The organism is Pseudomonas sp. 9Ag (assembly GCF_902506445.1).
Lineage (GTDB): Bacteria > Pseudomonadota > Gammaproteobacteria > Pseudomonadales > Pseudomonadaceae > Stutzerimonas > Stutzerimonas stutzeri_AB.
Genome location: NZ_LR733836.1, coordinates 3,852,750 through 3,910,235 on the forward strand (window position 1 = coordinate 3,852,750; position 57,486 = coordinate 3,910,235).

Annotated in this window: 52 protein-coding genes (2 of these 52 running past the window's edge); 29 read left to right on the forward strand and 23 right to left on the reverse strand. The window is 60.6% G+C overall.

The features are described 5' to 3' along the window. The 22 genes from ALTERO38_RS17555 to ALTERO38_RS17660 form a co-directional block, all read left to right on the forward strand. Positions 1-769, forward strand: the 3' portion of a protein-coding gene (locus tag ALTERO38_RS17555) for a bifunctional O-acetylhomoserine aminocarboxypropyltransferase/cysteine synthase (protein WP_159969154.1). Its footprint begins 509 nt before the window's first position; the window shows 769 of its 1,278 coding nt (coding positions 510-1,278); its start codon lies beyond the left edge, outside the window; the stop codon is at positions 767-769. A gap of 86 nt (positions 770-855) precedes the next feature. Further along, the gene (gene trxC / locus ALTERO38_RS17560) at positions 856-1,290 is read left to right on the forward strand and encodes a thioredoxin TrxC (RefSeq protein ID WP_159969155.1); all 435 of its coding nucleotides are present in this window, start codon (positions 856-858) and stop codon (positions 1,288-1,290) included. A 323-nt stretch (positions 1,291-1,613) separates the two neighbouring features. Beyond that, positions 1,614-2,333 (forward strand): beta-ketoacyl synthase chain length factor, encoded by a 720-nt coding sequence (locus tag ALTERO38_RS17565; protein WP_159969156.1) that lies wholly within the window; start codon positions 1,614-1,616, stop codon positions 2,331-2,333. Further along, the gene (locus tag ALTERO38_RS17570; protein ID WP_102837341.1) at positions 2,309-3,118 is read left to right on the forward strand and encodes a 1-acyl-sn-glycerol-3-phosphate acyltransferase; all 810 of its coding nucleotides are present in this window, start codon (positions 2,309-2,311) and stop codon (positions 3,116-3,118) included. The genes ALTERO38_RS17565 and ALTERO38_RS17570 overlap by 25 nt, the downstream gene beginning before the upstream one ends. Then, the gene (locus ALTERO38_RS17575; protein WP_148923840.1) at positions 3,099-3,371 is read left to right on the forward strand and encodes a phosphopantetheine-binding protein; all 273 of its coding nucleotides are present in this window, start codon (positions 3,099-3,101) and stop codon (positions 3,369-3,371) included. Before ALTERO38_RS17570 ends, ALTERO38_RS17575 begins: the two co-directional genes overlap by 20 nt. A 1-nt stretch (position 3,372) precedes the next feature. Continuing rightward, positions 3,373-3,630 (forward strand): acyl carrier protein, encoded by a 258-nt coding sequence (locus tag ALTERO38_RS17580; protein WP_045430740.1) that lies wholly within the window; start codon positions 3,373-3,375, stop codon positions 3,628-3,630. Between the two features lie 83 nt (positions 3,631-3,713). Continuing rightward, positions 3,714-4,292: a hypothetical protein gene (locus ALTERO38_RS17585; protein WP_159969157.1), complete on the forward strand. Its 579-nt coding sequence runs from the start codon at positions 3,714-3,716 to the stop codon at positions 4,290-4,292. Further along, entirely contained in the window at positions 4,289-5,968 is a 1,680-nt protein-coding gene (locus ALTERO38_RS17590; RefSeq protein ID WP_159969158.1) for an acyl-CoA synthetase family protein, read from the forward strand. The genes ALTERO38_RS17585 and ALTERO38_RS17590 overlap by 4 nt, the downstream gene beginning before the upstream one ends. A 56-nt stretch (positions 5,969-6,024) precedes the next feature. Next, entirely contained in the window at positions 6,025-6,789 is a 765-nt protein-coding gene (locus tag ALTERO38_RS17595) for a glycosyltransferase family 2 protein (protein WP_372239427.1), read from the forward strand. Beyond that, on the forward strand, positions 6,786-7,727 hold the full coding sequence (locus tag ALTERO38_RS17600) for a glycosyl transferase (RefSeq protein ID WP_159969159.1): 942 nt from the start codon (positions 6,786-6,788) through the stop codon (positions 7,725-7,727). The genes ALTERO38_RS17595 and ALTERO38_RS17600 overlap by 4 nt, the downstream gene beginning before the upstream one ends. Further along, the gene (gene hutH / locus ALTERO38_RS17605; RefSeq protein ID WP_159969160.1) at positions 7,714-9,252 is read left to right on the forward strand and encodes a histidine ammonia-lyase; all 1,539 of its coding nucleotides are present in this window, start codon (positions 7,714-7,716) and stop codon (positions 9,250-9,252) included. Before ALTERO38_RS17600 ends, hutH begins: the two co-directional genes overlap by 14 nt. Continuing rightward, positions 9,245-9,670: a thioesterase family protein gene (locus ALTERO38_RS17610; RefSeq protein WP_148923844.1), complete on the forward strand. Its 426-nt coding sequence runs from the start codon at positions 9,245-9,247 to the stop codon at positions 9,668-9,670. The genes hutH and ALTERO38_RS17610 overlap by 8 nt, the downstream gene beginning before the upstream one ends. Continuing rightward, on the forward strand, positions 9,670-10,287 hold the full coding sequence (locus ALTERO38_RS17615; RefSeq protein WP_159969161.1) for an outer membrane lipoprotein carrier protein LolA: 618 nt from the start codon (positions 9,670-9,672) through the stop codon (positions 10,285-10,287). The genes ALTERO38_RS17610 and ALTERO38_RS17615 overlap by 1 nt, the downstream gene beginning before the upstream one ends. Then, positions 10,271-12,610 (forward strand): MMPL family transporter, encoded by a 2,340-nt coding sequence (locus tag ALTERO38_RS17620; protein ID WP_159969162.1) that lies wholly within the window; start codon positions 10,271-10,273, stop codon positions 12,608-12,610. Before ALTERO38_RS17615 ends, ALTERO38_RS17620 begins: the two co-directional genes overlap by 17 nt. A 148-nt stretch (positions 12,611-12,758) precedes the next feature. Next, on the forward strand, positions 12,759-14,012 hold the full coding sequence (locus tag ALTERO38_RS17625; protein ID WP_159969163.1) for an NAD(P)/FAD-dependent oxidoreductase: 1,254 nt from the start codon (positions 12,759-12,761) through the stop codon (positions 14,010-14,012). Next, the gene (locus tag ALTERO38_RS17630; RefSeq protein ID WP_159969164.1) at positions 14,009-14,536 is read left to right on the forward strand and encodes a DUF3261 domain-containing protein; all 528 of its coding nucleotides are present in this window, start codon (positions 14,009-14,011) and stop codon (positions 14,534-14,536) included. The genes ALTERO38_RS17625 and ALTERO38_RS17630 overlap by 4 nt, the downstream gene beginning before the upstream one ends. Then, positions 14,533-15,720, forward strand: a complete 1,188-nt coding sequence (locus ALTERO38_RS17635; RefSeq protein ID WP_159969165.1) for a beta-ketoacyl-[acyl-carrier-protein] synthase family protein — start codon at positions 14,533-14,535, stop codon at positions 15,718-15,720. Before ALTERO38_RS17630 ends, ALTERO38_RS17635 begins: the two co-directional genes overlap by 4 nt. Then, positions 15,717-16,169 carry a hotdog family protein gene (locus tag ALTERO38_RS17640; protein ID WP_159969166.1) on the forward strand — a complete coding sequence of 151 codons (453 nt, stop codon included), beginning with the start codon at positions 15,717-15,719 and terminating at the stop codon, positions 16,167-16,169. Before ALTERO38_RS17635 ends, ALTERO38_RS17640 begins: the two co-directional genes overlap by 4 nt. Next, the gene (gene fabG, locus ALTERO38_RS17645; RefSeq protein ID WP_159969167.1) at positions 16,166-16,894 is read left to right on the forward strand and encodes a 3-oxoacyl-ACP reductase FabG; all 729 of its coding nucleotides are present in this window, start codon (positions 16,166-16,168) and stop codon (positions 16,892-16,894) included. The genes ALTERO38_RS17640 and fabG overlap by 4 nt, the downstream gene beginning before the upstream one ends. Beyond that, positions 16,894-18,120 (forward strand): beta-ketoacyl-ACP synthase, encoded by a 1,227-nt coding sequence (locus ALTERO38_RS17650; RefSeq protein WP_159969168.1) that lies wholly within the window; start codon positions 16,894-16,896, stop codon positions 18,118-18,120. Before fabG ends, ALTERO38_RS17650 begins: the two co-directional genes overlap by 1 nt. 34 nt (positions 18,121-18,154) lie before the next feature. After that, positions 18,155-18,595 carry an excinuclease gene (locus ALTERO38_RS17655; protein ID WP_159969169.1) on the forward strand — a complete coding sequence of 147 codons (441 nt, stop codon included), beginning with the start codon at positions 18,155-18,157 and terminating at the stop codon, positions 18,593-18,595. Between the two features lie 137 nt (positions 18,596-18,732). Further along, positions 18,733-19,026 (forward strand): hypothetical protein, encoded by a 294-nt coding sequence (locus ALTERO38_RS17660; protein WP_159969170.1) that lies wholly within the window; start codon positions 18,733-18,735, stop codon positions 19,024-19,026. A gap of 45 nt (positions 19,027-19,071) precedes the next feature. Here the strand turns inward: ALTERO38_RS17660 and hemE are convergent, their stop codons facing one another. The 11 genes from hemE to ALTERO38_RS17715 form a co-directional block, all read right to left on the reverse strand. Next, a complete protein-coding gene (gene hemE, locus ALTERO38_RS17665) occupies positions 19,072-20,136 on the reverse strand; it encodes a uroporphyrinogen decarboxylase (RefSeq protein ID WP_159969171.1) in 1,065 nt (354 codons plus the stop codon). A 204-nt stretch (positions 20,137-20,340) separates the two neighbouring features. Beyond that, positions 20,341-21,759: an FAD-dependent oxidoreductase gene (locus ALTERO38_RS17670; RefSeq protein ID WP_102837323.1), complete on the reverse strand. Its 1,419-nt coding sequence runs from the start codon at positions 21,757-21,759 to the stop codon at positions 20,341-20,343. Positions 21,760-21,870: 111 nt separating this feature from the next. Further along, positions 21,871-26,319: a glutamate synthase large subunit gene (gltB, locus tag ALTERO38_RS17675; RefSeq protein ID WP_159969172.1), complete on the reverse strand. Its 4,449-nt coding sequence runs from the start codon at positions 26,317-26,319 to the stop codon at positions 21,871-21,873. 171 nt (positions 26,320-26,490) lie between these two features. After that, positions 26,491-27,972 (reverse strand): SPOR domain-containing protein, encoded by a 1,482-nt coding sequence (locus ALTERO38_RS17680; RefSeq protein WP_159969173.1) that lies wholly within the window; start codon positions 27,970-27,972, stop codon positions 26,491-26,493. A 20-nt stretch (positions 27,973-27,992) separates the two neighbouring features. Next, a complete protein-coding gene (aroB, locus tag ALTERO38_RS17685; protein WP_159969174.1) occupies positions 27,993-29,084 on the reverse strand; it encodes a 3-dehydroquinate synthase in 1,092 nt (363 codons plus the stop codon). Positions 29,085-29,107: 23 nt separating this feature from the next. Further along, the gene (aroK, locus tag ALTERO38_RS17690) at positions 29,108-29,653 is read right to left on the reverse strand and encodes a shikimate kinase AroK (RefSeq protein ID WP_159969175.1); all 546 of its coding nucleotides are present in this window, start codon (positions 29,651-29,653) and stop codon (positions 29,108-29,110) included. 5 nt (positions 29,654-29,658) lie between these two features. Further along, positions 29,659-31,770, reverse strand: a complete 2,112-nt coding sequence (gene pilQ, locus ALTERO38_RS17695) for a type IV pilus secretin PilQ (protein WP_159969176.1) — start codon at positions 31,768-31,770, stop codon at positions 29,659-29,661. 51 nt (positions 31,771-31,821) lie between these two features. Further along, positions 31,822-32,349: a type 4a pilus biogenesis lipoprotein PilP gene (gene pilP / locus ALTERO38_RS17700; RefSeq protein ID WP_159969177.1), complete on the reverse strand. Its 528-nt coding sequence runs from the start codon at positions 32,347-32,349 to the stop codon at positions 31,822-31,824. Next, on the reverse strand, positions 32,346-32,969 hold the full coding sequence (pilO, locus tag ALTERO38_RS17705; protein WP_102837316.1) for a type 4a pilus biogenesis protein PilO: 624 nt from the start codon (positions 32,967-32,969) through the stop codon (positions 32,346-32,348). Before pilO ends, pilP begins: the two co-directional genes overlap by 4 nt. Beyond that, positions 32,966-33,538 carry a type 4a pilus biogenesis protein PilN gene (gene pilN / locus ALTERO38_RS17710; RefSeq protein WP_102837315.1) on the reverse strand — a complete coding sequence of 191 codons (573 nt, stop codon included), beginning with the start codon at positions 33,536-33,538 and terminating at the stop codon, positions 32,966-32,968. Before pilN ends, pilO begins: the two co-directional genes overlap by 4 nt. Next, entirely contained in the window at positions 33,538-34,602 is a 1,065-nt protein-coding gene (locus tag ALTERO38_RS17715; protein WP_159969178.1) for a pilus assembly protein PilM, read from the reverse strand. The genes pilN and ALTERO38_RS17715 overlap by 1 nt, the downstream gene beginning before the upstream one ends. A gap of 184 nt (positions 34,603-34,786) precedes the next feature. Here ALTERO38_RS17715 and ALTERO38_RS17720 point away from each other — a divergent pair, with 184 nt between their 5' ends. Then, positions 34,787-37,240 (forward strand): penicillin-binding protein 1A, encoded by a 2,454-nt coding sequence (locus ALTERO38_RS17720; protein WP_159969179.1) that lies wholly within the window; start codon positions 34,787-34,789, stop codon positions 37,238-37,240. 124 nt (positions 37,241-37,364) lie between these two features. Here the strand turns inward: ALTERO38_RS17720 and ALTERO38_RS17725 are convergent, their stop codons facing one another. The 3 genes from ALTERO38_RS17725 to rpmE form a co-directional block, all read right to left on the reverse strand. Next, positions 37,365-38,633, reverse strand: a complete 1,269-nt coding sequence (locus tag ALTERO38_RS17725; protein WP_148923864.1) for a malic enzyme-like NAD(P)-binding protein — start codon at positions 38,631-38,633, stop codon at positions 37,365-37,367. A gap of 126 nt (positions 38,634-38,759) precedes the next feature. Next, positions 38,760-39,551, reverse strand: coding sequence for a thermonuclease family protein (locus tag ALTERO38_RS17730; RefSeq protein ID WP_159969180.1), 792 nt, complete (start codon positions 39,549-39,551; stop codon positions 38,760-38,762). 26 nt (positions 39,552-39,577) lie between these two features. Beyond that, positions 39,578-39,790 carry a 50S ribosomal protein L31 gene (rpmE, locus tag ALTERO38_RS17735; RefSeq protein WP_102837310.1) on the reverse strand — a complete coding sequence of 71 codons (213 nt, stop codon included), beginning with the start codon at positions 39,788-39,790 and terminating at the stop codon, positions 39,578-39,580. Between the two features lie 215 nt (positions 39,791-40,005). On the opposite strand from rpmE, the gene ALTERO38_RS17740 reads away from it, so the two are divergent. The 3 genes from ALTERO38_RS17740 to ALTERO38_RS17750 all read left to right on the forward strand — a co-directional run bounded on the left by ALTERO38_RS17740 (position 40,006) and on the right by ALTERO38_RS17750 (position 44,748). Further along, positions 40,006-42,228 carry a primosomal protein N' gene (locus tag ALTERO38_RS17740; RefSeq protein WP_159969181.1) on the forward strand — a complete coding sequence of 741 codons (2,223 nt, stop codon included), beginning with the start codon at positions 40,006-40,008 and terminating at the stop codon, positions 42,226-42,228. Between the two features lie 117 nt (positions 42,229-42,345). Next, positions 42,346-44,088 carry an arginine--tRNA ligase gene (gene argS, locus ALTERO38_RS17745; RefSeq protein WP_159969182.1) on the forward strand — a complete coding sequence of 581 codons (1,743 nt, stop codon included), beginning with the start codon at positions 42,346-42,348 and terminating at the stop codon, positions 44,086-44,088. Then, positions 44,089-44,748, forward strand: a complete 660-nt coding sequence (locus tag ALTERO38_RS17750; protein WP_159969183.1) for an SPOR domain-containing protein — start codon at positions 44,089-44,091, stop codon at positions 44,746-44,748. Between the two features lie 70 nt (positions 44,749-44,818). Here the strand turns inward: ALTERO38_RS17750 and ALTERO38_RS17755 are convergent, their stop codons facing one another. The 4 genes from ALTERO38_RS17755 to trxA form a co-directional block, all read right to left on the reverse strand. Next, on the reverse strand, positions 44,819-45,796 hold the full coding sequence (locus ALTERO38_RS17755) for a CDP-6-deoxy-delta-3,4-glucoseen reductase (protein ID WP_159969184.1): 978 nt from the start codon (positions 45,794-45,796) through the stop codon (positions 44,819-44,821). 34 nt (positions 45,797-45,830) lie between these two features. Then, the gene (gene ubiD / locus ALTERO38_RS17760) at positions 45,831-47,297 is read right to left on the reverse strand and encodes a 4-hydroxy-3-polyprenylbenzoate decarboxylase (RefSeq protein WP_159969185.1); all 1,467 of its coding nucleotides are present in this window, start codon (positions 47,295-47,297) and stop codon (positions 45,831-45,833) included. 116 nt (positions 47,298-47,413) lie between these two features. Beyond that, complete coding sequence (gene rho / locus ALTERO38_RS17765; RefSeq protein WP_019341285.1) at positions 47,414-48,673, reverse strand: transcription termination factor Rho; 1,260 nt, start codon at positions 48,671-48,673, stop codon at positions 47,414-47,416. A 230-nt stretch (positions 48,674-48,903) separates the two neighbouring features. Beyond that, positions 48,904-49,230 carry a thioredoxin TrxA gene (trxA, locus tag ALTERO38_RS17770; RefSeq protein ID WP_019341284.1) on the reverse strand — a complete coding sequence of 109 codons (327 nt, stop codon included), beginning with the start codon at positions 49,228-49,230 and terminating at the stop codon, positions 48,904-48,906. A gap of 201 nt (positions 49,231-49,431) precedes the next feature. On the opposite strand from trxA, the gene ppx reads away from it, so the two are divergent. Continuing rightward, positions 49,432-50,934: an exopolyphosphatase gene (ppx, locus tag ALTERO38_RS17775; RefSeq protein WP_159969186.1), complete on the forward strand. Its 1,503-nt coding sequence runs from the start codon at positions 49,432-49,434 to the stop codon at positions 50,932-50,934. 53 nt (positions 50,935-50,987) lie between these two features. On the opposite strand, the gene ppk1 is transcribed toward ppx, so the two are convergent. Both ppk1 and hemB read right to left on the reverse strand, forming a co-directional pair. Further along, on the reverse strand, positions 50,988-53,192 hold the full coding sequence (ppk1, locus tag ALTERO38_RS17780) for a polyphosphate kinase 1 (RefSeq protein WP_159969187.1): 2,205 nt from the start codon (positions 53,190-53,192) through the stop codon (positions 50,988-50,990). Positions 53,193-53,211: 19 nt separating this feature from the next. Next, complete coding sequence (gene hemB, locus ALTERO38_RS17785; RefSeq protein WP_148923873.1) at positions 53,212-54,225, reverse strand: porphobilinogen synthase; 1,014 nt, start codon at positions 54,223-54,225, stop codon at positions 53,212-53,214. A gap of 317 nt (positions 54,226-54,542) precedes the next feature. On the opposite strand from hemB, the gene elbB reads away from it, so the two are divergent. Together elbB and ALTERO38_RS17795 are read left to right on the forward strand one after the other, a co-directional pair. Further along, entirely contained in the window at positions 54,543-55,205 is a 663-nt protein-coding gene (elbB, locus tag ALTERO38_RS17790; protein ID WP_102837301.1) for an isoprenoid biosynthesis glyoxalase ElbB, read from the forward strand. A 157-nt stretch (positions 55,206-55,362) separates the two neighbouring features. Then, positions 55,363-55,830 carry a thioesterase family protein gene (locus ALTERO38_RS17795; RefSeq protein ID WP_148923875.1) on the forward strand — a complete coding sequence of 156 codons (468 nt, stop codon included), beginning with the start codon at positions 55,363-55,365 and terminating at the stop codon, positions 55,828-55,830. Positions 55,831-55,877: 47 nt separating this feature from the next. On the opposite strand, the gene ALTERO38_RS17800 is transcribed toward ALTERO38_RS17795, so the two are convergent. The 3 genes in view from ALTERO38_RS17800 to ALTERO38_RS17810 are tightly spaced (at most 50 nt apart) and all read right to left on the reverse strand, a layout consistent with a single transcriptional unit that may run on beyond the window. Then, positions 55,878-56,339, reverse strand: a complete 462-nt coding sequence (locus ALTERO38_RS17800) for a YaiI/YqxD family protein (protein ID WP_148923998.1) — start codon at positions 56,337-56,339, stop codon at positions 55,878-55,880. A gap of 14 nt (positions 56,340-56,353) precedes the next feature. Continuing rightward, the gene (locus tag ALTERO38_RS17805) at positions 56,354-56,986 is read right to left on the reverse strand and encodes a LysE family transporter (protein ID WP_102837299.1); all 633 of its coding nucleotides are present in this window, start codon (positions 56,984-56,986) and stop codon (positions 56,354-56,356) included. 50 nt (positions 56,987-57,036) lie between these two features. Further along, positions 57,037-57,486 carry the 3' portion of a TerC family protein gene (locus ALTERO38_RS17810; protein WP_159969188.1) on the reverse strand. 312 nt of this gene lie beyond the right edge of the window, so the window shows 450 of its 762 coding nt (coding positions 313-762); its start codon lies beyond the right edge, outside the window; it ends in the stop codon at positions 57,037-57,039.

A 57,486-nucleotide genomic window follows, 5' to 3' on the forward strand; every position in this document is an offset into this window, starting at 1 on the left:
CCGCCACGGTGTGCCCCTGATCGTCGACAACACCGTCGCCACACCGATGCTCTGCCGGCCAATCGAGCATGGCGCCGACATCGTCGTGCATTCCCTGACCAAGTACATGGGCGGTCATGGCACCAGCATTGGCGGCATCGTGGTCGATTCAGGGAAGTTCCCCTGGGCGCAGCACAAGGAGCGCTTCGCGCTGCTGAACACGCCTGACGTCTCCTATCACGGCGTCACCTACACCGAGGCATTCGGCCCCGCCGCCTTCATCGGTCGCTGCCGAGTGGTGCCGCTGCGCAACATGGGCGCGGCGATTTCACCGTTCAACTCTTTCCTGATCTTGCAGGGGCTGGAGACGCTGGCGCTGCGCATGGAACGCCATTGCGAGAACGCCATGAAGGTTGCCGAATTCCTCCAGGCACACCCGCAGGTGGCATGGGTGAAATACGCAGGGCTGGCCGATCATCCGGAGCATGCATTGGCGCGTCGCTATATGGGTGGCACACCAGCGTCGATTCTCTGCTTTGGCATCGAGGGCGGCATGGAAGCCGGGGCGCGCTTCATCGATGCGCTCAAACTGATCGTGCGGCTGGTCAACATCGGCGACGCCAAGTCGCTGGCCTGCCACCCGGCCAGCACCACGCATCGCCAGCTGAATGCCGAAGAACTCGCCCGAGCTGGGGTCTCTCAGGACCTGATCCGTCTGTCCATCGGCATCGAGCACATCGATGACATCCTCGCCGACCTGACCCAGGCCCTGGACGCAGCAAAGGGCTAAGGCCAGCAGCGCCGCTTCGCCGAGAGTGCTTGATATCGGCCAGCGAGGCTCCACATTAGTGCGACAGACCGCTGTGGAGCCTCGCCATGACCGACTCGCTGATCATCCCCTGCGCAGAGTGCGCCAGCCTCAACCGTATTCCCGCTGATCGGCTGCATGACGCGCCGCGCTGCGGACGTTGCAAGTCCGATGCACTGCCAAACACGCCATTCGAGCTGCAGCAAAGCCAGTTCGCCAACCAGATCAAGGGCGATTTGCCGCTGCTGGTGGACGTCTGGGCCAGCTGGTGTGGCCCGTGCCGCAGTTTCGCCCCGACCTTCGCCCAGGCCGCCGCTCAGCTGCAGGGCCGCTGCCGATTGGCCAAACTGGACAGCGAGGCCAATCCGCAGCTGTCGAGCCAGCTCGGCATTCGCTCGATCCCCAGTCTGATCCTGTTCAAGGGGGGCACGGAAATAGCGCGCCAGAGCGGTGCGATGCCTTTGCCGCAGTTGCTGGCCTGGCTCCAACAGCACGGGATATGACGGCCGCCGTCCGGTAGCCTGTTCGCCTGCTGCCGTACGACTGAAGGTTAGGCAGCCGAAGCGGCTTTGCCGCTTGCATCGCCACGGAACACGAGCGTCGTCGCCCAACCGTTACGGGCAAACCTAGAACAGACAACCGATTCCGACCGACGGTTCCGTGCATTAGGCCTGCCTTTTATCCGGATATTTCACGCAACGTTTGCCTAGGTTCCACCGCGATTGGATAATGCCGCCGTTTTCACGGCAGACATTTACCGATAGTCGCTGTACAGGGACGTCGACACGCCAATAACAAGGCTCGAGGATGAGCCGGTGAGTTCAGCGTGATTCAATTCGAAATCGATCAATGGCAGGCCTGGGCTCCAGGCTTGGTGAGCACTGATGACTGGACCGACTGGGCCCGGGATCCGTGCGAGCTCGAAAGTGGTGACGCACAACCGGACGTCAGCTTCCTGCCGGCCATGCAACGCCGCCGCCTGAGCCGCCTGGCGCGCATGGTCTTTGCCGTGGCCACACCTCTGGCTGCCGGCCGACCAGCGATGCCGCTGGTCTATGCCTCCCGTCACGGCGAGACCACGCGCACCTTCGCCATCCTCAATGAACTCGCTGGTGAGGAGCCGCTTTCCCCCACACAGTTCAGCCTGTCGGTGCACAATGCGATCATAGGGCTCTGGTCCATCCAGCAGCAGGACACGAGCGAGATGACCTCGCTGGCCGCTGAAGGTGACGGGCTGGAGCATGCCGTGCTTGAAGCCACCTTGCTGCTCGGCGAAGGCGCTCCCGAAGTCCTGGTGGTGGTCGCCGAAGACCAGCCCCCCACGGTCTATGCGCCCTGGATCAATGACGTCAGCTTTCCCTATGCCGTGGCTCTGTTGCTCAAGCCGGGCAGGGCCTGGCAATTGAGCCTCGGAACCGCCGAGCCAACCCCGACCAGCGCCGCGCATCCGCATGCGATTAATCTAATCCGTGCATTGCTCAACAACAAACCGACCTTGCAAAACCAATGGGGGAGCCGCCAATGGAACTGGCAGCAGACTCATTGAACCGTCGATACAGCGCGCCGTGGCTGTGGCGTCTGGTCGCGACCGGACTCTCTTTCATGCTGTTCGGTGTCGGCGGGCTCTGTCTGCGATTGATCGTTTTCCCTCTGCTGGCTCTGCTGCCAGGCGATAAAGCCGAACACCGCCGTCGGGCGCGCCAGACTGTAAGTCGGCTGTTCTGGCTATTCGTTCAGTTCATGTATCGCAGCGGCGTACTGACCTACGAGGTCGAGGGCGCCGAACGCCTCGGCCGACCAGGACAACTGGTGATCGCCAACCATCCTTCGCTGATCGACGTGGTGGTGCTGATCGCACTGATCCGCGACGCCAACTGTGTGGTCAAGCAAAGCCTGTGGGACAACCCCTTTACCCGCGGGCCGATCCGTGCGGCTCAGTACATCAGTAACAACGGCAGCGCCGAGATGCTGGATGAAGCCGCAGACGCGCTGCGTCAGGGCCAGACGCTGATCATCTTTCCCGAAGGCACGCGCACTACGCCAGGCCAGGCACCGCAGTTTCATCGGGGTGCAGCGGCCATCGCATTGCGCGGTGCGCGTCTGGTGACACCCGTAGTGATCAGCGTAACGCCTACCACCCTCACCAAGGCCGAGCCCTGGTATCGCATACCAGCAAGACGTTTTCATTTCCATCTGCGCGTCGGTGAGGACATCGACCCGCAGGTGTTCGCTTCGCGTGGCGCAGCACCTATCGCCTCGCGGCAACTCAACGATCATCTGCATCGACACTTCATAAAGGAGCTCGCACTCGATGAGCCAACTGCAGCTTGAAATCAAGCAACTGATCATCGACGCCCTGGGTCTGGAAGACCTAGGGCCGGACGACATAGCAGCCGATCAGCCCTTGTTCGGCGACGGGCTCGGGCTGGACTCGGTCGACGCGCTGGAACTGGGTCTGGCGATCCAGAAGCGCTTCGGCATCAAGATCGACGCCGACGCCAAGGACACCCGCAAGCATTTCGCCAGTGTCGACAGCCTGGCCGCCTACGTCAGCGCCCACCGCGCCGTCACCGAGGAAGCCTGAGATGGAAAGCCGCAACGAGATCTTCCAGACCCTGCGCGATGCATTGGTCGAACTGTTCGAACTCGAACCCGAGCGGATCAGCCTGGAAGCCAACCTTTATCAGGACCTGGAAATTGACAGCATCGACGCGGTCGACCTGATCGATCACATCAAGCGCCAGACGGGCAAGAAGATTGCCGCAGAGGAGTTCAAGTCGGTACGAACCGTTGGCGATGTCGTCGAAGCGGTCTATCGACTGGTGAACCCTCAGCCGGCCTGACCCTACCGAACAACCGAACAAGCATTGTCCGGGGAGCCCAAGCGCTACCTGGATCAAGCTCTTATGCGCAAACGGACGGCACGATGCAACCTCCCGCACGAACAGCTAAGGCGAACGCCAGCCGAATGACAGGGCTCTGCCTGTTGCTGGCCGGTCTCGCCTACCCGTTCGCCGTTTACCTGGGTTTGGAGCACCTGTCGCCGCGCCTGTTTGCCGTTTTGCTTGGTGCGCTTTGGGTGGCAAAGCTGCTTAGTGGAAAGCAGACACCGCTTAACTACGCGATGGCTGCAAGCGCACTGCTGTTCTGCCTGCTACTCGGATTGGCGGGCGAGCCAGCCCTGTTGCGCTGGTACCCGGTGCTGATAAGCCTGGCCCTGTTCGGCCTGTTTGCCGGCAGCCTCTGCACGGGAATGCCGATCATCGAGCGCCTGGCGCGGCTGAGCGATCCCGACCTCCCTCCCGCGGCAATACGCTATACGCGCCAGGTGACCTGGGTCTGGCTGGGCTATTTCATCATCAACGCCGGCATCGCCAGCGGACTCGCACTCTGGGCGCCGCTGAGCTGGTGGACGCTGTACACCGGGCTGATCGCCTATCTGCTGATGGGACTGTTATTCGCCGGTGAATGGCTGGTACGCCAGCGAGTCAGGAAAGCGACATGAACTGGATTGCCCTCGAACACCTGCTCGACCAGACGCCCAAGTCGCGCTTGGTCACGCTCGACCCCGCCCTTGATCATGCCGAGCTGCGACAGCGCGCGCTGCGCCTCGCCGCGGGACTGCGCAATCGTGGCGTTGCCCGACTGGCTGTTCATCTGGAGGATGCAGGCGACCTGGCAGTTGCGCTGCTCGGTGCCTGGCGAGCGGGCGTCACGGTACTGCTGCCGGCCGATCTGCAACCTGCGAGCCGCTCACGATTGGCCCATCAGGCTGATCTGTGGCTAACGGATCAGGATGGCGACGCCCAACTCTCGGAGTTGCTGGCCGAGCCGCTCGAAGGAGCGAAGCTGGATCTGGACGGGTGCCGACTGCTGCTCTGCACCTCCGGCTCCAGCGGCGAACCGAAGCTGATCGAAAAACGCCTGCGCCAGCTGGCGAACGAGGTGGAAACGCTCGAAGCCTGCTGGGGAGCCGATCTCGGCGACGCCTGCGTGATCGCCAGCGTCGCCGCGCAGCACATCTATGGACTGCTGTTCCGGGTGCTCTGGCCATTGTGCGCTGGTCGGCCCTTCATGCGCCGCGCACAGCCCTTCTCAGAAGACATCCAGCTGGCCAGCCGTCAGCATCCGCGCTTCTGCTGGGTGGCCAGCCCGGCATTGCTCAAGCGGATGGGTGACAACCTCGATTGGCCGGCATTGCGCAGTGTGCGTCGGGTCTTTTCCTCGGGTGGCGCCCTTGATGCCGAGGCCGCGCAGCGACTGGAGCAACGCCTGGGTCAGCTGCCAACTGAAATCTATGGCAGCTCTGAGACGGGAGGCATCGCCTGGCGCCAGGGCGGAAAGCTGTGGCACCCCTTCGATGGCGTTCAGTTGAGCCAGGACGAACAGGGCGCGTTGCGCGTCGCCTCACCCTGCCTGCCTCCCGGCCATATTGAACAGACGGCGGATGCGGCGCGCATCGAGGCCGACGGGCGCTTCGAGCTGCTCGGCCGACTTGACCGCATCGTCAAGCTGGAAGAGAAACGCATTTCCCTGACGATGCTGGAAGCAGCGCTGAACGAACATCCCTTTGTCAGCGATACAAGGCTAGGCGTCATCAACGAAAACCGCGCCTACCTCGCGGCGCTGGTTGCGCTCAGTGAGGCGGGCCTGCATGCACTGCGCAACGGTGGTCGGCGCGCACTGACCGAGACGCTGCGCAAGCACCTGGCGAAGCACTGCGAAGCGCTGGCCCTGCCGCGTCGCTGGCGGCTGGTCACCCAGCTGCCCTTCAACAGCCAGGGCAAGCTCCCCCAGACCCAACTCGACGGGCTGCTGCAGGCGCCGCGTCCGCTGCAGCCCGAGCGTCACAGCGCTTGCCAGGAAGAAGATCAATGGCAGCTTCAGCTGGCCGTCCCGCCGGATCTGGCGCACTTCACCGGGCACTTCCCACAGACTCCGGTTTTGCCCGGCGTGGTGCAGATCGACTGGGCGATCGGCCTCGCCCGAGAGCTGATCACTGACCTGCCGCCGAGCTTTCAGGGCATGGAGGTGCTCAAGTTTCAGCAGCTGGCCCGCCCCGGTGATCAGCTGAGCCTGACCCTGCGCTTCGACCGCGAGCGCAGCAAGCTGCATTTCGCATACCGCAACGGCGACGCGCCCTGCTCGTCTGGCCGCATTCTGCTGGGAGATCCGCTGTGACCACGCTTACTCCGCTTGAGACTGCAACGGCGACCGTGCCCGTCACAGAGGAAGATTTGCAGTTGCCACTGGCGATCGATGACGACTGGTTCAAGCCCTGCGCGGTGGTGCCGGTCTACAACCACGAAGATAGCCTGCCCAATGTCGTCCGCGCGTTGCTCGCTGAAGACTTGCCGTGCGTGCTAGTTGATGACGGTTCTAGCCCGAATGCAGCGGCAATTATCGTTGAGTTAGCAAAGCACCCGTTGGTGCACCTGCTCCGCCATAGCCGCAATCAGGGCAAAGGCGCAGCGGTCGCCTCCGGCTTGCGCGAGGCGTCGCGCCTCGGTTTTAGCCATGCGCTTCAGCTGGACGCCGACGGCCAGCACGACCTGAGCGGCGTGCCGCTGTTCCTCGACCGCGCCAGCCAGGCGCCGGATGCGCTGATCTGTGGCTATCCCCAGTACGATTCGAGCGTGCCCAAAGGGCGCCTCTATGCCCGCTACCTGACCCACGTCTGGGTCTGGATCAATACGCTGTCATTGTCGATCCGCGACTCCATGTGCGGCTTTCGTGTCTACCCGCTGCAGCCAACCTTGGCTCTACTCGACTCGACGGCGCTTGGGCAGCGCATGGACTTCGACACCGAGGTACTGGTGCGCCTGCACTGGCGTGAACAGCCGATGGTCTGGCTGCCGACACGAGTGCATTATCCGGCCGACGGGGTTTCGCATTTCCGCCTGTGGCACGACAACCTGCTGATCTCTTCGATGCACGCACGGCTGTTTGGAGGCATGCTCCTGCGGGCGCCCAAATTGCTCTGGCGGCGGCTGTGCCGATGAGCGAAAAAGCCGCAGTCGGCTCGCATTGGGCCGCGCACCGCGAACGGGGCAGTTTTGCCTTGATGAAATTGACAGCCTGGGCCGTGCGCCTGCTTGGCCGCCGCACCATGGCGCCGCTGCTGTATCTGATTGTGTTGTATTTCTATCTGTTCAACCGCAGCGCGCGACAGAGTGCCTGGCAGTACCAGCAGAACCTTGCCACCTGTAGCGGCCGCGCCGACCTGGCGCCCGGCTGGCGCTCGGTCTACCACCAGTTCATGGCCTTCGCCGATGCCTTGCTGGACAAGCTCGATGTCTGGGGCGGACGCCTGGCGCTGGATCGACTGGTGCTGCACGACAGCGCCAACCTGCACGCTGACCTCAAGGCGCCACGCGGCCAGCTGCTGGTCGGCTCGCACCTGGGCAATCTGGAGATCTGCCGAGCGCTGGCGGAAATGGGCCGCAAGGTAAAGATGAACGTCCTGGTGCACACCCGTCACGCCAAGCAGTTCAACCGCCTACTGGATGAATCCGGCGCGAATAACTTGCGGCTGATTCAGGTCAGTGAACTGGACCCGGCGATCATGATGGAGTTGTCCCACCGGCTGGATCAGGGCGAATGGCTGGCCATCGCCGGTGACCGGGTGCCGCTGCAGGGCGCGCGCATCGCCACAGCCAACTTCCTGGGTCAGCCGGCCGCGTTCCCACAAGGCCCCTGGCTACTGGCCGGCCTGCTGCAGTGCCCCGCGAATCTGCTGTTCTGCCTGAAACATGCTGGGCAATTCCATGTCCATCTGGAGCCCTTCGCCGATCGCGTCGAATGGCGGCGTGGCCAGCGCGACGCCGTGGTGCAGGCGTGGGTGCAGCGCTACGCGGATCGACTGGCGGCACGCTGTCTGGAGGCCCCTTTGCAGTGGTTCAACTTCTACCCATTCTGGAACACCCATGAACAACGCTGAGCCCGTGATCTTTGGTGAAAACCACCTGCGTATCGAAGACCTGCTGGCCGTCGCCCAGGGGCATGCACCCGCCCGGCTTCAGTCCGATGCGGCCTTCCGCGAGCGGATTGCCCGCGGCGCGCAGTTCCTCGACACCCTGCTCGACCGCGAAGGCGTGATCTACGGCGTGACCACCGGTTATGGCGACTCCTGCGTGGTGGCTGTTCCGCTGCATCAGGTCGAGGCACTGCCGCAGCACCTGTTCACCTTCCACGGCTGCGGCCTGGGCAAACTGCTCGATGCCGAAGCCACCCGCGCGGTGTTGGGCGCTCGTCTGCGCTCGCTGACCCACGGTATGTCCGGGGTGCGCATCGAGTTGCTCGAGCGTTTGCAGGCGTTCCTCGAACATGACGTCTTGCCGCTGATCCCCGAAGAAGGCTCGGTCGGTGCCAGCGGTGACCTGACGCCGCTGTCCTATGTCGCCGCAACCCTGGCTGGCGAGCGGGAGGTGATGTATCGCGGCGAGCGCCGCAGCGCCGCCGAGGTGCATCGCCAGCTTGGCTGGACGCCGCTGACCTTGCGCCCCAAGGAAGCTCTGGCGTTGATGAATGGCACTGCGGTGATGACCGGCCTCGCCTGCCTCGCCTACGCCCGCGCCGATTACCTGCTGAAACTGGCCACCCGGATCACCGCGCTCAACGTCATCGCGCTGGAAGGCAATCCCGAGCATTTCGACGAACGTCTGTTTGCGGCAAAGCCGCACCCGGGGCAGACACAGGTGGCAGCGTGGATTCGTCAGGACCTCGCCATCGAGGCGCCAACCGCCCCGCTGCATCGTCTGCAGGACCGCTATTCGCTGCGCTGCGCACCGCACGTGCTCGGTGTGCTGGCCGACAGCCTGGGCCTGCTGCGGCAATTCATTGAAACCGAACTGAACAGCGCCAATGACAATCCGATCATCGACGCCGACAACGAGCGCGTGCTGCACGGCGGGCATTTCTACGGCGGGCATATCGCCTTTGCCATGGACAGCCTGAAGAATCTCGTCGCCAACGTCGCCGACCTGCTCGACCGGCAACTGGCGCTGTTGGTCGACACCCGCTACAACCACGGCTTGCCGAGCAACCTGTCCGGCGCGCCAGCCGCTACGGCAATGATCAACCACGGCTTCAAGGCGGTGCAGATCGGCGCCAGCGCCTGGACCGCTGAGGCCCTGAAGAACAGCATGCCGGCCAGCGTCTTCTCGCGCTCGACCGAGTGCCACAACCAGGACAAGGTCAGCATGGGCACCATTGCCGCGCGCGACGCATTGCGTAGTTTGGAGCTGACCGAACAGGTGGCTGCTGCCGCGCTGATTGCCGCGAACCAGGGCGTCTGGCTGCGCCAGCGTCAGCCGGCGGCACGGGCACTCCCGGCACCGCTCGCAGTGATGCACGAAGTGCTTGGCGAAGACTTCCCACCGCTGATCGAAGACCGTGCGCTGGAAGGCGAGCTGCGCCTGTGCCTACAGCGCATCCGTGCGCAGCACTGGGGGCTGTATGCGTAAGGGCGGCGTACTGCAGGCAGAAATCGAAGTGCTGGTGCCGTTCTTCGACGTCGACTCCATGGACATCGTCTGGCACGGCCATTACGTCAAATATTTCGAGATGGCGCGCTGCGCCCTGCTCGACCGCATCGGTCACAACTATGTGCAGATGAGAGACGCCGGCTATGCCTGGCCGATCATCGACGTGCAGCTGCGCTACATGCGCGGCGCCCGTTTCAATCAGCGCATCGTTGTACGCGCCGATCTGGTCGAGTGGGAGAACCGCCTGAAGATCAACTACCTGATCAGTGACGCCGAAACCGGCGAGCGCATGACCCGCGGCAGCACCGTTCAGGTCGCCGTGGAAATCGCTAGCCGCGAAATGCTGCTGGCCTCGCCAAAGGTGCTGGTCGATGCCGTGGAGCGCGCACTGCTGTGATGCGTCTATTCAATCGCCCCGCTTCGCGCATGCTGGTCGCGCTGGGCCTGCTGCTGGCGGTGACCGCCCGCGCCAATGCGTTCGACCTGCTCCAACTCAGCTTGCAACTGCGCGAACCCACGGTTGTTCGCGGCGCCTTCACCCAGGAAAAATACCTGCGCGCTCTGCCCCAGCCACTGGTTAGCGCGGGCACCTTCGTCCTGGCGGGCGACAGCGGTCTGCTGTGGTTCCTGCAAAGTCCGCTGCAGCAGGATTACCGCATCAGCGCGGCGGGAATCGCCCGACGCACGGCCAGCGGCTGGAAGCAGACTAGTCAGCAAGGGCCCGCAGCGCGCCAGAACGAGCTGTTTCTGGCCGTACTGCAGGGTGATACCGAAGCCTTGCAGCGAGATTTCGATCTGCAGCTGTCTGGCACTGCCCAGGCATGGGCGTTGACACTGACACCGCGCTCCCGGCTGCTTGCCCAGATTTTCTCCAGCATTCTGATCCAGGGAGGTGCCACCGCCGAGCGTATCGAGCTGCGTGAGACCCAGGGCGACAGCACACGGCTGCTGCTGACCGACATCCAGATCGACGATCAGTTGAGCCCCAGCGAGCACCATGACCTCGCCGACTGATCATGCGCTCAGGCTGCCAGCCTGGCTCTCTTCACTGTTCTTTCTGGCCCTGCTTGGACTGGTCGGGCTGACTGCATGGCAATGGCGCGATGGTCCGCCAGTCAGCGCTAATCTGCTGCAGTTGTTGCCCAGCGGGGCGCCTGGGGAATTGGAGCAACTCGCCGAGCAGCGCGTGCAGGAGCCGCTGAATCGCGATCTGATGCTGCTGGTTCACCATGCAGACGAAGACTCTGCCGTCGCGCTGGCCAAGGAAGTCGCAGGCAACCTCAACGCCAGCGGCCTGTTCGCGCAGATCCGTCGCTCCGTACAGGCCGATCTGCCGGCGATGCGCCAGCAATTACTGGATCAAAGACTGGTGTTGCTCGACCGGGCCAGCCGTGAAGCCCTCATCGCCTCACCCGAAAAGTTCATTCAGCAGCGACTGCAGCGCCTGTTCAGCCCATTCGAAAGCACCAGCCTGGTGCCGGTTGAAGAAGACTGGTTCGGGTTAGCCGACCTGGCGCAGCGGCGCTTGCCGCAACCCGGCCATATTCACCCGCGCCTTGATGGCGCGCTGGTGGCCGAACATGACGGTCAGCCCTGGGCCGTGATCCATGCGCAGATCGACGGCGACGCCTTTGACGACAAGCTGCCGCTGCTGGTCGACGAGCAGGTTCGTGCCGCTCGCCGCTGGGTCCAATCCCAGCACGGCGAGCTGCTCGCAGCTGGCGGCGTGCTGCATGCCGCATACGGGCAGCGTCAGGCGCGTGAGGAAGCAGGCCTGATCGGCAGCGTCTCGCTCGTCGCCACGCTCGCCTTGCTGCATCTGCTGTTTCGCACCCCACGCGTCCTGCTGGTCGCCTTGCCGGTGTTGGTCGGGGCGCTCAGCGGCGCTGCGGCCTGCGTAGCCCTGTTCGGTCAGATCCATGTGCTGACCCTGGTGCTGGGGGCCAGTCTGGTCGGTGTCAGCATCGATTTCCCGCTGCACTACCTGTCCAAAAGCTGGACATTGCAGCCCTGGCAGGCGTTTCGGGCCTTGCGCTTGACGCTTCCCGGCCTCGCTCTGGCACTGGCGACCAACGTCATCGGCTATCTGGCCATGGCGTTCACTCCGTTTCCGGCACTGAGCCAGGTCGCGGTGTTTTCTGCCGCGGGGCTGCTCGGGGCCTTCGCCTGCGCCACCTGCCTGCTGCCCTCGTTGGTGAACGTTCCCTTACAGCCCTGGGCCGCCCCGCTGAGCTGGGCTGGGCGCGCCTTGGACGTGCGTCGCCGCTTGCTCGGTCGGGTCTCCTCGCGCTGGTTACTGGCCGGCTTCGTGGTGTTCTGCCTGGCCGGTATCAGCCAGGTGTCGTTCAAGGACGATCTGCGCCAGTGGGTCAGCCGCGCGCCTGCGCTGCAGCAGCAAGCCGAGCGCATCGGCCTGATCACAGGCTTCGAACCGACCAGCCAGTATTTCCTCGTTCGTGCGCAAACTCCCGACGAATTATTGGAGCGCCAGGAAGCGCTAAGCGCTCGCCTCGACGAGCTGGTGGCGGAGCAGAAGCTGCACGGCTACCTCGCCCTGAGCCAGTTGGCCGCGCCGACCATCATTCAGGAAAGCCTGCATCTTGCCTTGCCGCGCCTGCTCGAGAACAGTCAGCCACTGCTGGCACTTGGCATGCCAATCGAGGTGCTCGAGAAAGAATTGGCTGATCTGCAGACGCGCCCGGTGACAGGTCTCGACCAGGTGCTGGCAGGGCCGCTTGCAGAACCTTGGCGCCCGCTATGGCTGGGCACTCGAAAGGACGGCACCGTCGCGGGCCTGGTCAGCCTGCAAGGGCTTCGCGACAGTTCAGCGTTGCACGGTCTGGCTGAGGGTATTGGCGGGGTCAGCCTCATCGACCGGCCCGCTGAGCTAAACCGTCTGTTTGCCGAGACCCAACGTCAGGCGGCGTTCTTCAAGATGCTGGCCGCCGTTCTTATCCTGGGTCTGCTGTGTCTTCCGTTCGGCTGGGGTGGTGCGCTGCGCTGCCTGGCTGTTCCGCTGCTGGCAGCGCTGGGCAGCCTCGCCTGTCTAGGCTGGCTGGGCCAGCCGTTGACCCTGTTTGGCCTGTTCGGCCTGTTGCTCGTGACGGCGATCGGTGTCGATTACGCGATCCTCATGCGTGAGCGAATCGGCGGCGCGGCGGTGAGCCTGGTCGGCACGCTTCTCGCGGCCGTCACCACCTGGTTGTCGTTCGGCCTGCTGGCCTTGTCGAGCACGCCGGCCGTAAGCAACTTTGGCCTGGCAGTGGGCATCGGCCTGGTCTTTGCTTTTCTGCTTGCGCCCTGGGCAGCAGACACCACCGAAGACCGAGCATCGTGACTGTCCATCGCGGCGCGGCGTCATGGCTTCAGTTGGCCTTGGTCGGCTTTCCAGCAAGGCCAGGCGACGGCATTCTGCTGAATAACCCTTTGTTTTACCCAACCCGCCGGCAGCAATCGGCGTCCGTCACCCTTGTCGAGTCGAACACATGAAGGCTTCCTTGCATTCTGAAAACCGTAGCGTTGTCGTTATTGGCGCGGGGCCTTCCGGGGCCATCGCCGCTGCTCTGCTCAAGCGTCAGGGGCACGACGTGCTGATCATCGAGCGACAGCGGTTTCCGCGCTTTTCGATCGGCGAGAGCCTGCTCTCGCATTGCCTGGATTTCATCGAGGAAGCCGGCATGCTCGAAGCCGTACGGGCCGCAGGTTTCCAGACCAAGCATGGTGCGGCCTTCGGTTGCGGCGACCGCTATACCGCTTTCGATTTTCGCGACAAATTTACCGAGGGCCACGGCAGCACTTATCAGGTTCAGCGCGCGGATTTCGACCAACTGCTGGCCGACCAGGCCGCGCTGCAAGGCGTCGAGATTCGTTACGAAGAGGAAATCACCGCCGCGGATTTCGACGGCCAGCGACCGAGTCTGCAGGTGCGCCGCCTCGACGGTAGCGAGTATGCGCTGGAGGCCGAATTCGTCCTCGACGCCAGTGGCTACGGCCGGGTGCTGCCGCGCTTGCTCGATCTGGAAGCGCCGTCGAGCTTTCCGCTGCGCCGTGCGGTATTCACCCACATCACGGACAACATCGTCGACCCCCGCTTCGACCGCGACAAGATCCTCATCACCACCCACCCGGAGCTGCGCGATGTATGGTTCTGGACCATCCCGTTCAGCAACGGTCGTTGCTCGCTGGGCGTGGTGGCCAGCGCCGAACGCTACGAAGGACGTCCGCTGGATCTGGATGCCTGTCTCAAGGAATTCGTCATGGAGGCCCCCAACCTCCAGCGCATCCTCAAGCATGCTCAGTGGGACACTCCAGCACGTCTGATCAATGGCTATTCGGCGAACGTCAAAGCGCTGCATGGCCCGGGCTTTGCGCTTCTGGGCAATGCGGCCGAGTTTCTCGACCCGGTGTTTTCGTCCGGCGTCACCATTGCGATGCGCTCGGCGAGTATGGCGGCAGCGGTGTTGCACCGGCAGCTGAGTGGCGAGGCGGTGGATTGGGACAGCGAATTCTCGGCGCCGCTCAAGCGGGGCGTGGAAACCTTCCGCGCCTATGTCGAGGGCTGGTACGACGGCAGCTTTCAGGACGTCATCTACTATGAACGCGCCCAGCCGGAGATTCGCCGGATGATCTGCTCGATCCTGGCCGGTTACGCCTGGGACAACAGCAACCCCTATGTCGCCGAGCCCCGACGCCGCCTGCGCGTATTGGCCGAGCTTTGCGCCACTCCGGCGCCCGCATGATCTCGTTGATATACAACCTGGTACGCCTGCCCTGGCTGTCGCTGCTGCTGTTGCTCGGCGCCTGCGCCCAGCAACAGCCCCTGCCGACCCAGATGCCACGGCTTTCGTTGCCGGTGCAGCTGCATGTCGAGCGTCATGGGCAAGGCGAGACGGATCATTGGTTGTTGGTGATCCAGCAGGAAGGCGCGGCATTGCGCTGGTCAATGCTCAATCCCCTGGGCGTGCCGCTGGCGCGCCAGCTGTTGCTCGACGGGCGCTGGCAAGCCGACGGGATGCTGCCGCCCAATGCTGAAGCGCGCACGCTGTTTGCCGCTTTGCTGTTCGCACTTAGCCCCGCCGAGCAGCTGGAAGAGCTCTATGCTGATAGCGCATGGACGCTGCATCAGAACGGTCGCTCGCTGGCAGACGATGGCTCAACCTGGCACGTTCGTTACCTGGAAAAAGGCGGTTTCGAACTCGACGTCGGGCCGACGCTGACCTATCGTGTCGCGCCTATCGTGCCAGCCGGAGCCCACCAACAATGACCGCCTACCTCAATGCACTCGGGCTGATTTGCGCCTTGGGGTGCGGCAAGGCCGAAGTCGCCCGGCGCCTGCTGGCAGGCGACAGCTCAGGTATGCAGCCACATCCGCAAACAATTGCCGGGCGCAGCCTGCCGGTCGGTGCAGTCACCGGCGAGCTTCCCTCACTTGGCAATGCGCCGCTGCAGCATGTCACTCGCAACAATCAGCTGCTGTTAGCTGCGCTGGAGGAAATAGAACCCGACCTGCATGAGGCGATTTCCCGCTTCGGCCCAAGCCGCGTCGGTGTGGTCATGGGAACCAGCACTTCAGGTATCCAGGAGGCGACCCAGGGGATAGCCCGCCTAACAAGAGACGGCCACCTTCCGACCAGTTATCACTACAGCCATCAGGAGCTTTGCGCACCGGCCAGCTTCGTCAGCGAGCGCCTGCAGCTCAGCGGTCCGAGCTACTCGATATCCACGGCCTGTACGTCCAGTGCGCGCGCACTGCTCAGCGCCAAGCGATTGCTGGATGCGGGCATCTGCGATGCAGTGATCTGTGGTGGCGTCGACACCCTGTGTGATCTGACCCTGCGCGGTTTCAGCGCACTCGAGGCGACCAGCGCCCAGCTCTGCAACCCGTTTTCGGCCAACCGCGACGGCATCAATATTGGCGAAGCCGCTGCTGTTTTCCTGATGACCCGTGAGCGCTCGCCAATTGCCCTGCTAGGCGGTGGCGCCAGCTCCGATGCCCATCACATCTCCGCTCCCGACCCGCAGGGGCTGGGCGCCATTGAGTCCATGAGCAAAGCATTGAGCAGCGCAGGGACCCTACCCGAACAGATCCGCTATCTGAATCTGCACGGCACCGCCACGCGGCATAACGATGCGATGGAGAGCCTGGCGGTGGCCAAGGTGTTTCCGACCGGTGTGCCCTGCTCATCCACCAAGCCGCTCACCGGCCACACGCTGGGCGCCGCGGGCGCATTGGAAGCGGCATTCTGCTGGCTGACGCTGTCCGAACATAATCCTGAACAACTGCTGCCGCCGCATCGCTGGGACGGCGAGCATGATACCGACCTGCCGCAGTTGAATCTGACGGCAGTCGGGACCAAGGCGGTAGCGAGCCGGCCGCGGCGCATGATGAGCAACTCCTTCGCATTTGGTGGCAATAACATCAGCCTGATCCTGGGGGATGCACCATGATCGATTGGCCAGTCGCCGAGCTACTGCCTCACGCCGGAGACATGATCCTGCTCGATGCAGTCGAGTCATTTGATGCCGACAGCATCACGACCCACCTGCGGGTCAAAAGCACCGGCCTGCTCAACCTGCCTGACGGCAGCCTCCCGGCCTGGGCCGGCGTCGAGATCATGGCGCAGACCGTCGCTGCCTTTGCCGGCTGCCAGGCGCGCATGGTCGGGCAGCCGGTGGAGCTGGGTTTTTTGCTGGGCACCCGCCGCTTCCAATGCAACGTCGAGCACTTCCCAGCCGGCAGCCAGTTACGTATCCATGCGCTGCGTTCGCTGCAGGATGACAATGGCATGGGCGTGTTCGAATGCCATCTCGACGGGCCAGGCATCCATGCCGAGGCGCGTCTCAATGTGTTTCGCCCGCCCGAAGTGGCGAGCTATCTGCAAGAGCCTTCACCATGAGTAAAAGCATCCTTGTCACCGGTTCCAGCCGCGGCATCGGCCGCGCCATTGCCTTGCGCCTGGCGCAAAGTGGTCATGACATTGTCTTGCACTGCCGCGCGCGGCGGGACGAGGCGGAAGCCGTTCAGGCGCAGATTCAGGAGATGGGCCGCACGGCGCGGATCCTACAGTTCGATGTAGCGGATCGCGCGCAATGCCGCGAACAGCTGGAAACGGATGTCGAAACCCACGGTGCCTATTACGGAGTGGTCTGCAACGCCGGGCTGACCCGCGACGGCGCCTTTCCGGCCTTGACCGAGGACGACTGGGATCTGGTCATGCGCACCAACCTGGACGGTTTCTACAATGTCCTTCAACCGCTGACCATGCCCATGATCCGCCGCCGCCAGCCGGGACGAATCGTTTGCATCACCTCGGTATCTGGGCTGATCGGCAACCGCGGGCAGGTCAATTACAGCGCATCCAAGGCGGGCGTGATCGGCGCCGCCAAGGCGCTTGCCGTCGAGCTCGGCAAGCGCCGCATCACTGTCAACTGCGTGGCTCCCGGACTGATCGATACCGACATGCTCGATGACGATCTGCCCATCGAGGAAATGCTCAAAATGATCCCTGCACAACGCATGGGCACACCGGAGGAAGTCGCCGGTGCGGTCAACTTCCTGATGTCGGACGAGGCCAGCTACATCACCCGGCAAGTGCTCGCCGTCAATGGCGGGTTGTGCTGATGAAGCGCGTCGTCGTCACTGGCATGGCCGGCATCACCTCACTGGGCAGCGACTGGGCCAGCATCGAGGCTCACTTCAGCAGCAACCGCAGCGGCATTCGCTACATGCCCGAGTGGGACCGGTTCACCGAGCTCAACACCCGACTGGCAGGACCGGTGGATGACTTCGCCGTCCCTAAACACTGGACGCGCAAGCAGTTGCGCAGCATGGGTCGGGTGTCGCGGTTGTCGGTAAAGGCCGCCGAACAGGCCCTGGCTCATGCGGGCCTGCTCGATGATTCATCAATCCGCGACGGGCGCATGGGCGTTGCCTGCGGCTCATCCACCGGCAGTACCGAGGAGATCAAAGCCTTCGGCAACATGCTGCTCAACTCGGTGGCCGACGGGCTGAACGCCAACTCCTACATCCGCATGATGCCGCACACTACCGCAGCCAATATCAGCATCTTCTTCGGCCTCACTGGCCGAGTGATTCCCACATCCAGTGCCTGCACCAGCGGGAGCCAGGGAATCGGCTACGCCTACGAGGCGATCAAGTTCGGCCGCTTGCCGATGATGCTTGCTGGCGGTGCCGAGGAACTTTGTGCCACCGAAGCCATGGTCTTCGATGCGCTGTATGCCACTAGCCTGAAAAACGACGCACCCGATACCTCTCCGCGCCCCTATGACGCCGGTCGTGACGGCCTGGTGATCGGCGAAGGTGCTGGCATGTTGGTGTTGGAAGAGCTCGAGCACGCCCTGGCCAGGGGCGCCACCATTCACGCTGAATTGATCGGTTTTGGCAGCAATGCCGACGGCCAACACGCCACTAAGCCGGAACAACTGACCATGTGCCGCGCCATGCAGCTGGCCCTCGAGGATGCCGGACTGCAGCCCGAGGCTATCGGCTACGTCAATGGCCACGGCACTGCGACCGAACAGGGCGACATTGCTGAAACCCTGGCGACTCAATCGCTGTTCGGCAGCCGCATGCCAATCAGCTCGCAGAAAAGCTTTCTCGGGCATACGCTAGGTGCCTGCGGCGCGCTGGAGTCCTGGTTCAGTATCGAAATGATGAACCGCGACCATTACATTCACACCCTGAATCTGGACAGCATTGATCCGCGCTGCGGTGAACTGGACTACCTCGTCGACGCGCCGCGCACCATGCAGCACGAATATGTGATGAACAACAACTTCGCCTTCGGCGGCATCAACACTTCATTGATATTTCGCCGCTGGGCTTGACCCCTTCAACCAAAAACACCGCAAGGAGAATGCAATGAAGAAAAACACATGGATCGGCGCAGCACTGGTGTTCTGTGTATTACCCGGAATCAGCCAGGCGCGCGACACCACGCATTACCTGCCGTTCGAGCAGGTCGTGGCCGAGGCAACCGCCTCTGGCAAACTCGACGGCAGCGTGAAGTTCTACCTGGCTGGCAAGACGCCCAAGAGTGCACAAATCATTCGCCGGGACGTTTCCACCAGCAAGAAAACCAACGCCTTCAACAAGACCGACGAGGGTGCCTGCAGCTGGGCGCTGCAATCGGCGCTGATCGGCATGCAGCAGGCCGCCAAGGCGGCAGGTGCCAATGCGGTGGTGGACATCGCCAGCAACTACAAGCACGTCGAATACAAAGACAGCCAGAAGTATGAGTGCCATGCCGGCGCAATCATGGCGGGGGTGGCAATCAAGGGCAACTTGGCGAAGGTCAAGTAACACCGCGGCGCTCGGGACCGCACAACGGGGCCGGGCGCGCTGCGCGGGCGATGACCATCCAACTGTCGTCGTTGCCGAACGAATAACTGGACCGGGGAGTCAACATACGCAGACCCTTCTACTTCAAGGAGCTGCCCATGTTTGGCAAGTCAACGCACAAGTTCGAAATCAATTACCTCTTCCAGAACGAACCGCGTAACCATCTCATCGATTCGGAAGAAGAGCGCATGTCGCAGGCCAGTGCCGCTCGGCATCTGATCGAATTGCACAATGGCGATGCGGAAAACAGCCTGGTCATGCCAGAGGCCGGGGCCGACGAGGGCAAGATTCTGGAACAGGCCGAGGTCATCGGTATCACCGATATCCGGGTGAGCAAGCTGGTCCATGAACACGAGCCGGGCACCACCCCAGGCCATCACCAACAGCCATGAATGAAAAGAGCCGCTAGAAGCGGCTCTTTTCATTTCAGCATCGGGTCAGGCGTGATATTGCGCCGAGAGTTCGTGAACCGACTCGATGAATGCGCCGGCGCGGGCCGGATCGACTTCCGGAGTAATACCGTGTCCTAGGTTGAACACATGGCCGTCACCATGACCGAAGCTGGCCAGGATGCGCCCGACCTCGGCACGTATCGCATCCGGCTTGGCGAACAGCACGCTGGGGTCCATGTTGCCCTGTAGCGCAACCTTGTCGCCGACGCGGGCACGCGCGACGCCGATGTCGCAGGTCCAATCCAGCCCCAGTGCTTCGGCACCGGTTGCCGCCATGGACTCCAGCCACAGCCCGCCGCCCTTGGTGAACAGAATGACCGGTACACGGCGACCGTCATGTTCGCGAATCAGCCCACCAACAATCTTCTGCATGTAGGCCAGAGAGAATTCCTGGTAGGCCGCGGCGGAAAGGCTGCCACCCCAGGAATCGAAAATCTGCACCGCCTGGGCACCGGCGAGGATCTGCCCGTTGAGGTAGCTGGTCACCGACTGCGCGAGCTTGTCCAGCAGCGCATGCATGGCGTGCGGGTTTTCGTAGAGCATCGCCTTGGATTTGCGGAAGTCCTTCGAGGAGCCGCCTTCGACCATGTAGGTCGCCAACGTCCAAGGGCTGCCGGAGAAGCCTATCAACGGAACGCGGCCGTTGAGCTCGCGACGAATGGTGCGCACCGCGTCCATCACGTAACCCAGATCTTTCTCCGGATCCGTAATCGGCAGCGCCTCAATGTCGGCCATGTTGCTGACGACCTTCTTGAAACGTGGGCCTTCACCGGTCTCGAAGTACAAGCCCAGCCCCATGGCGTCCGGCACAGTGAGGATGTCGGAGAACAGGATCGCCGCGTCCAGTGGGTAACGCTCAAGCGGCTGAAGGGTGACTTCACAGGCGAGTTCGGGATTCATGCACAGGCTCATGAAATCGCCCGCCTTGCTGCGGCTGGCCCGGTATTCCGGCAGGTAGCGGCCGGCCTGACGCATCATCCACACCGGGGTGACGTCGACAGGTTGCTTGAGCAAGGCGCGGAGAAAGCGGTCGTTCTTCAAGGCAGTCATGTCTGGGTTCCAGCAAAAGAGTGGCGGCATTGTCGCAAAGCGCAAAACAAAAGGCACGGCGAGCGCCGTGCCTTTTATCCGTGGGCTTGATTCAGGTCAGGCCCGTTTGGAGGCATGCTCCAAAGTAAAGTCCAGAATGGATGCCACGCTCACCGACCACCGTGAACCAGCTCGGTCTTCGGCAGCGCCTATCCACCCAGTGAATCAGACTTCCAGGTAGTCGAGGATGCCTTCAGCAGCCTGACGGCCTTCGAAGATCGCCGTAACGACCAGATCGGAACCACGCACCATATCGCCGCCCGCGAAAATCTTCGGGTTGCTGGTCTGATGCTTGAACTGGCCCATCTCCGGTGCCACTACACGGCCCTGGTTGTCGGTTTGAATGCTTTTGCCTTCAAACCAGTCAGCTGGACTCGGGCGGAAACCAAAGGCGATAACCACGGCATCTGCCGGCAATACTTCTTCGGAACCGGGAATTGGCTCTGGGCTACGACGTCCGCGCGCGTCCGGCGCACCGAGACGGGTCTCGACCACCTTGACGCCTTCGACCTTGCCCTCGCCGACTATGGCGATGGGTTGCCGGTTGAAGAGGAACTTGACGCCCTCTTCCTTGGCGTTCTTCACCTCTTTGCGCGAGCCCGGCATGTTCGCTGCGTCACGCCGGTAGGCACAGGTCACGCTCTTAGCGCCCTGGCGGATGGAGGTGCGGTTGCAATCCATCGCCGTGTCGCCGCCGCCGAGCACCACAACCTTCTTGCCCTTCATGTCGACGAAGTCTTCCGGCGCCTTTTCAAAGCCGAGGTTACGGTTAACGTTCGCGATCAGGAAATCCAGGGCATCGTGCACGCCCGGCAGGTCTTCGCCAGGGAAGCCACCCTTCATGTAGGTGTAGGTACCCATGCCCATGAACACGGCGTCGTACTCGGCGAGCAGCTGGTCGATGGTCACGTCCTTGCCGACTTCGGTGTTCAGGCGGAATTCGATACCCATTCCGGTGAAGATTTCACGGCGTCGGCTGAGAACGGACTTTTCCAGCTTGAACTCTGGGATACCAAAGGTCAGCAGTCCGCCGATTTCCGGATTCTTGTCGAACACCACTGGTGTAACGCCGCTGCGCACCAGTACGTCGGCGCAACCCAGGCCAGCCGGTCCCGCGCCGATGATGGCGACCTTCTTGCCTGTCGGCTTGACCTTGGACATGTCCGGGCGCCAGCCCATGGCGAAGGCGGTATCAGCAATGTACTTTTCCACCGAACCGATGGTGACTGCGCCGAAGCCGTCGTTAAGCGTACAAGCGCCCTCGCACAGACGATCCTGCGGGCAGACGCGGCCACAGACTTCCGGCAGGGTGTTGGTCTGGTGCGCCAGTTCGGCCGCAGCCAGGATGTTGCCCTCGGAAACCAGCTTGAGCCAGTTGGGAATGTAGTTGTGAACCGGGCACTTCCACTCGCAGTAAGGGTTGCCGCAACCCAGACAGCGGTGTGCCTGCTCGCAAGCCTGCTGCGGCTTGAAGGGTTCATAGATCTCGACGAACTCTTTCTTGCGCTGTCGCAGCAGCTTTTTCTTCGGATCCTTGCGCCCGACTTCGATGAACTGGAAGTCGTTATTCAGACGTTCAGTCATTTCAAAACCTCTTAACGGCAGTCGCAAGCCCAAGGCTGCTGACTGCGTGACAATCACGGAGCGGGGCAAGCCCCAGGCACATGGCCGAGGCTTGCCGCTTGAACCTGCTTTTTATTGGGGGTTGGCCCGAGTGCTCGACAGCAGTGACGCCAGGTTGGCCGCCTTTGGCTTGACCAGCCAGAAGCGACGCAGGTAGTCGTCGAGGTTTTCCAGGAGTTTCGCGCCCCATGCGCTGCCAGTTTCGGCGACATATTCGCGCAGCACGTCCTGGAGATGGCTACGGTGGGCTTCCATGGCCTCACCGGTGATGCGCTGCAGGTTGACCAGCTCGTTGTTCACCCGGTCGACGAAGCTGTTGTCCATGTCGAGGACGTAGGCAAAACCGCCGGTCATGCCGGAGCCGAAGTTGTAGCCAGTCTTGCCAAGGACGCAGACAAAGCCGCCCGTCATGTATTCGCAGCAATGATCGCCCGTGCCTTCCACGACCGCGTGCGCGCCGGAGTTACGCACGGCAAATCGCTCGCCGGCAGTGCCGCCCGCGAACAGCTTGCCGCCCGTAGCGCCATACAGGCAGGTGTTGCCGATGATCGCCGAATCCTGGGACTCGTACCCGCTGGCCTTCGGCTGGGTAACCACCAGCTTGCCGCCGGTCATACCTTTGCCGACATAGTCGTTTGCATCGCCTTCCAGATACAGATGCAGGCCGCCCGCGTTCCAGACGCCAAAACTCTGACCAGCGGTGCCCTTGAAGCGGAAGGTGATTGGCGAATCTTTCATGCCCTGGTTGCCATGCACCTGGGCGATCTCGCCGGAGACACGTGCACCAATGGAACGATCGCAGTTGCAGATATCCAGCTCGAACTCACCGCCGCTCTTGGCGTCGATGGCCGCACGAGCCAACTTGACCATTTCCTCGGCCAATAGCCCCTGATCGAACGGCGGGTTTTTCTCAACCTCGCAGAATTGCGGCTTGTCGGCCGGAATATGGTCGCTGCCGAGCAGCGGCGACAGGTCGAGATGGTTCTGCTTGGCAGTTTCGCCCGGAAGCAGTTCCAGTAGATCGGTACGCCCGATCAGTTCCTGCAGGCTGCGCACGCCGAGGCGGGCCAGCCACTCACGGGTTTCCTCGGCAACGAAGGTGAAGAAGTTGACCACCATGTCGACCGTGCCAATGAAGTGGTCCTTGCGCAGCTGATCATTCTGCGTGGCGATGCCGGTAGCGCAGTTGTTGAGGTGGCAGATGCGCAGGTATTTGCAGCCCAGCGCGATCATTGGCGCCGTGCCGAAGCCGAAGCTTTCTGCACCGAGGATCGCAGCCTTGACTACGTCGAGGCCGGTTTTCAGTCCGCCGTCCGTCTGTACCCGGACCTTGCCCCGCAGGTCATTACCGCGCAGGGTCTGGTGGGTTTCAGCCAGGCCGAGTTCCCAGGGCGATCCGGCGTAACGGATGGAAGTCAGCGGCGAGGCGCCAGTGCCGCCGTCATAGCCGGAGATGGTGATCAGGTCGGCGTAGGCCTTGGCGACACCAGCAGCGATGGTACCGACACCAGGCTCTGCAACCAGTTTGACCGATACCAGCGCCTTGGGATTGACCTGCTTGAGGTCAAAGATCAGCTGGGCCAGATCTTCGATCGAATAGATGTCGTGGTGCGGGGGCGGCGAAATCAGCGTGACGCCCGGCACTGCATAACGCAGCTTGGCGATCAGACCGTTGACCTTGCCGCCCGGCAGCTGACCACCCTCACCGGGCTTGGCACCCTGGGCGACCTTGATCTGCAGTACTTCGGCGTTGACCAGGTACTCAGGGGTGACACCGAAACGGCCAGTGGCCACCTGCTTGATCTTCGAGCTGCGCTCGGTGCGATAGCGCGACGGATCTTCGCCACCCTCACCGGAGTTGGAACGCGCGCCGATGCGGTTCATGGCCGCAGCGATCGCTTCATGCGCTTCCGGCGACAGCGCGCCGAGCGAGATGCCGGCCGAATCGAAGCGTTTGAGAATCTGCTCCAGCGGCTCGACTTCTTCAAGCGCAAGCGGCTGCTCCGACACTTTGAGCTTGAGCAGGTCACGCAGCATCGCCGCTGGACGCTGATCAACCAGTGCGGTGTATTCCTTGAAGCGGCCGTAGTCGCCTTCCTGCACGGCAACTTGCAGCGCCGCGACGACGTCGGGGTTGTAGGCGTGGTATTCGCCGCCGTAGACGAATTTCAGCAAACCGCCTTGCTGGATCGGCTTGCGTGCACTCCAGGCCTCGGTCGCCAATGCTTTCTGTTCAGCTTCCAGATCGACGAAGCGCGCACCTTTGATGCGGCTGGCGACTCCACGGAAACTCACGTCGACAATCTCGTCAGCCAGACCCACGGCTTCGAACAGCTGAGCGCCACGGTATGAGGTGATGGTAGAGATGCCCATCTTCGAGATGATTTTCAGCAGGCCCTTAGAGATCCCCTTGCGGTAGTGCTTGAACACCTCGTAGAGGTCGCCAAGTACTTCGCCAGTGCGGATCAAGTCGCCAAGCACTTCGAACGCAAGGAACGGATAGACGGCGGTCGCACCGAAACCGATCAGAACAGCGAAGTGATGCGGATCGCGCGCAGTCGCGGTTTCCACCAGAATGTTGCAGTCGCAGCGCAGACCGGTTTCGATCAGACGGTGATGCACAGCACCTACGGCCAGCGATGCATGCACCGGCAGCTTGCCTGGCTGGATGTTGCGGTCGCTGAGAATCAGCATGACCTTGCCGCTGCGCACAGCTTCTTCGGCTTGGTCCGCGATATTGCGCACCGCGGCTTCCAGGCCGAGGGATTCGTCGTAGTTGAGGTCGATCAGATGGCGCTCGAAACCGGGACGGTCGAGTTCCATGATTGTCCGCCACTTCGCCGGAGAGATCACAGGCGTGGTGAGAATCGCCCGATTGGCATGATCGGCGGTTTCTTCGAAGACGTTACGCTCTGCGCCGAGGCAGGTTTCCAGCGACATCACGATAGATTCGCGCAGCGGGTCTATCGGCGGGTTGGTGACCTGCGCGAACTGCTGGCGGAAATAGTCGAATGGCGAGCGAACCCGACGCGACAGCACGGCCATGGGGGTGTCATCACCCATGGAGCCGACGGCTTCCTGCCCCTGCTCCGCGAGCGGACGCAGCACCTGATCACGCTCCTCGAAGGTGACTTGGAACATCTTCATGTATTGCTTGAGCTGGTCGGCGTCATAAAACGCCGAGCCATGATCGTTATCGTCCAGGGTCGACTGGATACGCAACGCGTTCTGGCGTAACCAGGTTTTATACGGATGCTGAGATTTCAGGCGACTATCGATGTCGTCGGTATGCAGTACCTGTCCGGTTTCGGTGTCCACAGCCAGGATCTGCCCCGGGCCGACGCGGCCCTTGGCGATCACGTCTTCCGGCTTGTAATCCCAGACGCCAACTTCGGAAGCAAGGGTGATATAGCCATTTTTCGTCGTCACCCAGCGTGCCGGGCGTAGGCCATTGCGGTCCAGCAGGCAGATCGCATGACGGCCGTCGGTAAGCACAACGCCCGCGGGGCCGTCCCAAGGCTCCATATGCATGGAGTTGAACTCATAGAAGGCGCGCAGATCGGGATCCATAGTCTCGACGTTCTGCCAAGCCGGCGGGATGATCATGCGCAAGCCGCGGAACAAATCCATACCGCCGGTGACCAACAGCTCCAACATGTTGTCCATGCTTGAGGAGTCGGAGCCCGTACGGTTGACCAGCGGATCGAGGCCTTCCAGGTCCGGAAGCAGCTCATTGGCGAACTTCAACCGGCGCGCCTGCGCCCAGTTGCGGTTACCGGTGATAGTGTTGATCTCGCCGTTATGAGCCAGGAAGCGGAACGGCTGAGCCAGCGGCCATTGCGGCATCGTGTTGGTGGAGAAACGCTGATGGAACACGCAAATAGCGGTGGCCAGGCGTTCATCGCCTAGATCGGGATAGAACTGCGCCAAATCGGCCGGCATCATCAATCCTTTGTAGATGATGTCCTTGTCGGAGAGGCTGCAGACATAGAATTCCTTGTCGCTTGCCAGCGCCACTTCGGCCCGGCGGCGAGCGAAGAACAGCTTGATGCCGAAATCACGTTCGGACAGGCCTTCCGCCGAAACGAACACCTGCTCGATTCGCGGCAGGCGTTCCAAGGCAAGACGCCCCAGAACAGTGGTATCGACCGGAACCTCACGCCAGCCCACCAGGGTCAGCCCCTGGGCTGCGATTTGCTCGTTGAGGCTCGCGCGCGCCGTCTCGGCCTTGCCCGCGTCCTGGCTGAGGAAAATCATACCGACAGCGTAGAGCGAAGGCAGATCGGCATCGAAATGCTGCTTGGCCATGGCGCGCAGGAAGGCGTCAGGCTTCTGCATCAACAGCCCGCAACCATCGCCGGTTTTACCGTCGGCGTTGATGCCGCCTCGGTGAGTCATGCAGGTGAGGGATTGAATTGCGGTCTGAAGCAGGTGATGGCTTGCCTCGCCCTGCATGTGGGCGATCAGACCGAAGCCGCAGTTATCCTTGAACTCTTCAGGACGAAACAGACCTGCTCTCATAGGCACTCCACCAGCTAAATACGTTGTAAATCAACCCCTTATTGACGGCGCACAGAATCGCCCCGTCATACACGTGGGCAAAAGGGGGAGCAGTTTACAAAGCCCGGTAGAGAGGCACAATTTTATTTTTTAAAGCCCCAAGATGGGGCGCTGCGCACTGTTTTGGGGCACTCACTGGCGAGACTGCGAAATCTCCTGCTGCACGCTAGCAAAGCTCCGCGCCCAAGGCTTGCCTGCCTGCAGCGAGGCTGGCAGCTTCTTGATAGCCTCCAAGGCAGCATTACGGGTGGCGAAACTCCCGTAGGTCACAACGTACAGAGGCTTACCCTGATGTTGCTTGACGAAATAACGGAAGCCCTCGCCCTGTCTTTTCACCAATGCCTCAGCGTTCGCCTGGGTCCGCGTACCCAGTACCTGGACTAGATAGTTGGTTTTCGACTGGCTGGCGTACCAATTCCCGGCTGCAGCAGCCTCATCCGCGGCAATCTGACGCACAGGCTCCCGCGGCACCTCTGTTACCCGATTGGGTTGAGCCGCTGGTGGCTGCACTGCGACTGGGGCAGCGATCTCTGCAGGAGCCTTAATATCGTCGACAGCGGGCTCCTCAACAGGTAACGGCTCCTCGATAGCCTGAGTAGATGAATCAGCCGCTTCTCCGCTACCGGCAGCAGCAAGCGGCTCCCGGATAACCGGCTGAGCCGGCGCGATCTCCGGCACAGCATCGACGCCCTCATCAAGCGCCTCGGTTACGGGGGCCGTCCCCAGCGGTAAAGCGGTGGTAGCGGGCGCTGTTGATGGCTCATCCGCGTCACGCATGAGCAAGGTGACCAAGACAATGAGAACAACCGCAACCAGAGCCAGCAAATGCTTCATGGGTAGCGGCAGATTCCACCCAGCCGACTTCCGACGCCCTTTGGATTGCTGCATCGTTTCAAGAAGTTCATCTCTGGCTATCTGGTTTATGGCACCAGGCCAACCACCGGAATCGACATGGATTCGCTCGACCTGTTCCTCACTCAAACAGTCCAGCCCAGACCCAGCCCCTTCCAGGCGCAGCGCCAGATATTCCCGCGTCTCATCTTGCTCGTACGGCTGAAGCGCAATCACATGGAAGCGCTCTTCGCCGTCTACCAATGCCTCCAGACGCGCTACCAGTGCATGTTCGCCGAAGAGAAAGACATGCGGCCGCCCTTCCGGACTGCCTTGAGCCAATCGCAGCAACGTCTCAACGGCTGCCCCGGTTAGTCGCTCGGCATCGTCAACCAGCAGATACACCTCCTGGCCGGTCAGCGCCAGTTGAATGATCTGCGCCATGATCGAGTCGAAGTCGGCGCGCTGACAGCCGACCGCCTGAGCGATCTGCTGCAAAAGAATATTCGAATCGAGCGTTTCCAGTGGCGAGATGACCACACTGTGGACAGCCTGCTTATTGCTGCTGGCTACGAGAGCCTGACGCACCAGCGTTTTGCCACTTCCTTCGGGCCCGGTCACCACCAGCAGCAGCTGGCTGTAGCGGGCAAGGTGATGCAACTGCCCAAGCACCGGCTTGCGCTGAGCAGGGAAGAACTTGAAGCCGGGTACGCGTGCAGCAAAGGGATCATGACTGAAGCCGTAATGGTTCAGGTACGAATCGTCGGCAGACAAACTGGACATGGAAATCTCTTAGGTTCTGACTATTGCTTAAGCGCTTCGTAGTTGACGTTCAATGTGGCCTCAAGCACTTCCCTAGGGAAGTCGCTCGTCACCACAGCCTCCCCCAGGCGCTTGAGCAGCACCAATCGCAACTGGCCATTCAGCACTTTCTTGTCGACCGCCATGTGCTTGAGAAAATCTTCGGCGCTCATGTCAGTTGGGGGCACAACTGGCAGACCGGCACGCGACAGTAAATGCACAGCCCTGTCTCGCTCCGCGGTGCTTATCCAGCCGAGCCGATTCGACATCTCAAGAGCCATAACAGTGCCCGTCGACACCGCCTCACCATGCAGCCACGCCCCATAGCCCTGATGGGTCTCGATCGCATGACCGAACGTATGGCCAAGGTTCAGCGTGGCGCGAATACCAGCCTCGCGCTCGTCCGCGCCTACCACCTTGGCCTTTGCATCACAGGAGCGCTGTATCGCTTCGGTAAGCGCCTCCTGATTCAACGAACGAAGCTTGTCGACATTGTCCTCGAGCCAGCCCAGGAACGGCTCGTCACAGATCAAACCGTATTTGATCACCTCGGCCAGGCCTGCGGACAACTCGCGCGACGGCAGAGTCGCGAGAGTCGATGTGTCGATCAACACCGCCTGAGGCTGGTAGAACGCACCGATCATGTTCTTGCCGAGCGGATGGTTGATGCCCGTCTTGCCGCCAACGGACGAATCGACCTGAGACAAGAGCGTTGTCGGCACTTGAATGAAATCGACGCCTCGCTGATAGCTGGCAGCGGCAAAGCCAGCCATATCACCTATCACGCCCCCCCCGAGTGCGATGATGGTGGTATTTCGATCATGCCTCGCCCTCAGCAGCGCATCAAAGATCAACTGCAAGGTCTGCCAGTTCTTGTGCGCCTCACCGTCAGGAAGCACGATCGGAGTCACGTGGAACCCGGCAAGACTGCGCGAAAGGCGCTCCAGGTAAAGCGGTGCAACGGTGTCGTTGGTGACGATCGCAACCTGCTTGCCACGGATATGGCAGGCCAACAGCTCACCGCGATCAATGAGCTGCTCGCCAATCAGAATCGGATAGCTACGCTCGCCGAGATCGACCTGAAGAGTCTGCATAGGGGCCCCACAATTAAAGGGAGCTAGGATAGCGCAGATCGCCCCAAGCTTTCACGAGGCCCGGGAGACTGAAGCTGACTGAGAATTTCCTGTACGACGAGGCGTGGTGGACGCTCGTCCGTCTGAATGATGATGTCAGCGATTTCGCGATACAACGGGTCCCGCACAGCCATCAATCCGGTAAGCACTTCGCGGGGATTCGGCGCTTGCAGCAATGGTCGATTGCGATCCCGGGAGGTGCGATCAAGCTGCTGATCGACCGAGGTGCATAGATAGATCACTTGCCCCCCAGTCCGCAAAACCTCGCGATTGTCTTCCCTAAGCACCGCACCGCCGCCTGTTGCCAGCACGACGCCACGCATCTGACATAGATCCTGGATGGCGGCGTGCTCACGCTCACGAAAACCCTGTTCGCCCTCGACATCGAATATCAGCGGAATACTGGCACCGGTGCGCTGCTCGATCTCCTTGTCGGAATCCCGAAAGGGGAGGCGAAGCTCCTTGGCAAGCAGGCGTCCGATGGTGCTTTTACCAGCGCCCATCGGACCCACGAGGATAATATTTTTCAATGACGTTAACGATTCACGGCGATGGCCTGATGATTCAGGATTCTAGGTGTAAGGAACACCAGCAGTTCAGACTTGGCATCCGTCACGACATCGCGACGAAACAAGCGGCCAAGATAAGGCACATCGCCTAGAAACGGAACCTTGTCGACGCTTTTCGACTGGCTGTTGGAGAACACGCCACCGATCACGACGGTTTCCCCATCGTTCACCAAAACCTTGGCGTTGACTTCGTTCTTATCGATCGGAGGGACTCCGTTCACAGCATTGCGGAAATCTGGCGCATCTTTCGTCACCTTGACCTCCATGATGATGCGATTATCTGGCGTAATCTGCGGGGTCACTTCCAGTGACAAGGCCGCCTCTTTGAAGGAGGTACTCGTCGCACCGCTGGAACTGGCCTCTTGGTAAGGGACCTCGGTACCTTTCAAGATCTTTGCCGTTTCTTTGTCTGCCGTCATGACTTTGGGCTGGGATACGACTTCTCCATTTCCTGTTTTCTCCATGGCAGAGAGCTGAAGATCCAACAGGAGGTGATCCGAAATAAAGCCGATACCCACGCCGGACGTACTATTCAGCACTCCCATATCTACAAAGGGTACTGGCGCCAAGCCTTCGCCGAGCGTGAAACCACCAACGGTATCCGTACCCGGCAGCCGCAAACGCCCGTCATCATCGATAGATCTGCTGCCGTCCTTTCCGTAGGCACTCCATTGATCATTTACAACGCTCCCCCCCCAACGAACTCCAAGCGCTTTATCGTACCCAACGTTAGCCTCAACGATTCGAGCCTCAATCATGACCTGGCGAACCGGGATATCTAGCTGAGTTACGATGCGACGCAGCTCATCCAGTCGCTCTTGAGTCTGATAGGCGATGATGTTGTTGGTACGATCATCAACTGCAATGGAACCCCGCTCGTCAGACTGCCCATCAACCGAAGTCACCGACTGAAACAGCTGAGCGATATCCGCAGCCTTGGCGTAATTTACCTGCACGACCTCCCGCCGAAGGGGCGCCAACTCAGCAATCTGCCGCTTTGACTCTAGTTCCTGACGCTCGCGCGCGGCGATCTCGTCTGCCGGAGCCACCAGCAGAACATTGCCCACTTGGCGCTTATCGAGACCTTTGGTTTTCAGCACTAGATCCAACGCCTGATCCCAGGGCACGTTCTGCAAACGCAATGTGATGTTGCCCTGCACGGTGTCACTGGCCACCAAGTTCAGGTCGGTGAAATCTGCGATCAACTGGAGAACAGAGCGAACGTCAATGTCCTGGAAGTTCAGCGACAGCTTCTCGCCGGAATAGGTGAAATGCTCAGCCTTGCGCTGCTCGGCATCTGCCTCGCTGAGCGGCTTGACGCTAATGGTGAGCTTGTCGTCAGTCTGGTAAGCCAAGTAGTCGTATCGGCCGCTCGGCTCGATGGCGATACTGGCACCATCACCCTTGCTGCTGGAATCAACAAATTTGACTGGCGTGGCAAAATCCTGGACGTCCAGCCGCACACGCAGCGATTCAGGCAACTGCGTTTTGGCAAAGGAAACGCGGATTTTACCGCCTTGCTCTTCAATACTTGGACTGACCGAAGGGTCAGACAAGGTGATCACTACGTTGCCTGCCCCGTCTTCCCCACGGCGAAAATCGATGTTGCTGATCGATTTATCCGCAGCCATGGCGACGGCCGGCGCTACCGGCTTCGTTGAGACCACAGGAGAAGGCGTTGCAGCCCCGGAGCGCGCAGCGTTCTCGCCTAGCACCACGAACAGATTGTTACCGTCGACGCGGGTCGAGTAAGGGACCAGAGAGGTGAGGTTCACAATGAGCCGCGTGCGTCCCTGAGCCTCGACCACCGTCACGCTCCGCGCATTACCAACGCCAAGCTCATGGTTTTTCGATCCAAGCTTGCTGGATACGCCAGGCAGATCAAGAGCAATACGTGCAGGCTGATCAAGCGTGTAGCCACGCGGGGTCGGAACCGGCTCGTCGAAAGCCAGCTTCAGCTCAACGCGATCACCGGGCAACGATGCGACGTCAAGTGAGTTCAAATTTGCCGCCAGCAATGCAGGTGAAATGAAAGCTGCCAGCAACGACAAACCGAGACGAGTGAGAGTGGTATTCATAAAAGGCTTCCGTTGTGCAGACCGGTATAGGTTTTCCATTTTTGCCATGACTCAAGAACGCTCTTTCAAGGTCAGGCTACGCGGGCGCTCAAGCCACCCACCCTCTCCGTCCGGAACGATTTCAAGCACATCCACCTCGGCTTCGCTGATCTCAACGATACGGCCATGGTTGCGCCCCAGATAGTCACCGACCTTGACTCGGTGAACCCCATCACCACCTTTGATCAAGGCGTAGTTGCCTTCGCCCTTGGCCAGCGTCCCGACCATGACGAAGTTTTCAATATTGAATTCTTCAAGAAATTGCTTAATGCGGGTTTCGTCGGGCCGAATGTCTTTTGTACCTTTCTGCCGCTGAGTCAGATCAATCTTCATTGGCGGCTGGAAGGGGTGACGCAACGACGCTGCACTGTAGGTAAAGGCCTCGTATGGGAGAAACGCCGGCAGCGGCTCGATCGAACCTTTCGGTTTGGCTCGTACTTCATCCATGTAACTGCGCAGATCGTCGAAATCTCCGCTCACACCGCACCCGGTCAGCACCAGCGTGCCAAGGGTTATCGCTACAAGTCGGACTCCTCTCATTTCTGCAGCCCCTTGTCGTTATAGCGATATGTCTTGGCCAGGATGCTCATGTGCAGCTTGGATGACGAATCCTTACTGTTCGGCTTAATTTCGAAATCATGCAGCGTAACGATGCGCGGCAAGCTCGCTACGCCACTGACAAAAGTCGCAAGATCGTGATAGCTGCCAACGACCTTGATCTGTATCGGCAGCTCAATATAGAACTGCTGGGTCACTTCCGGCTGCAGCTTGATCTCTTCGAATTCGAGCCCGCTGCCCAGGCCAGTGCGGGTAATGTCTTCAAGCAAACCCGGCACCTCGGTATCACTAGGCAACTGCCGCAGCAAAGCACCGAAAGATGCCTCCATCTCGACCATCTGCGCCTTGTACGCTTCCAGGTTCGCAGCCTGAAATGCCTTGGTGGAGAACTGCTGCTTGAGCCTGTCCTCCTCGGCTATTTGCTGATCCAGATTGGCTTGCAGGTCGCTGAGGTAGAAGTAGTAACCACCCCCGAGCATCAGGGCCATCAGCAATATCGCCGCGATCACCTTTACCGCTGCTGGCCAGGACCCAAGGTTGTTCATGTCCAGATCGGACAAATCTACGCTACGGAGACTCTCCATCGAGCTAGCCAGACTCATGGCTTATCTCCTTCAACAGCAGCGGCCGGTTGTGTCTGTTGCACCGTTAGCTGAAACACATTTTCCTGATCAACCGCCCCAGCGGTGACAGCCTTCACTTCGTTCAGGTTCGGCGCATCCAGCCAATCAGAGCCATCCAAATTACGCATCAGATTAGAGACTCGGTTGTTTGATTCAGCCGCGCCAACGATCGCGATGTTTTTCCCGGTCATCTTCAGCCCGGTGAAATAGACGCCATCGGGAAGCGTGCGAACCAGCTGGTCGAATACTCGACCGATGATCGGGCGGTTACCCTGGAGATCCTGAATGATCTTCATACGCTCGAGCAGTTGCTGCCGACGCTCTCTCAATTCCTTGATCTCGGCGATCCGCGTATCCAGAACGGCAATTTCCTTGCGAACGAAATCATTCCGCGCATTCTGTTGCTCGATCGCATGGGTGAAGTACTGATCAGCAAGAAACAATAAACCCACTGCAACTACAGCCACCCCGCCCAGCGACACCAGGAATCGCTGTTTACGCTCTTCACGCTGCTGCTCGCGCCAAGGTAAAAGGTTAATCCGGGCCATCAGTCGAAACTCCTCAAGGCCAATCCACAGGCGATCATCATGGATGGCGCATCACTGGCGAGGGCACCTGCGTTGACCTTGCTGCTCAAGGCCATATCGGCGAACGGGTTGGCAACTAAAGTCTGGGTTCCGATTTTCTGTTGAATCAGACGATCCAGTCCCGGAACGGATGCCGTACCACCGGCCAACAGAATGTAGTCAACATCGTGGAACTGCCCAGCAGCGAAGAAAAATTGAAGAGAACGCGAAACCTGTTGAACGACTGCCTCCTTGAACGGCTGCAACACCTCACTGTCATAGTCGTCTGGAAGACCACCCTGCTTCTTAGCCAGACCAGCCTCTTCCATTGACAGGCCGTAGCGTCGTTGAATCTCCTCCGTGAGCTGACGACCACCGAACAGCTGCTCACGCGTATAGATAGTCCGGCCGTTGTGCAGAACGCTCAGCGTAGTCATGGTCGCACCGATGTCGACCAGCGCGACGGTCAGCTCATCGTGTCCGGCGCCTAATTGGGGCGCCAGCAAACCATAAGAGCGCTCCAACGCGTACGCTTCTACGTCCACGACCTTAGCCGTCAGCCCGGCCAAAGCGAGCGCAGCCTCACGTATTTCCACGTTTTCCTTGCGGCACGCTGCTAGCAGCACTTCAACCCGGCCGGGCGAACGCGCTGCAGGGCCCTGCACCTCGAAGTCGATAGCGACCTCTTCTAGAGGATAGGGAATGTACTGGTCTGCTTCGATTTTCAGCTGATTTTCAAGGTCGTCATCACTGAGCCCGGCTTCCATCTCGATGCTTTTGGTGATGACTGCTGAACCGGAGACCGCCACCGCAGCAGACTTGCCCCCGGTTTTCGCCTTTACCAATAGCCGGGAAAGCGCCTGCCCCACGCCCTCCAGTTCAGCAATATTCTTTTCAACCACAGCGTTAGGCGGAAGTGGCTCGACCGCATAGGACTCGACCCGGTACCGGGAACCTGAGCGGCTTAATTCCAGCAGCTTGACGGATGTCGAACTGATGTCGATTCCAAGCAGCGTGTTCGCTTTCTTAGTGAAGAGCCCTATCACGGCCGATTTCCTATCTCTATCCGCTACTTACGGATTAATTATGTTTGTCAGCATTAGATAACAGCCTTGACAGAAGCGCAAATGGCTCCTCCACAGAAAAACCGCTTATAATGTGACCGGTTTTTCCTTTCAGCACCGTCTGCGGCATACACCTCATTCCCCATCCTGGATTCAATGAACCCCGATGCGTTTTCTGAAGTTTTTCCTATGGTCGTGCTTGGCTATTTTCTGCGGACTGTTGCTTAGTCTAAGCGGCGCGTTTCTCTACCTCAGCCCCAATCTGCCGTCAGTCGACTCGCTACGCAGCATACAGCTCCAGATTCCGCTGCGTGTCTATAGCCAGGATGACAAGCTGATCGCCGAATACGGCGAAATGCGACGCTCTCCTATCAACTTCGATCAGATCCCCAAGGATTTCATCGCCGCGCTGCTCTCAGCAGAAGACGATAATTTCGCGAATCATTATGGCGTTGATGTTTCCAGCTTGATGCGCGCTGCCACGCAATTATTGAAAACCGGGCACATTCAGACCGGTGGCAGCACCATCACCATGCAGGTCGCGAAGAATTACTTCCTTACCAGCGAGCGCAGCTTTTCACGCAAGATCAACGAAATCCTGCTCGCTCTGCAGATCGAGCGAGAGCTCAGCAAGGATGAGATCCTTGAGCTCTACGTCAACAAGATCTACCTGGGTAATCGCTCCTACGGAATAGAAGCGGCAGCGCAGGTTTACTATGGCAAATCAATCGGAGAGCTAAGCCTAGGGCAGCTAGCCATGATTGCCGGCCTGCCCAAGGCTCCTTCGGCATTCAATCCGCTTGCGAACAAGGAGCGGGCCAAGGAACGACGTGACTGGATCCTTGGCCGGATGTACCGACTAGGAAAACTAAACGAGGCCCGCTATCAGCAAGCTTTGGCAGAGCCTGTCGATGCCTCCTATCACGGCTACTCGCCCGAGCTTGACGCACCTTATATCGCCGAAATGGCCCGTGCCGAAATGGTCGGTCGCTTCGGCAGCACAGCCTACACTGATGGGTTCCGCGTCTATACCACCCCAAGCAGCGAGCGCCAGATCGCAGCCAACCAAGCCCTCATCCAGGGGCTGATCGAGTATGACCAGCGCCATGGCTATCGTGGCCCAGAAGCTCATCTAACGGGTACGAATCAAGCGGCCTGGCTGAAACAGCTAGGTGATTATCGCAGCCAGTCTGGGTTGCAGCCGGCGGTCGTTAGTCGCGTGTCGAACGACTCCGTCCAAGCCGTCCTTCGGGACGGCAGCGAGCACAGCGTCAGCTGGGAAAGCATGAAGTGGGCTCGACCGTTCATTAATACCAATAGCCTTGGCCCCCGACCAAAGACACCGTCGGAGGTGGTCAAGCCGGGAGATGTCATCCGGATTCGCTTTGTCGACGGCGAAGCGCTTTTCAGTCAGATACCGCAGGCGCAGGGTGCACTGGTATCTCTCGATCCACTAGACGGGTCCATTGAAGCGTTGACCGGCGGCTTTTCCTTTGGTCAAAGCAATTACAACCGCGCCATCCAGGCCAAGCGCCAGCCTGGCTCAAGCTTCAAACCCTTCGTCTATAGCGCAGCGCTGGATGCAGGTTTTACCCCCGCGACGCTTGTCAACGACGCACCTATCGTATTCGTCGAAGAAGGGCTGGATCGCGTTTGGCGTCCCAAGAACGACAACAACACTTTCCTCGGCCCGATCCGCCTTCGAGAAGCACTGTACAAATCACGTAACCTGGTTTCGATTCGCCTGTTGCAAACCTTGGGTATTCCGCAAACCATCGATTACATCAAACGCTTTGGCTTCAAGCCCGAAGACCTTCCAGCGAACCTGTCGCTAGCACTTGGCACGGCAACCTTGACACCGATGGAAATCGCTACCGGCTGGACGGCATTTGCCAACGGCGGCTACAAGATAGAGCCCTATCTGATTGAGCGAATCGAGGACCGCGACGGGAAGGTGATATTCAGCGCGGACCCAGTGCGCGTGCCAGAGCGTGACATCGCTCAACAATCCTCGGCAGACGATAACGAGCAGACCGCCGTCGCCTACGCGCAGACAGACTCGTTCATTGACGACAACAGTTTTGAGCCAGCCCGCCAACCGCCTAGGCATGCTGAACAAATCATCGATGATCGCACCGCTTACATCATGACCAGCATGCTGCAAGACGTCATTAAGCGAGGCACAGGCAGACGAGCCCTGGCGATGGGCCGTGGCGATATTGCGGGCAAGACCGGAACCACCAACGAGTCGAAAGACAGCTGGTTCTCTGGTTATAACGCCGATATTGTCACCACCGTCTGGACCGGGTTCGATCAGCCACAGAGCCTAGGCCGCCACGAGTACGGCGGTACGGTGGCACTGCCCATCTGGATGAAATATATGAGCACGGTACTGGAGGGCAAGCCAGAGCACGCCCCCGCCGAACCCGAAGGTATTCTGACCCTACGCATTGATCCAGAGAGCGGTCGCGCAGCGGCCCCTGGAACGCCAGATGCCTATTTCGAAATCTTCCGAAGTGAAGATTCGCCTCCGAACATGGACGACGAATTGATTCCTGGAGCGACAATCCCTGGCAGCCCTCTACCGGCCAGCGAAACAGCACCAATGGATCTTTTCTAAAGGCCGCGGCTACGTTAGAGCGCAGCGGAGTTCCGTAAATTTTTCTACGGTGATCAATAACAAAAAACCGGCCAATGGCCGGTTTTTTACTGTCCGCCTTAACGCGGCGCTACAGGCAACCTAATCACCCACCAAATACGTCGTCGACTGACTTTAGCGGGTAGTGCGATGGATACGGCAGGGTCGCCACACCGCTTTCGATGGCAGCCTTGGCCACCGCATCGGAAACCAGTGTGATCAGGCGCCGGTCCATGGGCTTCGGAATAATGTACTCACGGCCGAACTCCAGACTGTCAACGCCATAGGCAGCCGCCACTTCAGCTGGCACCGGTAGCTTGGCGAGGTCACGCAACGCCAGCGCAGCCGCTATCTTCATTTCCTCGTTGATACGCTTGGCCCGGACGTCCAGCGCACCGCGGAAGATGAACGGAAAGCCCAGTACATTATTGACCTGGTTCGGGTAATCAGAACGGCCAGTTGCCATGATCACATCGGAGCGGGTCGCGTGCGCCAGCTCGGGGCTGATCTCCGGATCCGGATTGGAGCAGGCAAATACCACCGGGTTCGCCGCCATGCGCTTGAGGCCTTCAGCACTCAGCAGATTAGCACCCGATAGACCTACGAAAACATCAGCACCGTCTAGAGCATCATCCAGGGTGCGCTTGTCTGTCTCATGTGCGAACACCGCCTTGTACTGGTTGAGATCATCACGACCAGCATGGATGACACCCTTGCGATCGATCATGAAAATGTTCTCGATCTTAGCGCCCATGCTCACCAGCAACTTCATGCAGGAAGTTGCTGCGGCACCGGCACCAAGGCAGACGATCTTCGCCTGCTCCAATGTCTTGCCGGCAATTTCAAGTGCATTGAGCATGCCCGCTGCTGTGACGATAGCCGTACCGTGCTGGTCATCATGGAACACTGGAATGTCGCACTGCTCGATCAAGGTCCGCTCGATTTCGAAGCACTCGGGCGCCTTGATATCTTCCAGATTGATGCCGCCAAAGGTGATGGAGATGCGCTTGACCGTATCGATAAAGGCCTGGGGACTTTCCGCATCGACTTCGATATCGAATACGTCGACTCCGGCAAATCGCTTGAACAGTACGCCCTTGCCCTCCATGACCGGCTTGGACGCCAATGGCCCCAGATTTCCGAGACCAAGAATGGCGGTGCCATCGGAGATCACTGCGACCAGATTGCCTTTGCCGGTGTAACGATAAGCCAACTCAGGATCTCGGGCGATCTCCCGGACCGGCTCCGCCACGCCTGGACTGTAGGCTAGCGAAAGGTCGCGAGCAGTGGACGTGGGCTTGGTCAGCTCAACGCTCAACTTTCCCGGACGGGGCTGGGAATGGTAGTCGAGAGCGGCAGTTTTCAGGTCAGTCATGGGGCATTTCCGCTTATTTTTACTGGGACAGACAGGTGGTCGAGGATACGCCAAGATCAAGCGCCGTCACAAGGGAACGGGAAATCTGACTGTCAAGGCCTGGCGATACGACTTTTGGCGACCGTTTCAGGACAAAGGCACGAGCATCGACGGGTGGCTCAGCTTCAACAACCAACGCGCCCGCCGCGACCGATCACCACGACGCTTTCGATCAATGACCCACCCCCTGACCTCGAGATTCTTTCCAGCCAGGCCGCTGAGCGCATCATCGAAGGCGGCTACAGCGTGAGGAGGGATCTGCACCACAAGCGAACCACCTAGCTCCAACCAGACGCCTCCCCGGTTGGTCTCCATGCGTTCAACACGGGCCCGGACAATTGCAAAGCCACCGCTGCGCACGCGCTCCGCTGCGATCACCGGAGGTTTCCGCCAAATCCCTTTTCCAGCCGATCGCGCCTGTTGCTCTGCCTTTCGATGGCACTCGGCCAGAGAAACATTCGGTGCGATAGCGACAAAGAAGCCTAATCCCTCAGCAAGCATTAGTGCTTCCAGGTTTTCGCCATGCCTGTCGAAGACATGGGCAAGAACGCGGCCGTAATGGTCTTTGGACTGCTGGCCAGGACGCATAGCCACGTAACCGTCATTGGCGCTCACCAACGATTGCAGCCGGCTCCTGGCAGCCTCCGCAAACGGCTCGGCGTGGCGCCCGTTGCGGCCCATTTCGGTTGCGTTCAACCCAATGAGCCGCACGCTGCGCCCGTCGGCCAGCCGCAGCGTATCTCCATCTATGACCGTCGCCACCTTCATGCGAGAGAGCGGCTCGCTCACCGAGCAAAGCGCCGCTGCTTGCAAACTGAAGAAGACAGAAACGAAAAAGGCGCCCACTAGGGGCGCCTTTTTCAGCTCGAAGAATCTCATTGGATTCCCGTAGCGACGGCAGCTTATTACTTGGCGCCGAACACACCAAAACGCTGCTTGAAGCGGTCGATACGGCCGCCGGTATCCAGCACTTTCTGCTTGCCAGTGTAGAACGGGTGGCACTCGGAGCAAACGTCGATGCTCAGGTCCTTGGCCAGCGTAGAGCGAGTCTTGATGACGTTGCCGCAGCTGCAAGTGGCGTCGATTTCTACGTAATTAGGATGGATATCGGCTTTCATGGGTAAATCCTCTAGGACTTGTGCCGCCACCCGACCCTATGTCGAGTACCGCACGGAAGGGCGCGAATAATAACAGAGCAGCAAAGCGATGCAAGGGCAGCCGATCGGACAGACACCTGCAGCCTCTCGCATGCAACCAAACAGCCCGAAGCATAGGCAAACCTGCTACCCCGCCGGATCGTTTAACATCGGCATTCGCCGCCAAGGACTATCGCGTGCCTCGACCCATACTCCGCCTCGCGCTGCCATCGCCATTGCGCAGACTCTTCGATTACCTCCCCCCTGCCGGCGTTCACGACGCTGGGCTGCGGCCTGGGATGCGCTTGCGGGTGCCGTTTGGGCGACGCGAAATCATCGGGATACTCGTCGAGGTCGTCAGCCACAGCGAAGTCCCTGAGGCAAAGCTCAAACCGGCATTGGAACTGATTGATGCGCGATCACCTCTGCCATCGCCGCTGTTCAAGCTGTGCCTATGGACCGCACAGTATTACCAACACAGCCTCGGCGACACCTTCAGCTGGGCGCTGCCAGTTCTGCTACGCCAGGGCGAGCCTGCCGAGGCGAGGCAGGAGCGCTTCTGGCATGCGGCCAATGGCGCACGGCCCGAAGACCCCAGACTGAGCCGGGCGCCGCGCCAGCGTGACGCACTCAAGACCATCGCGCAGCATCCGCACGGCGTGGCGCACACCCTGCTTTCCCAGCTTCAGCTGAGCAAGGACAGCCTTGACCTGTTGCTGCAGAAAGGCCTGCTACGCGTCGAAACCCGGCGCCGTCACCAGGCCCAGCGACATCAGGGCAGCTGGCTGCTGCAACCGGAACTACCGTTGAACCAGCAGCAGCGTGCCGCTTTCGAAGCCATTCGCGCCGGCCTGGATGGCTTTCAGACGTATCTGCTCGCCGGCGTCACCGGGAGTGGCAAGACCGAGGTCTACCTGCAGCTCATCCATCAGGTGCTTGAGGCGGGCAAGCAGGCGCTGGTGTTGATTCCGGAAATCAACCTCGGACCACAGACCTTGGCTCGCTTCGAGCGGCGCTTCAATGCCCGCATCGCCTTGCTCCACTCGAACGTCAACGACCGCGAACGCCTGGATGCCTGGCTCGCGGCACGGGACGGCGAGGCAGACATCATTATTGGCACGCGCTCGGCACTGTTTACCCCGATGAAAAATCCCGGGCTCATCATCCTCGATGAGGAGCACGATGCTTCCTATAAACAGCAGGAGGGGCTGCGATATCACGCACGTGACCTAGCCGTGGTCAGAGCGCGCCAGGAAAACGTTCCGATCCTGCTAGGGTCGGCAACGCCATCGCTGGAAAGCTTGCACAATGCGCACAGCGGACGCTACGGACTGTTAAAGCTGACCGAGCGCGCCGGCGGCGCACAGCCGCCCCGCTTCCTTCGCCTGGACATTAAGAGCCGCCCCCTCGATTCCGGCATTTCCGGCCCGCTGCAGCAGGCCATGGCGCAGACACTGGCTGCCGGGCAGCAGGTATTGGTGTTCCTCAACCGGCGCGGCTTCGCCCCCTCGCTGCTGTGCCACGACTGCGGATGGATCGGCCAGTGTCCGCGCTGTGACGCCAGAATGACCCTGCATCAACGCCAGAATGAACTGCGCTGTCACCACTGCGGGCATGCCGAACGCCCACCGCACAGCTGCCCGGACTGCGCCAAGCTCGACCTGAGGCCCGTAGGCGCGGGTACCGAGCGTGCGGAAGAGCGGCTCACAACGCTCTTTCCTGACTACCCGGTGCTGCGCATCGATCGTGACAGCACGTCCCGCAAGGGCTCGATGGAGCATTTGCTGACCACCATCAACCGCGGCGAGCCGTGCCTGCTGGTGGGCACTCAGATGCTTGCAAAGGGTCATCACTTCCCCCGAGTGACCCTGGTCGCCATTCTTGATGCCGATGGTGGGCTGTTCTCGGCAGACTTCCGTGCGAGTGAACGCATGGCGCAGCTGATCGTCCAGGTAGCCGGCCGCGCAGGGCGAGCTGAAGAGCCCGGCAAGGTGATCATCCAGACGCATCTGGCTGATCACCCGTTGCTGGTCCAGCTGACGGAACAGGGCTATTTCGCCTTCGCTGAGCAGGCGTTGAGCGAGCGACGCGCGGCCGGCTTGCCGCCTTTCAGCCATCTGGCGCTATTGCGCGCCGAGGCGACGAAACCCGGCCAGGCCGAAGACTTCCTCGACGAGGCCTGCAGCCAGGCCGAACAGCTGATGGCGCAACTCGACCTGACAGGTGTCGAGTTACTGGGACCAGTACCCGCTCCGATGGAGCGACGCGCTGGACGTTTCCGCGCACAACTGCTGCTACAAGCCAACGCTCGCGGGCCTTTGCATAACCTCATGAACGCCTGGTTGCCGCAGGTGGAAACGTTGCCGGGTAGCCGCAGCGTTCGCTGGTCACTGGATGTCGACCCGATCGACCTGTTCTGATGTAGACCGGCCACAGAGGCTCCAGCGCAACTAAGCGCCTTAAGCCTTGAAGGTTCGCCCTCGTGGCACCGATAATGCCCAGTTTTCGACCAAAGCCTACGGCCGACCGAGCACATCATGAAAGACAGCATCCGCCATCTGATCCAGCAAGCCCTGGCCCGTCTCACCGCTGAAGGCGTGCTGCCGGAGGGGTCGAACCCAACCATCCAGGTGGAGAACACCCGTGACAAGTCCCACGGGGACTTCGCCAGTAATGTCGCGATGATGCTGGCCAAGCCCGCCGGGATGAAGCCCCGCGACCTGGCCCAGAAGCTGATTGATGCACTGCCGGCAGACCCGAGCGTCAGCAAAGTGGAAATCGCCGGCCCTGGCTTTCTCAACTTCTTCCAGAACAGCGCCGCGCTGGCTCAACGCCTTGATGCCGCCCTTGCCGATCCACTGCTCGGCGTAAGCAAAACGGGCTCCAGACAACGCGTCGTGGTTGACCTGTCCTCACCGAACCTGGCGAAGGAAATGCACGTCGGCCACCTGCGCTCAACCATCATTGGCGACGCCGTGGCTCGCGTACTTGAATTCCTCGGTGATGAAGTAATCCGGCAGAACCACGTAGGCGATTGGGGCACGCAGTTCGGCATGCTGCTGGCTTGCTTGATGGAGCAGCCCAAGGGTTTCGACTCACCCGAACTGGCGGACCTGGAAGGCTTCTACCGAGCGGCAAAGCAACGGTTCGACGAGTCGCCCGAGTTTGCCGAACGTGCGCGCAAGCTCGTCGTGGAGCTTCAGGCCGGCGACGCCGAATGCCTGCGACTGTGGAAGCAATTCAACGAACTCTCACTCAGCCATGCGCAACAAGTCTATGACCGCCTCAACGTCCGCCTCACCCCGGAAGACGTCAAAGGCGAAAGCGCCTACAACGCCGAACTTGCCGATATAGTCTCGTCGCTCAAGGCCAAAGGTCTGTTGAGCGAAAGCAACGGCGCCCAGTGCGTTTTTCTCGATGAATTCAAGAACGCCGAAGGCAACCCGCTCCCGGTGATTGTGCAGAAAGCCGGCGGTGGCTACCTGTACGCGACTACCGACCTGGCGTCCATGCGCTACCGCAGTCAGCAGCTCAAGGCCGATCGCGCGCTGTATTTTGTCGATCAGCGCCAGGCGCTGCATTTCCAGATGACCTTCGAGGTGGCCAGGCGCGCTGACTTCGTCCGCAGCGACATGCAACTCGAGCATATGGGCTTCGGCACCATGAACGGTGCAGATGGCCGCCCCTTCAAAACCCGTGATGGCGGCACCGTGAAGCTGGTCGACCTGCTCGATGAAGCCGAGCAGCGTGCCTACAGCCTGGTTAAAGGCAAAAACCCGGATCTGGACGAAGGGGAGCTGCGGCAGATCGCCCGCGCTGTCGGCATCGGGGCAGTGAAATATGCGGACCTGTCCAAGCACCGCACCAGCGATTACAGCTTCAACTTCGAGCAGATGCTCAGCTTCGAAGGCAACACGGCCCCCTACCTGCTATACGCCTACACCCGGGTCGCCAGCGTGTTCCGCAAGCTGGGTACCGGCATGGATGGAGTCGGCGGCGAGATCAACCTGGAAGCCGAACAAGAGCAAGCGCTAGGCGCAAAGCTGGCTCAGTTCGCCGAGGTGCTCAACGGTGTCGGCGAGAAGGGTGTTCCCCACCTGTTGTGCAGCTATCTATACGATCTGGCAGGGCTGTTCTCCAGCTTCTACGAACATTGCCCGATACTCACCGCTGAGAACGAGACGGTCAAACAGAGTCGCCTGCGCCTGGCCGCCCTGACCGGCAAAACGCTGAAACAGGGCCTTGCCCTGCTTGGCCTGGAAACGCTGGAGCGGATGTAAGTGGCAGCCAGGAAGAAACCCGCCCCGAAACGTGGCGCGAGCCGCTACCAGGCACCTGCCAAAAAGCCGGTACCCGGCTGGATCTGGCTCGTATGTGGCCTGGTGATCGGCGGCTTCATCATGTTCCTGATGAACCTCGAACCTGGCGGCGATGAAATCAAGCGCACCAAGGACACAGCCAAATCCAAGGAGCAGCCGAAGCGTTCATCCCCCACCACGGGCCAGCCTGCGAAACCGAAGTACGACTTCTATACGCTGCTGCCTGAGTCGGAAGTGATCTTGCCGCCCGAGGCGCCAAAGCCTGAGCCGCCCAAGCCGGTCACACAAGAGGAAGCGGCCAAGATTGACGCCGCGCGCGCCGAAGCCGCTCTGAATGGCCAGGTCCCTCCGCCCCCGCCTACAGTGGCCAAGGCACCGGTGACTCAGTTCTTCTTGCAGGCCGGTTCGTTCCGCAAGAAGCCTGAAGCGGAAAAGGTCAGGGCGCAGATCATTCTGCTCGGCCAGGATGTACGGGTTGAGAACGTGACCGTGCGTGACGAGGACTGGTATCGGGTGTTGGTCGGGCCATTTGCCGACCGGGCAAGACTCGATCAGGCCCAGAAGACGCTATCAGCAAGCGGCTACAAGAACCTGCTGCTGCAACAGCGTCAGGCGCGCTGAACCGAGGCCTTCGAGCACAGCGCTGGAGACAGCGCTGCTTCTCCATCGACCTGCGGAACCCGCCCGGCGCTCAGCTTTTGCGGTCCCGAGGCGCGTAGGCGAATACGTCTGCACGCATCTGTTTGGCATCCATTCCCGCCTCCACCAACGCATCCAGCGTGCCATAGACCATGGCGGGAGAGCCGCTGGCATAGACGTGTACAGGCTCGAGATCGGTGAAGTCCTCACAGACCGCTTCATGCAGCATGCCGCGCCGTCCCGACCAGTCACCGAGGTCGCTGACGATCTGGTGCAGTGACAGATTGGGCATCTGCTGCCATTCCTGCCAATGCGGCAACTGATAGAAATCTTCCGGACGCCGCACGCCCCAGTACAGGTGTACCGGATAGGCGAAGCCCTCGGCGCGGCAATGCTCGATCAGACTGTGCATCTGAGCCATGCCGGTGCCTGCTGCAATCAACACCAGCGGCCCCTCCGGCAATTCGGCGAGGTGGGTATCACCAAACGGCATCTGCACGCGGGCCGTTCCGGTGCGCCTGATCAGCGCCAGCAGGTCGATGGCTGACGATTCGCGGGCCAGCACATGGAGCTCAAGCTCACGTCCGCGGCCTGGTGCGGACGCTAGCGAAAAGGCGCTGTACTCCCCGTCTTCCCGCTCCAGCAGTACGTATTGCCCAGCGTGATAGCGTGGCAATTTTCCAGCCGGTGCGCGCAGCAGCAGGCGAAACACGTCGCCGCCCACATCTTCGCAGCTGACGAGCTGGCAACTGAGCGTGCGCACCGGAAGCTCCCCCGGTGCGAGCACGCCATCCCACAGCAGAACGCAATCTTCTTCGGGCTCCGCCAGGCAGGCGAACACTTCTCCATGATCATGGCTTTCACCACGCTGACGCACCCGGCCGTCTACCAGCAGGGCAGCGCAGATCAGGCAATTACCGTTACGACATGCCTGCGGACAGTCGTAGCCCAGCCGGCGCGCAGCGTCGAGGATCAACTCACCGCGCTCGACGTCCAGCACTGCTCCGGAGGGTTGCAGAGTTACTTTCATCAATAAAAAACCTGAGTAAATGCGCGACTGGTCATCAGTCGATGCCCAGGTCGGCCCAGAGTTCGTCGACCCTACGCTTCACCGCCTCATCCTGCACGATGGCGCGTCCCCATTCACGAGTTGTCTCACCGGGCCACTTGTGGGTGGCATCAAGGCCCATTTTGCTGCCAAGACCGGACACCGGCGAGGCGAAGTCGAGATAATCGATCGGTGTGTTTTCGATCAGCACCGTATCGCGCTTGGGATCCATGCGCGTGGTGATCGCCCAGATCACATCATTCCAGTCCCGGGCATTGATGTCATCGTCGGTGACAATAACGAACTTGGTGTACATGAACTGCCGCAGGAAGCTCCACACGCCCAGCATCACACGCTTGGCATGGCCGGGGTACTGCTTTTTCATGGTCACCACCGCCATGCGGTAGGAACAGCCTTCCGGTGGCAGATAGAAATCAGTGATTTCCGGGAACTGCTTCTGCAGGATCGGAACGAACACCTCATTGAGCGCAACGCCGAGAATTGCCGGCTCGTCCGGCGGCCTTCCGGTATAGGTGCTGTGGTAGATCGCATCGCGGCGCTGGGTGATACGCTCGACGGTGAACACTGGGAAGCGGTCGACTTCGTTGTAGTAGCCGGTGTGATCACCGTACGGCCCCTCATCCGCCATCTCGCCAGGCTGGATGTACCCTTCCAGAACGATTTCAGCCCCGGCCGGCACTTGCAGGTCGCTGCCCCGGCATTTGACCAGCTCGGTACGGCTGCCGCGTAGCAGGCCAGCAAAGGCGTATTCGGACAGCGAATCCGGAACCGGCGTGACGGCGCCGAGTATCGTGGCCGGATCGGCGCCGAGCGCCACCGCCACCGGATAGGGTCGGTCGGGATATTTCTCGCACCACTCACGAAAATCCAGCGCGCCGCCTCGATGACTGAGCCAGCGCATGATGACCTTATTGCGACCGATCACCTGTTGGCGATAGATACCCAGGTTCTGTCGCTCTTTGTTGGGGCCTTTGGTAATCGTCAGGCCCCAGGTGATCAGCGGCCCAGCATCCCCCGGCCAGCAGGTCTGCACCGGCAACCGGGACAGATCGACATCATCACCTTCGATGATCACTTCCTGACAGGGCGCGTCCTTGAGGACCTTGGGCGCCATGCTGATGACCTTCTTGTAGATCGGCAGCTTGTTCCAGGCGTCCTTCAGCCCTTTCGGCGGCTCCGGCTCTTTGAGAAAAGCCAAGAGCTTGCCGATCTCGCGCAGCTCGGATACTTCGTCGGCACCCATGCCCAGGGCAACACGCTTGGGCGTGCCGAAGAGGTTGCCGAGAACTGGCATATCGAAACCGGTCGGATTCTCGAACAGCAGCGCCGGGCCCTGCTTGCGCAGAGTCCGATCGCAGATTTCGGTCATTTCCAGAACCGGGGAAACGGCGGTTGAAACGCGCTTGAGTTCACCGCGCTGTTCCAGACCTCGGATAAAGTCGCGCAGATCGCGATACTGCATGCTTGAGCCTCACAGGGGCCGGCAGGGGCGGAAAGTGTAGCCTTGGCGCAGGCCGATACAAAACCTGCAGACAGACAAAGGCCGGGTTTCCCCGGCCTCGGCAACAACCACAGACCTTATTTGCGCTTCATCGACATGAAGAATTCTTCGTTGGTCTTGGTGTCCTTGAGCTTGTCGAGCAGGAACTCGATCGCAGCGCTTTCATCCATCGGGTGCAGGAGCTTGCGCAGAATCCAGATGCGCTGCAGCTCTTCTTCGCTGGTCAGCAATTCTTCGCGGCGAGTACCCGACCGGTTGATGTTGATCGCCGGGAATACCCGCTTCTCGGCGATACGGCGATCGAGCTGCAACTCGAGGTTGCCAGTACCCTTGAATTCCTCGTAGATCACCTCGTCCATCTTCGAGCCGGTTTCCACCAGCGCGGTGGCGAGAATAGTCAGGCTGCCGCCTTCCTCGATGTTTCGCGCGGCGCCAAAGAAGCGCTTGGGCTTTTCCAGGGCGTGGGCGTCGACACCACCAGTCAGTACCTTGCCGGAGCTCGGGATCACGGTGTTATAGGCACGGGCCAGACGGGTGATGGAATCCAGCAGGATGACCACATCCTTTTTGTGCTCGACCAGACGCTTGGCCTTTTCGATCACCATTTCGGCAACCTGCACGTGGCGGGTCGGTGGCTCATCGAAGGTAGAGGCGACCACTTCGCCACGCACGGTGCGCTGCATTTCGGTCACTTCTTCCGGGCGTTCATCGATGAGCAAGACGATCAGGTGACACTCGGGGTTGTTGCGGGTGATGTTGCTCGCGATGTTCTGCAGCATGATCGTCTTGCCCGCTTTCGGCGGGGCCACGATCAGACCGCGCTGACCCTTGCCAATCGGAGCACAGAGGTCGATTACGCGACCGGTCAGGTCTTCGGTCGAGCCATTTCCGGCTTCCATTGTCAGTCGCTTGTTGGCGAACAACGGGGTCAGGTTCTCGAACAGAATCTTGTTCTTCGCGTTTTCCGGGCGATCGAAGTTGATCGTATCGACCTTAAGCAGCGCGAAATAACGCTCGCCTTCTTTTGGCGGGCGAATCTTGCCGACGATGGTGTCGCCGGTACGCAAGTTGAAACGGCGGATCTGGCTCGGCGAGACGTAGATATCGTCTGGGCCGGCAAGATAAGAAGAATCCGCGGAGCGCAGGAAGCCGAAGCCATCCTGCAGGATCTCCAGCACGCCGTCACCGGAGATTTCCTCACCGCTTTTCGCGTGCTTTTTCAGCAGAGAGAAAATCACGTCCTGCTTGCGCGAACGGGCCATGTTGTCGATGCCCATCTGTTCGGCCATTTCCAGCAGTTCGGTGATGGGCTTTTGCTTAAGTTCGGTCAGATTCATAGAGAGAGATCAGAAGGGATGAAGAAAGCGATTAGCTTGAGAAGCCGCGCAGCAGGAGACGAACAGGTTCGTTGTGCTTTATGAGGCTGAAGTGCGTCGGCGACGGAATGCAGAGGGCGACGGAGAAGCGTCGCAGGGCCGAATTTAGCACCGTGCAGGCGAAGCGTCCACCCTGCAGTCATAAAAAAGCCCCCGCAATTGCGAGGGCTTTTTAAAACAGCAGCGATGAATCAGATATTGCTATCCAGAAACGCCGCCAGCTGTGACTTCGACAGAGCGCCTACCTTGGTCGCCTCGACGTTGCCGTTCTTGAACAGCATCAGGGTCGGAATGCCGCGCACGCCGTACTTGGGCGGGGTTTCCTGATTTTCATCGATGTTCAATTTGCAGACTTTGAGCTTGCCTTCGTATTCCTTGGCGATTTCATCGAGTACCGGAGCGATCATCTTGCACGGACCACACCATTCAGCCCAGTAATCGACCAGAACAGGACCATCGGCCTGGAGCACGTCCTGCTCGAAGCTGCTGTCACTGACATTGTTGATGTATTCGCTCATGGAGTTTCTCCAGGGTCAAAATCAGAAGTGACGCCATCATAGCCCGGCTTGGTGCGGATCGAAAGTCGCAGCCTGTCGCTCGGGCAATAGACCATGGGCGGCACCATGGAATCGACAACGGCGGATGGTGGCCCAGCGCTGCGCGTTGGCGGATGTCGATGATCATGTCAGGATGTCGGGGTTTTGCACAGAGACCGCCCCATGCGCCCAACAGCCGCCGAACCCTTTCCGATGATTGCTGCCCTGGATCTCGGCTCGAACAGCTTCCATATGGTACTGGCCCGCACCAGCAACGGAGAGATGCGCATCCTCGAGCGGCTCGGCGAAAAGGTCCAGCTGGCCGCCGGCATCGACGAGAACAGACAGCTCGACGACGCTGCCATGCAGCGCGGGCTGGACTGTCTTCGCCGCTTCGCTCAATTGGTCAACCATCTTCCCCAGGGCGCCGTGCGCGTGGTCGGTACGAATGCCCTGCGCGAGGCACGCAACCGCGCGCAATTCATTCGCCAGGCCGAGTCGATCATCCAGCATCAGGTCGAAGTCATTTCAGGCCGAGAAGAAGCACGACTCATCTACCTGGGCGTATCGCATACTTTTCCCGCCTCGAGCGGCAAGCGCCTGGTCGTCGACATTGGTGGTGGCAGCACCGAGTTCATCATCGGGGAAGGTTTCGATTCGCAATTGCGTGAAAGCCTGCAGATGGGCTGCGTGAGCTTTACTCAGCGGTTCTTCCAGGACGGCAAAATCACCCCAGCCCGTTACGCCCAGGCCTATACCGCTGCAAGGCTAGAGCTGATGAGCATCGAGCACGGCCTGCGCCGGCTAGGCTGGCAGGACGCCGTCGGCGCCTCTGGCACCATCCGCGCCGTCGGCCTGGCAATCAAGAGTGCCGGGCTCAGTAACGGCGAAGTCACCGCTGATGGCATCGGCTGGCTCAAGCGCAAGCTGTTCAAGCTGGGCGATGTGGAAAAGCTCGACATGGACGGCATCAAGCCGGACCGCCGGGGTATCTTCCCCGCCGGGCTGGCCATCCTCGAAGCGATCTTCGACGCCCTGGAACTCGCCAGCATGGCGCATTCCGAAGGCGCACTGCGTGAAGGCGTGCTCTATGACCTTATCGGTCGGCATCACCAGGAAGACATCCGCGACCGCACCCTGAGCTTTCTCATGGAGCGCTACCACGTCGACACCGAACAGGCGGCGCGGGTAGAAGGCAAGGCGCTTGAAGCGTTCGATCAGGTTTCATCGGATTGGGGACTGGATGAGGAATGGCTGCGTGAATTGCTCGGCTGGGCCGCCCGAGTGCATGAGGTGGGCCTGGATATCGCCCACTATCATTACCACAAGCATGGCGCTTACCTGATCGAGCACTCCGACCTGCCCGGCTTCTCGCGGCAGGATCAGCAGATGCTGGCGCTGCTGGTTCGCGGCCATCGGCGCAACATACCGAGGCAGAAATTCGAAGAAATGAGCGAGGACGGCGTGAAGCTGACCCGACTCTGTGTGCTGCTGCGCTTCGCGATCCTTTTTCACCACATCCGCGGTCCGCAACAAGCGCCAGCGTTTCAGCTCAAAGCCGGCGACAATAGCCTGGACGTAGCCTTTCCTGATGGCTGGCTAGCCAACAATCCGCTGACCCAGGCTGATTTCGCCCTGGAAGCGGACTGGCTCAAGCGAATCGATTTCACCCTCAGCGTACGCTGAATCCAGCGGGCAGCGGAGCAATTCGCCCGCCGCCTCCTCTAGTAGCCGACTGCTTATCGCGCAGTCGGGCTACCCAGACGTTCCAGCAAAGCGTTCTGTACGTTTCGCGGATTCTGGTTACCACTCGGGCTGTTACGAAGATAACTGCCGTCCGGCTGCAGCACCCAACTCTGGGTGTTGTCGGTCAGGAAGCCCTCGAGCTCCTTCTTCACCCGCGTCACCAGCTTCTTGCCTTCGACCGGGAAGCAGGTCTCGACCCGGCGATCCAGGTTGCGCTCCATCCAATCGGCGCTGGACAGGTACAGCTTCTCATCGCCCCCGTTGAGGAAATAGAACACGCGGCTGTGCTCGAGGAAGCGCCCGATGATCGAGCGCACCTGGATATTGTGCGAGACCCCGAGAATCCCGGGGCGCAGACAGCACATGCCGCGGACGATCAGATCGATGCGCACGCCGGTCTGACTGGCCTTGTACAGCGCCCGGATCATTTTCGCATCGGTCAGCGAGTTGATTTTGAGGATGATGTGCGCAGGCTTGCCTTCGCTGGCGTGCTGCGTCTCCTGGGCGATCATGTCCAGCAGCGCCTTTTTCAGCGTAAAGGGCGCGTGCAGGAGTTTTTTCATGCGCATGGTTTTGCCCATGCCGATCAACTGGCTGAACAGCTTCGACACGTCTTCGCAGAGTGCATCATCCGAGGTCAGCAGGCTGTAATCGGTGTAGAGCCGCGCGTTACCGGCGTGGTAGTTGCCCGTACCGAGATGGGCGTAGCGCCGCAGTTCACCATTCTCGCGGCGCAGAATCAGCATCATCTTGGCGTGGGTCTTGTAGCCCACCACGCCGTAGATCACTACGGCCCCGGCCTGCTGCAAGCGACTGGCCAATTGCAGGTTGGATTCCTCATCGAAGCGCGCCCGCAGCTCGATGACCGCGGTGACCTCTTTGCCGTTACGCGCGGCTTCAACCAGTGCATCGACGATTTCCGAGTTGGCACCAGAGCGATAAAGCGTCTGCTTGACGGCCAGAACGCAGGGATCCTTCGCCGCCTCGCGCAGCAGGTCGATCACCGGAGTGAAGGATTCATAGGGGTGCAGCAGCAGGATGTCCTGTTTGCCAACCACGCTGAAGATGTTTTCGCTGTTCTGTAACAGCTTCGGGATCGCGGGCGTGAACGGGGTGTACTGCAGTTCGGGATGGCTCTCCAGCCCTGTAATGCTGAACAGCCGGGTCAAGTTGACCGGCCCATTGACCCGGTACAGCTCGCTTTCGCTCAGGCTGAATTGTTTGAGCAGGAAGTCGGCGAGGTGCTTCGGACAGGTATCCACTACCTCCAGCCGCACGGCGTCGCCATAGCGCCGAGAAATTAGCTCTCCGCGCAACGCTCGCGCCAGATCCTCGACGTCCTCGGTATCGACCGACAAGTCCGCGTTGCGCGTCAGGCGGAACTGGTAGCAGCCCTTGACCTTCATGCCATGGAACAGGTCATCGGCGTGAGCGTGAATCATCGATGAGAGGAATACGTGGTTGGCACCAGGCCCGCCGACCTCCTCTGGCACCCGAATAACGCGGGGCAACAACCGCGGCGCCGGAATGATCGCCAGCCCGGAATCTCGGCCAAAGGCATCGATCCCTTCAAGCTCGACGATGAAGTTCAGACTCTTGTTGACCAGTAACGGGAAGGGGTGAGTGGGATCCAGCCCGATGGGCGTGATGATCGGTGCGATCTCATCACGGAAATAGCGGCGCACCCACGCCTTGATCTTGGTTGTCCAGTTGCGCCGCCGGATAAAGCGCACCTGATGTTTGACCAGCTCCGGCAACAGCACCTCGTTAAGGATCGAATACTGCCGATTGACCTGTTCGTGAACCAGCTCGGAAATACGCGCCAGCGCCTGGTGCGGCTGTAGACCGTCGGCGCCGGCCTGCTCGCGCGCGAAAGTGACCTGCTTCTTCAGCCCGGCAACGCGAATTTCGAAGAACTCATCCAGGTTGCTGGAAAAGATCAGCAGGAACTTCAGCCGCTCCAGCAGCGGATAGGACTCGTCCAGCGCCTGTTCCAGCACGCGGATGTTGAACTGCAGCTGTGACAGCTCACGGTGGATATAGAGGCTGTTGTCGTCCAGATTCGGCGGCGGGGCCGGCGGTGCTGGCATCTCCTCTGTTTTATCCACCTCCGGCGCTGGCGGGGTCACTTCCTCGAGGGGTCGCGCCTCGATGGCAGCAGCCTGCAATTCACTTTCGCTGAGTCCCTGGTTAGTCATCGATCTGCCTCGGCAGGGCTCATCGCCCCTGTTTTAATTGTTGTGCCGCCTGTTTGGCGAAATAGGTAAGGATGCCATCTGCACCTGCGCGCTTGAAGGCGGTCAGCGATTCGAGGATCACGGCATCGCTAAGCCAGCCGTTCTGAATCGCGGCCATGTGCATCGCATATTCGCCACTGACCTGGTAGACGAAGGTCGGCACTCGAAAGGCATCTTTGACTCGCCAAAGAATATCCAGATAAGGCATGCCCGGCTTGACCATGACCATATCGGCGCCTTCTGAAAGGTCTGCGCCAACTTCGTGCAGCGCCTCGTCACCATTGGCCGGGTCCATCTGGTAGGTGTTCTTGCTGCCCTTGCCCAGATTCGCAGCCGACCCCACCGCATCGCGGAACGGCCCGTAGTAGGCACTGGCGTATTTGGCCGAATAGGCCATGATCCGCACGTTATGGTGATCGGCTACTTCCAGCGCTTCGCGAATCGCCTGGATACGTCCATCCATCATGTCCGATGGCGCGACCACCTGTGCGCCCGCCTCTGCGTGAGACAGGGCCTGACGGACCAGCGCATCGACCGTGACATCGTTCTGCACGTAACCGTTTTCGTCGAGAATGCCGTCCTGACCATGCGTGGTAAAGGGATCCAGCGCTACGTCGGTGATGATGCCGAGCTCTGGGAAGCGCTCGCGCAGCGCACGTGTGGCGCGCTGGGCAATGCCCTCGGGATTCCAGGCCTCTGCCGCATCGAGGGATTTCTTCTCCAGAGGGGTAACCGGGAACAGCGCCAGCGCCGGAATGCCCAGCGCGACCAGCTCTGCAGCCTCCTCTAGCAACAGGTCGATCGAAAGACGCTCTACGCCAGGCATCGACGGTACCTGCTCGCGACGGTTTTCGCCGTCGAGAACAAACACGGGCAGGATCAGATCGTCCACACTCAACCGATTTTCGCGCACCAGCCGGCGGGAAAATTCATCACGACGATTGCGACGCAGCCGAGTAGCGGGAAACAAGCGATTGGCAGGAACGAAACTCACAACAAACTCCTGGCCCGCCTGGCGGGCAATATGACGTTTATAAGCCGACAGCGTGACAGATTGATGACAGACCCATCAGCGTCGACCGAAGATGACCCTCATTGTCGCCACCCCGGGCAGGCTCTGCCAGTGCTTTGAACAGTCAACACCCGTAGCGACGGGCCTGGTCCAGACGCGCCGGCGGTTGAACACCCGTCGCGTTGAGGTATCCAACCATTATCGCGGCGGGCTTACCTTGAGCCTTGCCAAGGGCTAGCATCGAAGGCATTGGCCTGGCGCAATTGCCAGGCTGCTGAATCTGACCAGGAGTACCCTCAATGAATAGAAAGGTCGCCGTGATTCTTTCCGGCTGTGGCGTATACGACGGCTCGGAAATCTACGAGAGCGTGATCACGCTGCTGCGCCTGGACCAGCGTGGCGCCAAGGTTCAGTGCTTTGCGCCGGACATCCAGCAAATGCACGTGATCAATCACCTCACTGGCGAGGAAATGTCCGAAAGTCGCAACGTGCTAACCGAATCGGCGCGCCTGGCCCGGGGGGAAATCAAGGCGCTGCACGAAGCCAATGTCGAAGAATTCGATGCGCTGATCATCCCGGGCGGCTTCGGCGCGGCCAAAAACCTGTCCGACTTTGCCACCCAGGGCGCCGGCTGTACGGTGCTCCCTGAGGTATTGTCGCTGGCCAAGGCATTTGCCGAGGCCGGCAAACCGGTCGGCATGATGTGCATCGCGCCGACCATGGCGGCGCAGATCTTCGGCCGCGGCGTGGTCTGCACGCTGGGCAACGACGACGATCCCGCTGCCGCCGCAGCGCGGGAGATGGGCATTGAGCACCAGGCGTGCGAGGTCACCGAGATCGTTGAGGACTCTCGGCACAACCTGGTGACGACACCTGCCTACATGCTGGCGCAGTCCATCAGCGAGGCGGCCTCGGGCATTTACAAGCTGGTCGACAGGGTACTGGCGCTAACCGGCAAATAGGCCCCCGCCCCGCCTGCTCGCAACTCCCGCCCGACGGTGGGAGTTGTAGCACGGCCACCGTGGCGATCCAGCCAATCTCACCGGCGCTCCCGCCGCACCGCTGGTCAATCTCGTCGCCCTCCGGCAGCTTAGTTGGACCTGCCCGAGAGCCTGACGCATGAATCACCCGATCGACACCATCGAAGAACAACAACACGCCGTGCGTCAGCTGTTCGAACGCATTCCGTTCAATGAATACCTTGGCATCGAACTGGACGAAGTGTCCCGCCAGCGCGTGGTGATGCACCTGCCAATGAAACACGAGCTGGTCGGCAACTTCTTTCACGGCATTCTGCATGGCGGGGTGATCGCGTCACTGCTCGATGTCGTAGGTGGCGCCATGGCGATGATCGGAGCCTTCGAAAAGCATCAGCACCTGACGACCGAGGAGCGCGCCTTGCGCCTGTCGCGCCTCGGCACCATCGACCTGCGAATCGACTATCTGCGCCCAGGGCGTGGTGAACGTTTCAGTGCCGCCGCAACGCTGTTGCGTTCCGGCAATAAGGTGGCAGTGGTGCGCTCCGAACTGCACAACGAAGAAGGGGTGTTGATCGCAGTAGGTACGGGTACCTATCTCTGCGGCTGATCGGATATTTCGACCTGCAGCCTGATTCAACCGGCTACCGAGGTCGGTTAGCGGACACCCGTGCGGGAGAGCTGCGTTAATAGACGGTCCAACGCGTTGGCGAAGGCTTGACGGTCCCGCTCGCCATACGCCGCCTGCCCACCGCCCACTTGGCCCTGCTCTCGTAGATCAGTGAACAGATTGCGCACCGCCAGGCGATCGCCCATGTTGCGCTCGTCGAATTCACGCCCGCGCGGATCGAGGGCGGCCACGCCCTTCTTCACCAGGCGATCCGCCAACGGCACATCGCTGCAAATCACCAGCTCGCCAGGTTGCGCATGCTCGACCAGATAATCATCTGCGGCATCCGGCCCACTTGGCACGACGATCAAGCGAACACAGGCGAAGGCCGGTTTGGTCTGGCTCTGACCCGCGACCAGCAAGACCTCGAACTTGCGTTTGAGGGCGAACTTGATCAGCTGCTCTTTAGCGGCCTTGGGACAGGCATCGGCATCAACCCATACCCGCATCGGCGCGGCCGCCGTCATGCCACCGCCCGCCGCACCGTAGCCAACAAGGCTGCAGCACCGGCAAACATGGCGGCGAAACTGCGATTGACCAGGCGCTGCTGACGCGGCGTACGCAACAAGCGCAAGACTCGGGACGCCAGCCCGGTGTAGCCCGCCATGACGATCAGGTCGACTACCACCATGGTGGCGCCCATATGCAGGTATTGAAGTATAAGGTCACGCTGCGGGTCGAGAAATTGCGGCAGCACCGCGAGGATGAACACGATGGCTTTGGGGTTACTGGCGTTGACCAGAAAACCCCGAAACACCAACGCCAAAGGTCGACCGATCGGCCGCGGCGCAGCGCTGTCGTCGAGCATCGAAGGCACCGCCTGCCACTGCTTGAGCGCCAACCACAGCAGGTAGGCGACGCCGAACCATTTGATCAGGCTGAAGGCGAGCGACGAAGTCGCCAGCACGGCCCCGACCCCAGCGGCCACCACAGCTATCTGCATTGCCAGCGCGATCTGCAAGCCGATCGCGTTCCAATAACCGCGCCAGAAGCCGTACTGCAATCCGCAGGACATCGAGGCGATCGCTCCCGCCCCCGGCGACAGGCTGATGACCCAACAGGCAACAAGAAAGGCAAGCCAGGTTTCGAGCGTCATGATTGATCCTCCACGATGCTGCGCCTGCAGGCGCAGCTTGCAGCATTGCCTCAGTCCGGCATGTCTTTGCCGAGCTTTACCGGTTCCTTCAGCTTGCGCTTCATGGCCTTGCGCATGCGGATGTTCAGCGCCTCGACGCCCAGCGAGAAGGCCATGGCGAAGTACACGTAGCCCTTGGGCACATGCGCGCCGAAAGCTTCGGCCACCAGCAGGGTGCCGACAACGATCAGGAACGACAGCGCGAGAATTTTGAGCGTTGGGTGCTTCTCGATGAAGTCACTGATGGTTCCCGCGGCGAGCATCATCACGCCGACAGCGATGACGATGGCGGCGACCATCACCTGCACGTTGTCCACCAGGCCCACAGCCGTGATCACCGAGTCCAGCGAAAAGACGATATCGATCACTGCGATCTGCAGGATGATGCCAACGAAGCCTGCTTTGACCGCATCTCCAGTGGAGCCTTCCGACTCTTCTTCGCCCTCAACGCTGTGCCAGAT

Excerpts from the sequence above, each read along its gene's own strand:
- trxC (WP_159969155.1), top strand. The coding sequence starts at position 856 with ATGACCGACTCGCTGATCATCCCCTGCGCAGAGTGCGCCAGCCTCAAC.
- ALTERO38_RS17570 (WP_102837341.1), top strand. The coding sequence starts at position 2,309 with ATGGAACTGGCAGCAGACTCATTGAACCGTCGATACAGCGCGCCGTGG.
- ALTERO38_RS17575 (WP_148923840.1), top strand. The coding sequence starts at position 3,099 with ATGAGCCAACTGCAGCTTGAAATCAAGCAACTGATCATCGACGCCCTG.
- ALTERO38_RS17580 (WP_045430740.1), top strand. The coding sequence starts at position 3,373 with ATGGAAAGCCGCAACGAGATCTTCCAGACCCTGCGCGATGCATTGGTC.
- ALTERO38_RS17585 (WP_159969157.1), top strand. The coding sequence starts at position 3,714 with ATGCAACCTCCCGCACGAACAGCTAAGGCGAACGCCAGCCGAATGACA.
- ALTERO38_RS17590 (WP_159969158.1), top strand. The coding sequence starts at position 4,289 with ATGAACTGGATTGCCCTCGAACACCTGCTCGACCAGACGCCCAAGTCG.
- ALTERO38_RS17600 (WP_159969159.1), top strand. The coding sequence starts at position 6,786 with ATGAGCGAAAAAGCCGCAGTCGGCTCGCATTGGGCCGCGCACCGCGAA.
- hutH (WP_159969160.1), top strand. The coding sequence starts at position 7,714 with ATGAACAACGCTGAGCCCGTGATCTTTGGTGAAAACCACCTGCGTATC.
- ALTERO38_RS17610 (WP_148923844.1), top strand. The coding sequence starts at position 9,245 with ATGCGTAAGGGCGGCGTACTGCAGGCAGAAATCGAAGTGCTGGTGCCG.
- ALTERO38_RS17615 (WP_159969161.1), top strand. The coding sequence starts at position 9,670 with ATGCGTCTATTCAATCGCCCCGCTTCGCGCATGCTGGTCGCGCTGGGC.
- ALTERO38_RS17620 (WP_159969162.1), top strand. The coding sequence starts at position 10,271 with ATGACCTCGCCGACTGATCATGCGCTCAGGCTGCCAGCCTGGCTCTCT.
- ALTERO38_RS17625 (WP_159969163.1), top strand. The coding sequence starts at position 12,759 with ATGAAGGCTTCCTTGCATTCTGAAAACCGTAGCGTTGTCGTTATTGGC.
- ALTERO38_RS17630 (WP_159969164.1), top strand. The coding sequence starts at position 14,009 with ATGATCTCGTTGATATACAACCTGGTACGCCTGCCCTGGCTGTCGCTG.
- ALTERO38_RS17635 (WP_159969165.1), top strand. The coding sequence starts at position 14,533 with ATGACCGCCTACCTCAATGCACTCGGGCTGATTTGCGCCTTGGGGTGC.
- ALTERO38_RS17640 (WP_159969166.1), top strand. The coding sequence starts at position 15,717 with ATGATCGATTGGCCAGTCGCCGAGCTACTGCCTCACGCCGGAGACATG.
- fabG (WP_159969167.1), top strand. The coding sequence starts at position 16,166 with ATGAGTAAAAGCATCCTTGTCACCGGTTCCAGCCGCGGCATCGGCCGC.
- ALTERO38_RS17650 (WP_159969168.1), top strand. The coding sequence starts at position 16,894 with ATGAAGCGCGTCGTCGTCACTGGCATGGCCGGCATCACCTCACTGGGC.
- ALTERO38_RS17655 (WP_159969169.1), top strand. The coding sequence starts at position 18,155 with ATGAAGAAAAACACATGGATCGGCGCAGCACTGGTGTTCTGTGTATTA.
- ALTERO38_RS17660 (WP_159969170.1), top strand. The coding sequence starts at position 18,733 with ATGTTTGGCAAGTCAACGCACAAGTTCGAAATCAATTACCTCTTCCAG.
- hemE (WP_159969171.1), bottom strand. The coding sequence starts at position 20,136 with ATGACTGCCTTGAAGAACGACCGCTTTCTCCGCGCCTTGCTCAAGCAA.
- ALTERO38_RS17670 (WP_102837323.1), bottom strand. The coding sequence starts at position 21,759 with ATGACTGAACGTCTGAATAACGACTTCCAGTTCATCGAAGTCGGGCGC.
- gltB (WP_159969172.1), bottom strand. The coding sequence starts at position 26,319 with ATGAGAGCAGGTCTGTTTCGTCCTGAAGAGTTCAAGGATAACTGCGGC.
- ALTERO38_RS17680 (WP_159969173.1), bottom strand. The coding sequence starts at position 27,972 with ATGTCCAGTTTGTCTGCCGACGATTCGTACCTGAACCATTACGGCTTC.
- aroB (WP_159969174.1), bottom strand. The coding sequence starts at position 29,084 with ATGCAGACTCTTCAGGTCGATCTCGGCGAGCGTAGCTATCCGATTCTG.
- pilQ (WP_159969176.1), bottom strand. The coding sequence starts at position 31,770 with ATGAATACCACTCTCACTCGTCTCGGTTTGTCGTTGCTGGCAGCTTTC.
- pilP (WP_159969177.1), bottom strand. The coding sequence starts at position 32,349 with ATGAGAGGAGTCCGACTTGTAGCGATAACCCTTGGCACGCTGGTGCTG.
- pilO (WP_102837316.1), bottom strand. The coding sequence starts at position 32,969 with ATGAGTCTGGCTAGCTCGATGGAGAGTCTCCGTAGCGTAGATTTGTCC.
- pilN (WP_102837315.1), bottom strand. The coding sequence starts at position 33,538 with ATGGCCCGGATTAACCTTTTACCTTGGCGCGAGCAGCAGCGTGAAGAG.
- ALTERO38_RS17720 (WP_159969179.1), top strand. The coding sequence starts at position 34,787 with ATGCGTTTTCTGAAGTTTTTCCTATGGTCGTGCTTGGCTATTTTCTGC.
- ALTERO38_RS17725 (WP_148923864.1), bottom strand. The coding sequence starts at position 38,633 with ATGACTGACCTGAAAACTGCCGCTCTCGACTACCATTCCCAGCCCCGT.
- ALTERO38_RS17730 (WP_159969180.1), bottom strand. The coding sequence starts at position 39,551 with ATGAGATTCTTCGAGCTGAAAAAGGCGCCCCTAGTGGGCGCCTTTTTC.
- rpmE (WP_102837310.1), bottom strand. The coding sequence starts at position 39,790 with ATGAAAGCCGATATCCATCCTAATTACGTAGAAATCGACGCCACTTGC.
- argS (WP_159969182.1), top strand. The coding sequence starts at position 42,346 with ATGAAAGACAGCATCCGCCATCTGATCCAGCAAGCCCTGGCCCGTCTC.
- ALTERO38_RS17755 (WP_159969184.1), bottom strand. The coding sequence starts at position 45,796 with ATGAAAGTAACTCTGCAACCCTCCGGAGCAGTGCTGGACGTCGAGCGC.
- ubiD (WP_159969185.1), bottom strand. The coding sequence starts at position 47,297 with ATGCAGTATCGCGATCTGCGCGACTTTATCCGAGGTCTGGAACAGCGC.
- rho (WP_019341285.1), bottom strand. The coding sequence starts at position 48,673 with ATGAATCTGACCGAACTTAAGCAAAAGCCCATCACCGAACTGCTGGAA.
- trxA (WP_019341284.1), bottom strand. The coding sequence starts at position 49,230 with ATGAGCGAATACATCAACAATGTCAGTGACAGCAGCTTCGAGCAGGAC.
- ppx (WP_159969186.1), top strand. The coding sequence starts at position 49,432 with ATGCGCCCAACAGCCGCCGAACCCTTTCCGATGATTGCTGCCCTGGAT.
- ppk1 (WP_159969187.1), bottom strand. The coding sequence starts at position 53,192 with ATGACTAACCAGGGACTCAGCGAAAGTGAATTGCAGGCTGCTGCCATC.
- elbB (WP_102837301.1), top strand. The coding sequence starts at position 54,543 with ATGAATAGAAAGGTCGCCGTGATTCTTTCCGGCTGTGGCGTATACGAC.
- ALTERO38_RS17795 (WP_148923875.1), top strand. The coding sequence starts at position 55,363 with ATGAATCACCCGATCGACACCATCGAAGAACAACAACACGCCGTGCGT.
- ALTERO38_RS17800 (WP_148923998.1), bottom strand. The coding sequence starts at position 56,339 with ATGCGGGTATGGGTTGATGCCGATGCCTGTCCCAAGGCCGCTAAAGAG.
- ALTERO38_RS17805 (WP_102837299.1), bottom strand. The coding sequence starts at position 56,986 with ATGACGCTCGAAACCTGGCTTGCCTTTCTTGTTGCCTGTTGGGTCATC.